This window comes from Mesorhizobium atlanticum (assembly GCF_003289965.1).
Classification (GTDB): domain Bacteria; phylum Pseudomonadota; class Alphaproteobacteria; order Rhizobiales; family Rhizobiaceae; genus Mesorhizobium; species Mesorhizobium atlanticum.
In genome coordinates this window covers 159,310-216,089 of the sequence record NZ_QMBQ01000010.1, presented here as the reverse complement: position 1 = coordinate 216,089, position 56,780 = coordinate 159,310, and the positions used below count along the sequence as shown (strand labels likewise).

The following is a 56,780-nucleotide window of genomic DNA, read 5'->3' as shown; positions in this document are numbered from 1 at the left end:
GTTTGCCAGCGACGGCGTCGACGCCTCGCTGGAGGAGATCGCCAAGCGGGCAGGGGTCGGCATCGGCACGCTCTACCGCCATTTCCCGACGCGCGAGCATCTGGTCGAGGTGGTTTACCGCCGCGAGGTGGAAGGCCTTTGCCACGCGGCCGAGGACCTCGCCCGCGAGCATCCGGCCGATGTTGCGCTGGAGCTCTGGATGCAGCGCTTCGTCGACTACATCGCCACCAAGCGGGGCCTCGCCACCAGCCTGCGCCTGCTGCTCACCACCAACTCGACGCTGTTCTCCGACACATCGGGGCGCGTCTCGGGCGCCATGCGAAGCCTGGTCCAGGCCGCCGCCGCCGCGGGAAAAATCCGCGCCGACGTCGACTCTTCCGATGTCATGCATGCGCTCGGTGGCATCTACTCCGCGCCCAACACGCCCGACTGGCGCGAGCGGTCCGGAAGGTTGGTGAAGCTCTTGATGGACGGGTTGCGGTTCGGGGCGAGGGGGTAAGGCGCCGAAGCTGCCATCCATATTAGAGGCGAGCCGGCGCGGGAACTGCTGATCTCCCCCACGAGGGGGGAGATTGGCAGCTTCAGCGTCGCGCCATCTTCTCTATCGCTGACTGGCATTCCCCAACCCGCGGCCTACATAGTCGCCACCACCCTCCCTCCCAAAGGAACCTCCCATGCCCGAACAGCTCAAACTCAACGACGGCGCTACCATTCCCCAGATCGGGCTCGGCGTGTGGCAGGTCGAGCCAAGCATCACCGCAAAGGTGGTGCGCTGGGGCATCGAGGCAGGTTACCGGCTGATCGACACCGCCGAGGGCTACCGCAACGAGGAAGGCGTCGGCGAGGCGATCCGCGCGGCCGGTGTGCCGAGGAACGAGCTCTTCATCACCTCCAAGCTGCGCAACGGCGCGCATCAGCGCGACGCGGCGTTGCGCGCCTTCGACGACACGATGCAAAAACTCGGCATCGACCGGATCGACCTTTTCCTCATCCACTGGCCGGTGCCTGCCCAAAACAAATATGTCGAAGCCTGGAAGACACTGGTCGAGCTGCAGAAGGCCGGCCGCATCAAGTCGGTCGGCGTCTCCAACTTCAACCAGGATCATCTGGAGCGCATCATCGGCGAGACCGGCGTGACGCCCGTCGTCAACCAGATCGAGCTGCATCCGCGCTTCCAGCAGCGCGACAGCAGAGAATTCCACAAGAAGCACAACATCCATATCGAAAGCTGGAGCCCGCTGGGCAGCGGCCGGCTGCTTTCCGACCCGACACTGGAGAAGATCGCGAACAAGCACGGCAAGTCGGTGGCGCAGGTGACCATCCGCTGGCATTTGCAGGAGGGACTGATCGTCATCCCGAAGTCGATCCACCAGGAGCGCATTGCCGGCAATTTCGACGTCTTCGATTTCGAGCTGGACGCGCAGGACATGCAGACCATCCGTGGCCTGGATTCCGCCGACGGCCGCACCGGGCCTGATCCGGCGACCGCCGCGTTCCTGTTCTGAAACGAAAGTCAGGGGCCTGGCGCGGCGCCGGTGACGGCAAAATACTGGAGCGCGCCGGGCAGGCCGCTTGCTTTCATCTCGCCTTGTTCCTCGAAGGTCAGGCCGGAGCCGACGACCAGGTCGCGCATCGTTCGCGATGCGATGATCTGGCCCGGCCGGGCATGATCCAGCAGCCGCGATGTGACCTCGATGGCGATGCCGGAAAAATCCCCGCCGCGCGCCTCGCACTCGCCGATGTGAATCGCCGCGCGCACCTCGAGGCCGCATGGCCTCAGGCGGTTGGCGATGGCCATCGCGCATTCGATCGAGCGCGTCGGGCGTTGGAAAGCCGCGAGCAGCCTGCCGCGCGAGCGCCTGATTTCCGTGCCGCCGCCAAGCAGCAATTCGTCGCGAACGATGTCTGCCCGCTCTGGGGCTTTCGCGTCGTCGGCAGCGCCCTCGATGGCGAGCGCCAGCACCGATATCAGAACCCTTTCCGCGCGCGCCGCCGGCAGCGCACCGGTCACGAAATCCTTGATCTCGTCGATCAGCCCGTCGCAGCCTTCGCCCCAGATCACGTGGTCCCGGCCGGCAAGCTCGACATATCTGGCGCCTTCGATATGCGCCGCCAGATAGCGTCCTTCCTCCGGCTTCACCCACCGGTCGCCGGTCCTCTGCAGCACCAGCGTCGGGACATGGATCGCCGGCAGGATGTCGCGCACGTCGATCTCGGTGCCCCAGCGCCAGAGCGCGATCGCGTCCGCCGGCGAGGCCGAATTCCTGAGATAGGCGGCGAACCACTCGCGCTCGACCATGTTTTCGATCAGGCTGGGCGCGGCGTTGCGCATCTCGGCCGGCTCGCCCCATTGCCGCTCGACGGCGTCGAGATCCTGTTGCACCTCATCGACCGTTCGGGCCCAGGGGTAATCCTTCGACCATGTGCCTCTGGCATAAGATCCAGTGAGCACCAAGGCCGCGGTGCGCTCCGGATAGGTGGCGGCAAACAGGATGCACATCGGTCCGCCTTCGGAGCTGCCGAACAGCACCGTGCGGTTGGAGCCGACATCGTCCAGCACGGCGCGCATGTCTTCCATGCGCTGCTCCAGCGTCGGCAGGCCGACATTGCGGTCGGAGAGGCCGGTGCCGCGCTTGTCGATGCGGATCAGGCGCGAGAAGGAGCCGAGCCGCTTCAGCACATGCGCGAAGCGCGGCGACCCCCAGGCCAGGTCGAGATTGGAGACCCAGCCCTGCACATAGACCAGGTCGACCGGCCCATCGCCCGTCACCTGGTAGGCGATGTTGACGCCGGACGATTTGACATAGCGGGTGGGCGGTCGCGCCGCATCGGGTTCGGTGCTCGAAGCCGGGGGCCGGGCAGGGGACGCGGTGCGGCGGGCGCGCAGCTCCTCATGCAGGTGCCGGGTTTCGGCTTCCGGCATCAGCCGCAGCTCGCGCTGCAGCGCGTCGCGGCACAGCTCATACTGCTTCAGCGCGAGATTGATGCGCCCTTGCGCCGCGTAGCTTCGCATCAGGGCACGATGGGCGTCCTCGCGCAGCGGCTCCATCGCCACCAGGCGCAGGGCGGCCCTTATGCAGGAAGCCGGATCGCCGGCAGCCATGTGGTGATTGATGAGCCTGTCCAGCGCGGACACGACGATCGCCCGCAGGCGCTCGCGCTCGACCCGCAGCCATTCCTCGAACGGCTCTTCCCGCAGGCCGAGCCCGTCCAGCAGGTCGCCGCGATAGACCGCGACGGCCCGTTCGAGATCCTCGGGCGCGGAACTCGCGGCCAGCGCCTCGAAGCGCGCCACGTCGAAATCGAAATCGTCGAGGTGAAGCGCGATGCTCGCGCCATCGGTCAGGAAGCGGCCGCCGCCGGAGACGCTCATGGCCTTGCGGACGGACGACACCGCCTGCCTCAGGCTCATCCGCGCCTGGGCCTCGCCGTTGAGGCTCCAGAGCAGCGCCGCCAGCTTCTCGCGCGACTGCGCCTGGCCGGCCTGCAGCGCAAGATAGGCCACCATGCCGCGCGCCTTGCGGCTGAAGGCGGGAGCCGTCGCCCCGGCGCCGGTAAAGTCGAAACCACCCAGCAGGTGAAGATGCGGCGCCGTCATCGAAAGCCACCCCGACCGTGATCGGGTCAATTCTTTCGCTTAGCGGTCGCTAATTCAACCGCGATCTCATGCGGTCGGCGCTTTTCACGATTTGATCACGCCGGTGCCTGCGCCGCCCTCACGGGCCTCCAGCAGATTGTCCGCACTGGACATCGATCCGAGGAGGATGCCGTGCAACACCCAGGCGAATGGCCACTCTGGCATGACGACGACCGGCGCGACGGGCAGCTCGCCAATGCGTCATTGCGGCATGATATTGCGCTGGCCCGCTATCTTGAGCGGCAGCGCGAGCATCGGCAAACCGGCATGCCCATTGTCGATTTGGAAAGCGTCGCGCTTCGGCTCCTTGCCTTCGCGATGCGGATCGGATCGGCACTCACCCGGCGTGCCGAAAAAAGAACTGCTGTCCCGCCAGCCCATCCTTGGGGTCCGGCAGGACATCTCCCCCACTAGCGGGGAGATTGGCTGTCGCGGCTGCTTTCGCCAATCGTCAGGAGGCCGCCTAAATCCCTTCCCCATCCACCAGCGGCACGTCCTCGCCCTCCCAGGGGCTCGGCATCGAGCCTCGCCCGGCGCTCGGCAGCGGCATCCAGCATCTGAGCTCGGGCTCGGCATACTCGACCACGCGGCCGGGTGAGGAGTCCGAGGCCCGCCAGCCTTCCTCGCCGAACTGGTCGGCGCGCGACCAATACGCCATGTCGACCTCGGCCGGTCCCTGCTCGGAGGAGCGCACCGTCACCAGGATGCGGCTGCCGTCCCGCGGCGCGCTCGCCATGTTGCGCCAGTGGTCGGTGTCGTCCATGGGAGGTTCCTCCTGCTTCGTTCGGAGCTGCGAAAAATAGCCTGCTTCGGCGATAGTCGCCGCCCGCCGGGGAGGGGTCAACCCGAACTTGGCGCGAGACATAAATATCATTCAGAGCTAATATATCCATCGGCCGCAATCGGATGGCGACCATGGACGAAGGATTGCTGTCTCAGGCCACGCGTCTCGGGCCGGTCCATCTCAAGGTGACCGACATTCCGGCCGCCTTAACCGTCTGGCGCGACACGCTCGGACTGGCGCTGGCCGGCGAGGACGCCGCTCAGGCGCAGCTCGGCGCCGGCGGCCGGACGCTGATCGTGCTCCATGCGGGCGCGGGAGTCGCGCTGCCGCAGAAGTCGCGCGATCTCTTCCACGTCGCCATCCACGTCACCACCCGCCGCGACCTCGCGCATACGGCCGCCCGCCTCAAGGCGTCGGGGTTGCGATACAGCGCCCAGGACCACCTTGTTTCGGAATCGCTCTACGTCTCCGACCCTTCCGGCAACGGCATCGAGATATGCTTCGACACGCCTGAACGCCTGCTGCGCCGCGAGGTCTCGCCCGACGGCCGCGTGGCTCTGATTGCCGTCGACGGCAGCGCGCATTCCGGGATCGAGCCGCTGGATGTCTCGGGCCTGCTGCGCGATCTCGGCAATTCCGGCCATGTCGAGCGCAGCATGGCGCGGGACGCCTTCATCGGCCACATCCACTTGCGCGCCCGCGCGCCCGAGGCGCTGATGGAATTCTATCTCGGCGTGCTCGGCTTCCGGCCGCATATCCAGTCCCGGACCTTCGGCATGTTCGACTGCGGCACCGAGCGCCGCGCGCATATGATCGCCTTCAACATCTGGGCGCGCGACGAGCTGCGCGAGCCGCCGTCCAATGCCGCGGGCCTCGACCATTTCACCGTCGAGCTCGGCTCCGCGCAGGAACTCGCCGCCGTGGCGCGCCGGCTCGAAGCGGCCAACGCGCCGGCGAGAAGGGAAGGCGGCGTGATTTCGACGGCCGATCCGGAAGGCAACCGCCTGCGGCTCGTGGTCCAGGGAGGTTGACCGCAACCGCTTGAAGACGGGAGGAGTGGAGGAGGGGGAAATGTCGCTGATGGTGATTGGAACCGGCTTTGGCCGAACCGGCACGGATTCGATGCGCGAGGCGCTGACCATGCTCGGCTTCGGTCCTTGCCACCATATGTCGGAGGTCATGGGACATGCGAAGCAGAAGCGGCTCTGGCGGGCGCTGGCCAGGGGCGAGGCGCCCGACTGGGCCCAGCTCTTCGCGGGATACAAATCCTGCGTCGACTGGCCCTCGGCGTTCTATTGGCGTGAGCTGATCGAAGCCTATCCGCAGGCGCGCGTCATCCTCACCTGGCGCTCGCCCGAAAGCTGGTGGGAGAGTTTCGAACGGACCATCCTGCCGGCGATCGTCGGCAGCAAGGATCAGGAGTCGCTGGGCATCGCGCTCGTCGCCAACCAGGTCTTCGGCGGCCGCCCGCAGGACCGCGCTCATGCGATCGCCGTCTACCGGGACAATGTCGAGGCGGTGCTGAACACCGTGCCGTCGGAACGGCTGCTGGTGCACAAGCTCGGCGACGGCTGGGCGCCGCTCTGCAGCCATCTCGGCGTTCCCGTGCCGGACGAACCCTATCCCGCCCGCAACTCATCCCAGGAGTTTCGGGCGGCGCTGTCGTTGAACTAGACGGGCTCGACGTCGATGGACGCAGGCATCCGAACTTTCCGGCTCCTCACGGCATCCTGTCCTTTTTGGTGTGGTCAGGGCGGGAGATAAGGCCATGGGACAAGCCGGTTTTGAACACGGTCGAGGCCAGCCCGACGCCGCTCTGGTGATGGCGGCGCGCTTTGGGGAGCCGCATGGTTTCGCCCTGTTGTTCGAGCGCTATCGCCCGCAACTCCACGCTATCGCCCTGTCGATGCTGGGTTACACCGGCGACGCCGAGGACGCGGTCCACGATACGTTCCTTACCGCGCTTGCGCGATTGGACGGCCTGCGCGATCCCGCGGCCGTCGGCGGCTGGCTGCATTCGATCCTGAGGAACCACTGCCTGATGGCGCTGCGCCGTCGCCGTCCCCGTGCCGGGCCGGCCGAAACCGAGCGTGCCTTTCGCGAACTCGCCGACGAGGAGCGCATCGAGAGCCGGATCGAAAGCCGCGACCTGCGCGACTGGGTATGGGCGGCGCTTGCGCATCTGCCGGAAATGCAGCGCGCCACGGTGATGCTGCGCTATTTCGGCAGCTCGCCAGGCTATGAGCAGATTGCCGCTGTTCTGGGCGTGCCGGTTGGCACTGTGCGCAGCCGGCTGGCCGATGCCAAGATCAGGCTTTCGGAGCTGCTGCTGGCATCGGCCGGTCTGCCCGACCGGGAACACCACAGGCTGGTGGCCGAGCGGCTGGCCTTCTACACCGAGGAATACCGCTCGCTCCAGCACGGCGGCAAGGAGCGGGTGCTTGCCCACTATGCGGAGGATCTCGACATCGCCTTTGCCGGCGGGCCGCGTGGCATCGGGCGTCACATCTTCGGTGAAGCCATCGACGAGGATGTCGGCGCCGGCGTTCGCCATCAGCCGGTGCGGGCGTTGGCCAGCGCCAACGTCACCGTGCTCGAGGGCGACTTCGTCAATCCGCCCGAGAATCCGTTCCATTGCCCGCCGAGCTTTGCCGTCGTCCTGGTCCACGGCGAGCGCCAGGTACGTCTGATGCGCATCCACACCTCCGAACGGCCACCGCGCATCGAGGAATGACATTTTCGTGAGGTGCGCCCACCCGGCGAACTTTTCGATGCGCCACATCATCCTTTTTGGGTCACGCGGCCGGTTACCGGCGCGTCAACCAAAGCAAGGAGGAATTCCGATGTTCGCTTTTCTCGCAGTCAAATTGGGCCGCGCCGTGGTTCTCGGCTCGCTTGCCATGCTCGCCACTCCATTGCTCGCTCACGCCGATGACTATGACGCGGCGCTGAAGGACATCCAGTCGACGATGGGAGGCGTGCCGAGCTTCGTGAAACAGTTCCCGAAAGCCGGTCTGCCCGGCGCCTGGGCCGAGGTCAAGGCCATCGAGCTCAGCGACAAGACGGCGCTGACGCCGAAGGAGAAGTCGCTGATCTCGCTCGCGGTCGCGGCGCAGATCCCCTGCAGCTACTGCATCTGGTCCGACACTCAGGACGCCAAGCGCGCCGGCGCCACCGACGAGGAAATCCAGGAAGCCGTCGCCATGGCGGCGCTGACGCGCCACTGGAGCACCATCTTCAACGGCATGCAGGTCGATTTCGAGACCTTCAAGAAGGAGATGGGCGGGCAGTAGCGCCAGTAAGCGAGCAGGGCAGTAGGCAAAATCCGCGAACGGCCGATCCCTACAGCCCCATTGCCTTACCAGGGAGGAACCGCAGATGACCGCTACCCTTGCCAGCGACACCACCTTCTTCACCGCCACCCAGTTGGCGGCAGCGATCCGTGAGGGGCGCGTCAGTGCGGCCGAGGCCATGGAGGCGCAACTGGAGCGGATCGCCGCCGTCAATCCGCTCCTCAACGCCATCATCACCCTCGACGAAGGGGCCGCGCGCGACGGCGCGAGGGCGGCCGACGATGCCATTGCGCGCGGCGAAGCGGTCGGGCCGCTGCACGGCGTGCCGGTCACATTGAAGGACGGTCACGCCACGGCTGGCATGCGCACCACGGTCGGGCTGACGGCCTGGGCCGACTACATTCCAACCGCCGACAGCACCGTCGCGGCCAGGCTGCGCAAGGCCGGCGCGATCATCATAGGCAAGACCAACGTGCCGCCGCGGCTGCGCGATCTGCAGACCTTCAATCCGATCTTCGGCCGTACCGGCAATCCCTGGGACGTCACCCGCACGCCGGGCGGCTCCAGCGGTGGCGCAGCCGCGGCGGTTGCCGCCGGCCTCGCGCCGCTGGACATCGGCAGCGACGCCGGCGGCTCGATCCGCGTGCCGGCGCATCTATGCGGCGTCTATGGCTTCAAGCCGACGCAATCCTCGGTGCCCACTACCGGCAGCTATGCCGATCCACCCGACATGCCGCGCAGCTTCCGATTGCTGTTCGACATCGGGCCACTGGCGCGCGGCGTCGACGACCTCATCCTCGCCCACCGCATCATCGCCGGCGCTGACGGCCTCGATACCGAAGTGCCGCCCGTGGCGACGCACGAGGAGCCGGAACCGCGGCTGGACCGGCTGCGTGTCGCCTTCGCGCCGGAATTCCCCGGCGTACCGACCGCTCTCGATATTGCCGAGGCGATTGCCGGCTTTGCCGGCGCGATCGACATCGGTGGCGCGCGGGTCGGTCAGGCTCTGCCGCGGCACGACTTCGCCGCCGAGCGGGCGCTGTTTTCGGATTTCATCACCTGGTATTCGCAGGCCTTCCAGCCACCAAGGGAAAATTCTCCCACGCTGTCGGCCTTTCTCGAGGCGCTCAATCAGCGCGACGAATTCATCTACGCGTGGGAGCGCTTCTTTGACGACTGGGACGTGCTGGTCTGTCCGGCGATGATGTGCACCGCCTTCCATCACCAGGAAATGGGGACGCCGATTCCGGTCGATGGCGTCGAGACGTCCTATTGGAGCGCGCTGAGCCACGCCTGCCGCTTCAATCTGACGGGTCATCCGGCCGTCGTTGTTCCGATAGGCCTCGACCGCGAAGGCTTGCCGATCGGCGTCCAGCTCGTCGGCCGACGCCATTCGGACATGAAGTTGCTCGCCGCCGCCAAGGCCCTGGCGCGGCTGACCGACGGATTTGTCAGGCCGCCGGGATTGTGATCGCGCCGCGCCTCGCATCAAGCATGGTAAAACGGCTCGTCGCGCGGCCAATCACACATGCACGTCGCCGAAGGAAAGCTCGGCGTCCTCGTCGCGGATCAGAAATGACGCGGCCAGCATCGCGAGATAGAAAACCGCGACCCCACACACCACCGCCACGCCCGGGATGGGCCCGAGCGTCGCCACCCGGAACGTGTCGAGCAGCGAGGCGCTGAAGCCGATCGGGGCGCCCTCGCGCGCCAGGCTGGGTGTCGTGATCTTCAACACCCAGGCGAGCATCAGGATCGTATACATGAAGATGTAATTGCGGCGCAGCCGCCTGATGAGTGCCGAGCGTTGTGAGATCAGGAAGCGTGGCGAGCGCAAGCCTTCGCCGAGGATGGCGAGCCAGTTGGAGGCAAAGTCGGGCTGCGGCGAGAAGATCTGCGCAAAGTAGTATCGCTCGAACTGCCGCACCCTTGTCCTGTAGACGTCGAAGAAACGGTAGCGCCTTGCCTCGATCCACAAAAGCAGCGTGATCAGGAGCATGGCGAACAAAAGCACGCCGTGATGCGCGCTGGGCGTCGACAGCGATACCGACAGCATCGCCGCCACCACGGTGATCGCCCAGTTGCTGGTGCGGTCGAGCCGGTCGCGCCAGCCGGCCATGCGCGCGATCTCGGCCCGGTGGAAATGCGACAGCGTCGTGGTGAATTCGGAGGAAGTGAGTTTCAGCGCCAGCGTGTCGGAGGCGCGGGGCGGCGCGGCCGCCTCGGTGGATCTTGCCGGCATGGCCGGCTCGGCTGACCTTGCCGCGTCGGTGGATCTTGCGGCCTTCGTCTGGGACATTCTCTGCCATGCGCCTCCCGCCATGGCCGGCCGCATCCGATTTCAAGAACAGGCCGGCCACACCCCGTATAGCACAACGTGCGGCCGGCCCAAAATGTTCCCGCCTTTTCAGGCGGATAAGTCAGGATGCAAGGGGTGGAACGCCACCATTCGCGCGCCGCGGAAAGGGCAGCACGTCGGCCATCGGCCTGGCATGCTGGGCTGCCGCCACCGCGTCGATCACAAGGTCGAGTGCCTGAAGCGCCGCGCGGCTCGTTTCATCGTCGCCACGCAGGTAATGGCACGCCCGGTCGAGGTGCAGGTGGGCGGCGGCAAAGTCGCTTTTCATTAGCTTCTCCTTATTGCCCCGCCTTGGCGGCCAACATCGTCGAGTCGCTTTACCGCGAAGCAAAGATCGGCGCTGGCATTTGATTAGAATTGTAGGGATGCAGGGCGTGGGAGCGACTCATCTCCCCCACAAGGGGGAGATTGGCAGTTCCGCCCCCGTGCAACCGATCCTCGCGCCAGACCGTTATGCCGAAGCGAGGAATGAGGGGGCATCTTGTTCAACATGCTCAATCGGCGCTGGCCGCCGTCGGTTTGGATTGCGCTTGCAGCGGTGGCGCTCGCTTTGATGCCCGCCGTCGCCTTCGCCGCCGAGAAGACCGGCATGTCCTCGGAAGGCGTTTTCGTCGCCGAGCTGATCCTGCTCCTGGTCGTCGGCCGCGGCATCGGCGAGGTCCTGGAGGCGCTGGGACAGCCGGCGGTGATGGGGCAACTGATCGGCGGCATCCTGCTCGGGCCTTCGCTGCTCGGCTGGGTCTGGCCGGCGGCCGAGCGGCTGATCTTCGCCGGCGACCCGTCGCAGAAATCGATGATCAACGCCATCGCCCAGCTCGGTGTCCTGATGCTGCTTCTGCTCACCGGCATGGAGACGGATCTGAGGCTCGTGCGCCGTGTCGGCCGCGCCTGCTTTTCCATCTCGGCCGCCGGCGTCGCCGTGCCCTTCGCGCTCGGTTTCATCGCCGCCCAGTTCATGCCCGACACGCTGCTTGCCGCCGGCGGCGAGCGCATCGTCGCCGGGCTGTTCCTCGGCACCGCGCTGTCCATCTCCTCGGTCAAGATCGTCGCCATGGTGGTGCGCGACATGAACTTCATGCGCCGCGACCTTGGCCAGATCATCGTCTCCTCGGCGATCTTCGAGGACACCATCGGCTGGGTGATCGTCGCCATCACCATCGGCATCGCCACCAAGGGACGGATCGAGATCGCGAGCTTGGCCTTCATCATCGCCGGCGTCGCCCTCTTCATGGCGTTTTCCTTCACGGTGGGCCGCCGCATCGTCTTCGACGCCATCCGCTGGACCAACGACACCTTCCGCTCGGAATACGCGGTGGTCACCGTCATCCTCGCCATCATGGGGGTTATGGCCCTGATCACCGACCTGATCGGCGTGCACACCGTGCTCGGCGCTTTCGTCGCCGGCATTTTGGTGGGTGAATCGCCGATCCTGTCGCGCCATATCGAAGGCCAGTTGCGCGGCGTTATCACGGCTCTTTTCATGCCGGTGTTCTTCGGCGTCGCTGGCCTGTCGGCCGATCTCACCGTGTTGGTCGATCCGCAACTGGCATCGCTCACCGTGGCTCTGGTCGGCATTGCCAGCATCGGCAAGTTCGGCGGCGCCTTCATCGGCGCGGAAGTGGCGGGCATGAGCCGCGCCGAAGGCATCGCGGTCGGCTGCGGCATGAACGCGCGTGGCTCGACGGAGGTCATCGTCGCCTCGATCGGCCTTTCGATGGGCGTGCTGTCGCACAATCTCTTCACCATGATCCTCACCATGGCCGTCATCACCACCTTGGTCATGCCGCCGACATTGCGCTGGGCGCTTCGCCGGCTGCCGGTGGGCGAGGAGGAAAAGAAGCGGCTGGAGCGCGAGGAGATCGACCAGCGCGGCTTCGTCGCCAATCTGGAGCGGCTCTTGGTGGTGGTCGACGAGGGCGTCGTCGGCCGCTTCGCCGCCTATCTCGCCGGCGTCATCGGCGCCGGCAAGCCGACGACGGTGCTGCATTCCAGCGGCGAGACCGATGCCGAGCCGACCGAGGGCCTGCATCTGGAGGAGATCGAGAAGGGCGCCGAGGACAGCCGCGAGGCGGCCAAGGAGGGCGACGAGGCGCCGGCGCGCGAAGCGCCGGTCACCCGGCGCCAGGATGAGGAGCTTTCGGCCGAGGCGGTCGCCAGGGAGGCGCGCAAGGGCTACGGCATGCTGCTTGTCGGCCTTGGCCGCGCCGTCACCTCGAAGGGCGGCTTCTCGCACCGGTTGAACGAAGTCGCCGGCGCCTTCGACGGGCCGCTCTGCCTGGTGCTGAAGCCGGCGAGCGCCGGTCGCCAGATGCCGAAACTCGGTCCCGGATCGGGCAAGATACTGGTGCCGGTCAACGGCACGGCGGTTGCCCGCCGCGGCGCCGAGCTGGCGCTCGCAATAGCCGCCGTCACCGGCGCGCCGGTCAAGATGCTCTATGTCGCGCGCACCGGCCGCGAGGAGCCGCGCGACACCGTCTCGCATCGTCGCCGGGAAGCGGTGCTGAAGGACATCGTCACACTTGCCGACCGTTACGGCGTCGAGATCGAGACCGCCATCCGATCGAGGGCCGCGGCCGCCGACGCCATCGCCCGACAGGCCGGCCGCAACGTGTCCTTGATCGTCATGGGCGTGGCGCGCCGCCAGGGCGAGGAATTGATCTTCGGCGAGACGACAACGGCCGTCCTGCGGCGCAGCCCATGCCCGGTGGTGCTGATCTCCGACGAGCGGGTGCGACGCGACGAGAGCGAGCGCGAGGCGGTGCGCACGGGCACCGGATGACGGAACTTGGTTCCTCGCCCCCGCCAAACGTGGGGCGAGGAAGGAGTTTTGCTCAGGCCATCTGCAGCTTCTGCCGGCTCGGCTGCGGCGGGAAGGCGATGGCGATGCCGGCTGCACCCAGACCGATCAGCGCGGAGCCGATGAACAGCCAGTGGTAGCTGGCATAGGCGTCGTAGATCATGCCGCCGGCGAGCGGGCCGAGCGACATGCCGAGGCTGGACAGGAGCGTCGCGGCGCCAAGCACCGTGCCGATGATGCGCAGGCCGAAATATTCGCGCGCCAGCACCGCATAGAGCGGCATCACGCCGCCATAGGTGGCGCCGAAGATGACGGCCAGGAGGTAGAACTGCTCGATCCGGCCGACGGCGAGGTAGGCGGCGATCACCAGCCCCTGGATGGCGAGCCCGGCGACCAGCACCGGCTTGACGCCCAGCCGGTCGGCGAGCACGCCGTAGAGCACGCGTCCGCCAAGGCCGGCAAGGCCCTCGACGCTGTAGATCGACACGGCCGCCATCGGCGCCACGCCGCAGGACATGGCATAGCTCACCATGTGGAAGATCGGACCCGAATGCGCCGCGCAACAGGCGAAGAAGGTGAGGCCCAGCACGATGAATTGCGGCGAGCGCAGCGCCTGGCCGACGCTCATGCCGGGATCGTTTGCGGCGGGCGCCGGCATGCCGTCGCTTGCCGTGGCCGCCGCCGGCGGCTGGCGCACCAGCAAGACGGCGGGCAAAAGCAGCACCCAGGCCATGACGCCGATGTCGAACATGGCGGTGCGCCAGTCATAGGCCGTGATCAGCCAGCGCGCGAAAGGCGAGATGGTCATCGGTGCCACACCCATGCCGGCCGACACCAGCGACACGGCGAGGCTGCGGTTGGTGTCGAACCAGGCGGTGGTGAGCGCGATCATCGGCGCGAAGAAGGCGCTGGCCGCCAGCCCGACGATGATGCCGTAGCTGAGCTGGAAGACGATGAGCGACGTGGCGCGGCTCGCCACCACCAGCGACAGGCCGAGCAGCACCGCGCCCGCAAGCACGACGGGCCGCGCGCCGACCCGGTCATAGATCGAGCCCCAGGCAAAGCCGCCGAGGCCCATCACCAGGAAGTTCAAGGTCATGGCGCTGGAAATGCCGGTGCGCGACCAGTTGGTGTCGAGCGATATCGGCTCCAGAAAGATCGCCAGCGAGAACATGGCGCCGAGCGCCACGCAGGTCATCAGCGCGCCCGCCGCGACGATGACCCAACGATAGGAATGGTTCATGGTTATTCTCCCATGCCGTAAGGCATCCTGTTTGATGCGGCACGGTTTTTCCAGTCCACCGGGCCGTTTGCGTCCGAAGGACGCCGGCGCGGGAGCCGATCCTACAAATCCGGTTGCATTTTTTATCTGGTTTTTTTGGCGTGTCGTTATTGCCGCCAACGCACCGTCGCCAGCGTTCCATGTCAGCAGTCTGCGGCGCTCCACGTTGACCGCGCACCGGTGCCATCTAAATTGGTTGCCTCAATCAGGGGCACCCTATGGAACTTTATCGCGGCCGGCTCATCGACCACATCCAGCTCGTGGTGCGCGACCTTGCGGCCAGCCGGCGCTTCTACGGCGCGCTGTTCGAGGTGCTGGGCATTCCGATCGGCGGCGAGGCGCGGGACTATTTCTGGGCCGATGAGCTGTTCGTCTCCAGCGCCGACAGCCGCGCCGCGCTCGGCGTGCTGACGGGCCGCCATCATCTCGCTTTCCAGGCGAAAGACCGCGCCATGGTCGATGCCTTCTACCAGGCGGGCCTTGCGGCCGGCGGCAAGGACAATGGCGCGCCGGGCGAGCGCCATTACCATCCCGGCTACTATGCCTGCTTCCTGCTCGACCCCGACGGCAACAACATCGAGGCGGTGTTCCATGGCGAGGCCAGGCGAAGCGCCGCGGCGGTGGAGATCAGCTTCTAGCGGGTGGCAGACAGTTGGTGTCCCAGCCTGCCAGCTTGAGCCCCTCGCGTATTCTCTCGCGGTCCTCGGATCGCTCGATGCGCGCTTCCTCGACGATTTTCGCGATGGTGAGGCCGGGCTCCAGCGCGCGTCCTTCGCGGACGCAGGCCAGCGCCTTTTCGGCGTCACCGGCCAGGGCGTAGCATGTTGCCAGTCTCGCCCATTGCCAGGCACTCTTACGAGGTAGGCACGAGAAGGACGCCGCCGCTTCGCGGTAGCGGCCGAGGATCAGCAGGGCTTCGCCGCGGTCGTGATAATACCAGGCCGGATGCATCGGATTGAGCTGGATGGCCTTGTCGAGCAGGGCCAGCCCGGCCTCTCCGTCGCCACGCAGCGCCCGGAAGAAGCCGGTTTGGGCGAGTGTGTCCGCGTCGTAGGGGTTGAGATCCAGCGCGCGGGCGAAGTGCTTCTCGGCGGCATCGTATTCGTCGCGGCCGCGATAGAGAAGTGTCAGCGCCAGTATGCGGTGGCAGCGCGCTTCGTCCGGGCTGAGCGCGATCGCATGCAGCGCCCGGTCGCGCGCCTGGTCGAGCACGGCGCGCGGCGCATCGGCGTAGCCGCCGATAATCACCTCGGCGAGGGCCAGGTAAGCGTGCGCCAGTCCTGATTGCGGGTCGAGCTCGATGGCCTTGAGGAAATGCGCGCGGGCCTCCTGGTTGACGCCGTCGCCAAAGCTGCGCAGCAGCTCCTTTCCGCGCAGGAAATGCAGATAGGCTTCGACATTGGCGGCGGGCGCCGGCAGACCGCGCCGCATCACCGCGCTTTCGATGTTGGCGACCAGCGCCGTCACGATCCGCTGCGCCACCATCGTCTGGAAAGCGAAGATGTCGGCCGTGGCGAAAGTGAAACTCTGCGACCAGACGCGCCGGCCGGATGCCGTCTCGGTCAGAACGACGCGCGCGCCGTATTCCGTCCCGGTGGTTTCGACGCGGCCTTCGGCAATGTAGTCCGCGCCGAGCCGCTCCGCTGTCGCCCGGATGTCCTCGCGCGAATGCTCGGCCAGGGCGAAGGCCGAATGGCGCGCCAGCACGGCGACGGTCTTGAAGTATGAAAGCGCGTTGGTGATTTCCTCGACGGCGCCGTCGAACAATGCCCTGGCGGTGGCGTCGGCGGGGTCCACGTCAAACGGCAGCACCGCCACCGTCGGCTCCGCCCGCGCCGCGGCCGCCGCCGGTGGCTGCGTGGCCTCGGTCTCGGGAAGCTGGAACAGGTAGCCCCGGCGCGGCACCGTGCGGATCAGCGCCTGCGCCTCGTCGCCGATCGATTTGCGCGCGTCGCGGATCGATTGGGTGAGCGAGTCCTCGGTGACGATGATGCCCGGCCAGACTGCCTGCAACAGCTCGTCCTTGCTCAGCACCCGTCCCGGATTACTCGTGAGGAAGGCGAGCAACTCCAGGGTTTTTGGCCGGACGGGCACAATCTTGCCGTCGCGCCGGAGCGTACCCCGGTCAAGATCGAGAACAGCGCCGCCGATCCGTAGCGCCAAGCCCTTGCCCCATCGCCGCGCCTCATTGCGCGGGCTTCATTGGGAGCGGCAAATCCCGGCAAGGTCAAGCCCGAAAGATGCCGAGCAGGCCAAGCCATGAACGGCGGCGCGCGGCGTTCGGCTCGACGCGTGTCTCGCCCGGCGCGGTCTCGTTGGGCGGCAGCAGGTAAAGCCAGGCCAGCATCTCGTTGGCCTCGCCGCAGCAGGGTCCGACGATGCCCGCGCAGAGCATGCTCAGCGCTTCACCTCGCGACAGCGACGTCGGTGCAAATGACGTGTCAGTCCTCGCATGCATGATCGACCTCCGTGACTGGCGTCGGCGCCATGTGCCGCCATGGACGCCATCATCGTCCCGAGGGCGTTCGTTTGTCCTGAGACAATCCTGATTTTTCGCTGAATCCGTTCCGGCTAGAGCGTTTCACCGTTTCACGGAAACGGCGAACCGCTCTATCTCCTTGTTTTTACGCAATTCCGGACAGAAAACCGCTCACACTTTTCTTGGAATTGCTCTAGCGGCGCCACAAAGGCTTGGCGAGCTCATCGCGCACCTGATCCATAGTAAGGCCGATATCGCCGATGAGATGCGGCGTGTCCCGCGCCTTGGTCGCAAGGTTCTCGCGGAAAAAGGCGCGCTCGCGCCACGTGGCGAAAAGGCCGAGCAGGCCGGGCCGGCGTGGCAAGAGGCTTTCTCCGATCGGCGGTTCGCGGACATCGAGCCGCACGGCACCATAAAAATCGGAAATCGTGTTCAACGTCGGTTTCATCATCGGCTCCTCGGGAACGAATGGCCCTCATCGAGGGCATGCGAGGAGCCTGAACCTCCGGCCTTGGCCGCGCCATCGGTCGCATGCAGTGTCTTGGGTCCTGCATTTGTAGTATTTTTGCAGCGGCGAGCGTTTGGTAATATTCCCCGTCCGCGGGTAGGGATCGGGATGGACCACAACGCCACGCTCACACCGGCCATGTCTTCGCCCGGCCAGCCCTTGCCGGCCCTGTCCGAGCGCGAGCGCGCGGTGGCGGAAAAGTTTGCGGCTGGCCTGACTTACCGCGAGATCGGCGAGGCGCTGTTCATTGCCCCGTCTACCGTGCGCACGCATCTTGCCGCAATCTACGAAAAGCTCGGCGTGCGCAGCAAGGTCGCGCTCGCCATGCACATCAACGCCATCGCAGCCGCGCCGGCCACGCCCGAAGCCTCGCCGGTGCTTGCGATATTTCCAATCGAATGCCTGAATGCCGACGAGCGCTGGCACCGCTTTGCCGACGGCCTGTCGTCGGATATCACCGTCGATCTTGCGCGCTACGCCGACATGCCGGTGATCGCCTTCCACACCATGAAATCGCTGGGCAGCAGGCCCGCCGATTTCGCCGCGGACGGCAAGGCGCTGGGCGCCACCTATATCGTCTCGGGTCAGTTGCGGGCCGACGACCGCCGGATCCGGTTGACGATCGAACTTGCAGATGCACGGACCGGCGTCAGCCTGTGGAGCGAGCGCTTCGACCGTCCGGCGGAGGACATCTTCGCTCTGCAGGACAGCCTGACCGAAAGCGTCATCAATGTGCTCGCCGGCTGTTTCGGCGCGATCGCCACGGTCGGCCGCAATGCGATCCGTCGCAAGCCGCCGGCCAGCCTGCGCGCCTATGACTGCCATTTGCTGGGGGTCGAGCAGCACAACACCTTCAGCCGCAGCGGCAACAGGGAAGCCATCAGGTTGTTTTCACGCGCCCTTGAGCTTGACCCGACCCTGGTCAGGGCCTGGACCGAACTCGCCTACGCCTATTCGATCGAAGCGTGCAACGGCTACGGCGACGACCTGAACACCTCGATCGCCAAATGGCGCTGGGCGGTCGAGAACGCTCTGCGGTTCGACCCGACCGACAGCAGCGCGCACACCTGCTTCGGCGATCTCATGGGCTGCCTCGGCGATCTGGAAGCGGCCGAAAGCGCCCACCGGCGAGCCTTCGAATGCGGCTCCAACCATGCCGACACGCTGGCACTGCTTGCCGGCAGCAAGGCATTGGTCGCCGGCGATCCGGCTGAGGCGATCCCGCTCATCGAGCGCGCCATGCGCCTCAACCCGCTTGCTCCGCCCTGGTATTTCGGCATGCAGGGCCGCGTCCTGTTCGCGGCCGGCAGGCACCGGGAAGCCATTGCGGCGCTGCGGCGAAGCACACCGGATTCTCCTCACGTGCTGGTCTTTTTGATGCTCGCCCATGCGGTACTGGGCGAAGGGCCCGAGGCCGCGGTCATCGCGGCCAGGCTGGGGGCCGAATTTCCCGGCTTCTCGATCGAGGGCTTTATCTTGGGCTATCCGGTCTCCAATCCCGACGCCGCGCAGGCCATGCGCGAGGCGGCGAAACTGGTGCCGATCCGCTAGCCCGATCAAAAGTAGAGGGCGCCCTCTTCAACCCGCGTTGCAGGAATGGCACTGCCGGTGAAGCAGCTAATCTCCCCGTCACGGGGAGATGAGCTGTGCCGGCGGCGGCACTGTTCCTGCCAGGACTAACCCCCGCCCAGAAACGCCGCGATCAGCTTCAGCATGTTGCCGTCCTGCCCGAACTCTTTCGAATCGAAGTCGCGGCTGCCCTGGCGCTGCGCCCTGGAGAGCTGGTCCAGATAGGCCGTCAGTTCCGCCCTGACCTTCTTGCAGCCGGGATCGTTCTCGGCGGTGAGGCCGGTGCTGAAGGCGACGATCCTGTCGACCATGTCGATGATGCCGGCGCCGTGCACCTTCTCATGCGCGATCAGCCCGGCGGCGAACCTGTCCCAGCGCGCCTGCAGGGCAGGGTCCAGCTTTCCGGCCGGCTTCGGCAGCGTGTAGGTGATGATCAGCTTCGGCCGTGCCGACTTCAGCACGCAGGCGCTGCCTTGCGACTGGTAGTCGCGCTGCCAGGTCAGCTTGAAGAAAGTGTGCGCGATGACGCGCCGCCCGCTGCCGGCCGCGCCGACCACCGGACCCTTCTCGCCGATCGACAGATAGAGCTGCTCCGCGCTCTGGCCTGAGACGGTATAGGTCTCGATCTTCTCGATGGGCTTCCAGTCTGCCCGGGCAGGGGAGGTAAGGAGCAAGGCGCAAAGCAGGATGGCGAGTTTCATGAGGGACTCGATGGGGATTCCGTGCGTGAGGTGCATAGCGGTTGTCTCGTGCGAGATCAAAGCGCGCCGGCAATCCGGCCTTCGGGGAAGGAGACTACGACAGGCCGCTCCGGAACCTGCTCCGCCCGTCATCCGTTTCCTTGGGCAATCATCCCAACCTATGGGGGAGGACAAGATGACCCGCAACGAGATCATTTCCGTGCTTGGACCGGTCGACGAGGCCGTCATTGCCGACATCGCGCTTACCGGCGCAAACCTCGAGGAACTGCGCGAGGCCTTCGCCTGGATCAGCGCCGACGAGGCGCTGGTGAATGAAGGTCACCCCATGCCCGGCACTCGCGTGGCGAAACTGATCGAGATCCTCGAACCGCCGGAGGACGAGCCCGAAGCGCCGCGCGCGACGGACTAGGGCGCCGGCGCTCTGACAGGCGTGAAGCATAGGTGCTTCTCCCCACTTGCCCCTTCAACCCCTCCCGTCATAGCTTTTACCGCCTTGGCGGGAGGAAAAAGGCGTTTGGAGACCAATGTCGTCATTGTCGGCGCCGGCCCCGCCGGTCTCGCTGTCGCCGCCTGCCTCAAGCAGGCGGGCGTGGATTTCCTGATCCTCGAAAAGGCCGGCGAGGTTGCGCCGTCCTGGCGGCGGCATTACCGGCGGCTGCATCTGCACACGGTGAAATCCTTCTCCTCCCTGCCTTTCGTGCCGTTCCCGAAGAACCACCCCCGCTACGTTCCGCGCGAAAAAGTGGTGGCCTATCTCGATGCCTATGCCGAGCGCTTCCGCCTTGAGCCGCGCTTCGGCGTCACCGTGAAATCCGTCCGCCGCGACGGTGGAAAACTCCTCGTCGAGACCGATGCCGGCACTTTCAACGCCCGCAAGGTAGTGGTCGCCACCGGCAACAATGCCGAGCCGATCGCGCCAAGCTTCCCGGGCATCGAGGATTTCAAGGGCAAGGTGCTGCACAGCGCCGCCTACACCGAGGCGGCGCCCTATGCCGGCAAGGACGTGCTGATCATCGGCATGGGCAATACGGGCGCGGAGATCGCGCTCGATCTCGCCGAGAGCGGCGCCGTGCCCACGATCTCGGTGCGCAAGGGCGTCCACATCGTGCCGCGCCAGCTTTTCGGCGTGCCGATCCAGATGGTGGGCATCGCCAGCCGGACCATGCCGCGCTCGGTCAATGACTGGATGTTCCCGAAAATCCTCGACCTCGCGCTGGGCCGGCTGGAGCGATACGGCATCGTGCGGCCGAAGCAAGGCATCCTGCAAGGGATCGAGGCCGGCCGCATTCCGGTGATCGATGTCGGCACGGTGGCGGCGATCAAGGCGGGGAGGATCGGCATCGCGCCGGACATCGCAAGCTTCACCGGAGCCGGCGTGAAATTCGTCGATGGCGCGGAGAAGAAATTCGACGCGGCGATTTTCGCCACCGGCTATCGTCCGGCCTATGACGCCTTCCTGCCGGCGGAGCTCAGGCCGGACAAGAGCGGCGTGAACGCGCGGGCACGCGAGTTGGGCGTCTATCTCGTCGGCTTCTACAATCCAGTGACCGGGCTGCTGCGCGAGATCGGCATCGAGGCGCAGGCGGTGGCGAGGGATATTGCGGGGCGGTGATGAATGCGGCCAATGTGATGGGCCGAGTTCCTTCGCCCCTCTCGCGCCGACCTTGCTGAATCATGAATCGGGTGGCGCTAGTTTCTTCCCGCATGCGAAGCCACCTTACCAACCGGGGACCCGCGCCATGCTCACGCTCTACGATTATCTCCCGTCGCAAAACGCCTGGAAGGTCCGCGTCCTGCTCGGCCTGCTCGGCATCGCCTACGAAACCCGCATCGTCTCGATCTTCGAGGGCGAGAGCCGCACGGAGGCCTTCCTCAAGCTCAACCCGGCGGGCGCCGTTCCGGTGCTTGCCGTGGAGAATGGCCAGGCGATCGCCGAGTCTAACGCGATCCTCATGCTCGTCGCCGAGGGTACGCCCTATCTGCCGGCGGACCGGCTTGCCCGTGCCAAGGTCATGCAGTGGTTGTTCTTCGAGCAGTATTATGTCGAGCCGGTCATCGGCTCGCTGCGCTTCTGGACGCTGACCGGCCGCCTGGAGCGCAACCAGGCGCTGGTTGCCGGCAAGCGCGAGGCGGCCGCGCGGGCGCTTGGCGCGCTGGAGCGCAGTCTTCGGAACACGCCTTTCCTTATCGGCGATACGCTCACCATCGCCGACATCGCCGTCTATGCCTACAGCCACCGCGCCGAGGATTGCGGTTTCTCGCTCGCCGACTATCCGGCGGTCGAAGCCTGGGTGGAGAGGGTTGGCGAGGCGATCGGGCCCGGCTATCCGGTGCATCCCTACAGCATCGATCCGCATTCGGGCGGGTGAGCCGCCGGAACAGAGCGGCGGGCAGGGCGTTTCCCAATAGCGGCATGTTGGACGTCGCCTGACCCGGCGCTCGCCGCAGCGTTCCAACCAGAGCCACGGAGGCCCGCAATGGTCCGCACCCTCGCCATCGCAATCCTCGCCACTGGCATCGTGAGCCTGCCCGCCATGGCGGCCGAAAAGTATTGGGTCGCCAGGGACGCGGTCTCCAAGCAGTGCGAGATCGTGCCGAAGAAGCCGGATGGCACGCTTGTCATCGATCTCGACAAAAAGACCTACGCCAGCGAGGGGGAGGCGAGGAAAGCGATGGAGGCGAGGGCGGATTGCAAGAACAAGTAGGGCGTTGAGAACTGCGCCTAAAGCGCGTCGCGATCCTTCGGATTCCTTCGGATTCGCTCCATGCGCTTTAGGTCTTGATTTTACGCATGTCTTTGTCCCGAAACCGGTTCCCACTTTCGGGAGACATGCTTTAGCGGTCCACCAGCGACATCGTGCGCTCGTTGTACCTTGGCCCGGACACCTTGTCGGGCGTCAGCGCCATGTCGAGCCCCAGCATCTCGGTCGCATCGAGCGTGATGTCCGCCGCCGCGACATTTTCCTCCAGATAGATCCGCCGCTTGGTGCCGGGGATCGGCACGATGTCGATGCCGAAGTCCGGCCCCTTGGCGAGCAGCCAGGCGATCGCGATCTGGCCGGGCTTCACGCCTTTTGCCGCGGCGATGTCGCGCACCACGGCGGCGGCCGCGACATTCAAGTCGAAATTCTCGCCCTGGTAGCGCGGGTCGCCGCGGCGGAAGTCGCCCTCGGGATAGTCTTCCGCGCGCTTGACGTCGCCGGCGAGGAACCCGCGGCCGAGCGGCGCGAAGGGCACCAGGCCGATGCCCAGCTCCTTCAGCGCCGGGATGATCTCGGGCTCGAGGTTGCGCTCCCACAGCGAATATTCGCTCTGCAGCGCCGAGACCGGATGCACGGCATGCGCGCGGCGAATGTTGGCAATGCCCGCTTCCGACAGCCCGAAGAAGCGCACCTTGCCCTCGGCCACCAGTTCGCCGACCGTGCCGGCGACGTCTTCCATAGGCACCGCAGGGTCTACGCGGTGTTGGTAAAGCAGGTCGATGCGGTCGGTGGCGAGCCGCTTCAGCGAAGCGTCGACCACCTCGCGGATGTGTTCGGGCCGGCTGTCGGTGCCGGCCTGCTTGCCGTCGACGATGCGGAAGCCGAATTTCGTCGCGATCGTCACCTGGTCGCGCCGGCCTTGCAGCGCGCGCCCAAGCAGCTCCTCGTTGACGAAAGGCCCATACACCTCGGCCGTGTCGAGAAAGGTGCAGCCGAGCTCGATCGCGCGGTGGATCGTCGCGATCGATTCCTGTTCGTCGGCCGGGCCGTATGACTGGCTCATGCCCATGCAGCCGAGGCCTATGGCCGAGACTTCAAGCCCCTGGCTGCCGAGTTTCTGTGTGCCGAGGCTCATGCATTTCTCTCCGGCCGAATTTGCAATCCGGCTAAAGTTATAGGGCCGCGCGAGAAGGCGTCCAGCGTCAGGCGGGGTGGCAAGCCGCGTCGTAATCGGCAAGAACCAGGTCGACGGCGGCGAGCAGGATCGCCTGCGGGTCGCCGGCGGGGCCGAGTTCCGCCGGCAATGTCGGCAGGAACTGCCGCATCAGCGTTTCGGGAATGGCGACGCCGCTCAGCGCCTCGCGCAGGCGCGCGACCGCGACGCTTGCCGCGGGGTTGGTCCAGTAGTAGCGGATGCGGTCGCTGTAACTGTATTGCCGCTGCAGATAGAGACGTTTCTCGTTGCCGTGATAGTGGCTGCGCCAGTAGCCGGGCGCCGACAGCATCAGCGTTTCCATCGCCCGCGCAAGCGGGCGCTCGCCATAGCCCGAGACCATCTCCGATGCGATCAGATCCAGCCCGTAGAGCGACTCGCGCAGCGCGAAGGTCAGGCCGGGCCCGACCTTGAGGATGGGAAAACCGTTGGCGACCAGCGCTGTCAGCGCCGCGCGGCTCTGATAGTCGGTCGAATGTGCCTCGTAGACCAAAGCGGTTTCCCGATCGAGCAGCGCGGTCAGCGGAGCGGACGCCTCCGGCCTGTAGGCGACGACGTTCTCGCTGCCGAATTCGACGCCGGGCTGCACGACCACGCCGATGACGCGGCCGAACGCTTCGTCGAGCCCCTCGCGGGCAAAGATCTCGCGATGGATGTCGATCGTACGTTGCGCGGCACTCGCCTCCGTCGGCTTCAGGTCGCTGATGGCGTGGTCGGCGCCGCCGGGCACCGGCACCTCCGTGCCGATGATATAGACGGGCAGGGCACCCCCGCGCGAGCGCGCCGCCTTTTCCGCCGCCTTGGCCAGCCGTGCGGCGCGCGTGGCGATGGTCTCGTCGTCGAGCGCCGCCGGCTCGCCGGCGCAGCCCATCGAGGCGTCGAGATGGATCTTGCTGAAACCGGCCCAGACATAGGCCGTGACCATCGCTTCGGCCTTGCTCATCGCTTGTGCCGCCGGCTCATTTTTCCAAGGGTTTGGTCCCAGATGATCGCCGCCGAAGATGATGCGCGAGGCAGGGAGTCCCTCGCGGCCGGCGATCTCGCGCACGAAGGCGACGAACAGGTCCGGCGTCATGCCGGTATAGCCACCGAACTGGTTGACCTGATTGCAGGTCGCCTCGATCAGAAGCACCGCGTCCTGGTCCGCAACGGCGCGCCGGACCGCCGCCTGGATAACCAGCGGATGGGCCGAGCAGACCGAGGTGATGCCGTAGGGCTTGCCGTTGCGGCGGGCAGTGGCGAGGCCTTGAAGCGGATTGATCGTCATCGTCATACCGCCCGATCCGTGCCGGCCCGATCTGTCCCTGCAATGAAACGGTCGAGCGCGTCGAAGCCGGCAAGCCCTTCCATCGGCCCGAGCCGCGTCACGTTGAGCGCTCCGGCCGCATTGGCGTAGAGCAGTGCCTTGCCGGATTCGATACCCAGGCGCCGGCAGGTCAGATAAGTGGCGCCGAAACAGTCGCCTGCGCCGGTCGGGTCGACTTCCTCGACCAGGAAGCCGGGGCAGTCGGTGCGGCTGCCGTCGGCGCCGAAGCGGGTCGAGCCGGCCGCGCCGCGCTTCAGCACGACCTCGCCGACGCCGCGCGCAATCAGCGCTGCGACCGCTTGGCCTTCATCCTCGACGCCGGCCGCCGCGAGCAATTCGTCGCCGGAGGGCAACAAAAGGTCAGCGCCGTCGACCAGCGCGGAAAAATGCGCGCCGTCGGCGCCGTCGATCAGTTCCTTGCGCACATTCGGGTCGAAGGAGGTTGAGCCGCCGCGCGCGCGGACTGACTTCAACGCATAGGCGACGATTTCCTTCAGGCCGGCAATCGACAGCGCCGAGCCCATCACATGCAGGTGGCCCGCGCCGTCGGCGAGCCGCCGCGCAGCGTCGGTCAGCGTGATGCGGCCGGCGGCGGATTCGGCGATGTTGTAGACGAAGTCGCGGCCGCCATCGGGCCGGTAGCGCACGAAGGCGCTTCCCGTCGGATATCGATCGCTGACCGACACGGCCGAGACGTCGACGCCGTCACGCCGCAGCCGTTCGAGGTTGATGGCGCCGAAATCGTCGCGCCCGACGCAGGCGATGATGCCCGCGCCGCCGCCGAGCTTCGCCACCTGGTCGATGAAGATGGCGGGCGCGCCGCTGGGGTAGGGGCCGGTCAGTGCCAGCGGCTCGAGGAAGCCGAGGCCACGCTCGCTCGCCATGATCTCCACCAGGATCTCGCCGGCAACGATCGTCGGCCCCGTCGCTTCGGCGGCGATCTCCCCTCGGCTCATTCTCAGGCTTCCTTCTCCCTTGGCCGGACCGTCGCCGGTACGCGCCAGTCCACGATAGCTCCGGACTCCGATCGAGGTAAATCGAGGTGACGACGATGTCAACAGAAACTATACGTATGTTCATTTTTCGATTAGCGCGCGGCAGCCTTCGTTCTGCACGAGGAAGGCCTCTTTTCAGCAGATAGCGACAGAAGCGCGTAAAACGGGGCTTGACTGTCGGATCGTGTAGCGCGATAGAATATGTACGCATGTTCAGTTTTACATGCGCATTCGTAAAGGAGGAGACGAAATGCCAATGCGTAGGTCTATGGGAATTCTCGCCGCGGCCACCGCCGCCTCGGCGCTGATGGCGGGCGCAGCGCTCGCCGAGGAAATCACTGTCGCCACCGTCAACAATGGCGACATGATCATCATGCAGAAGCTGACGCCGGAGTGGGAAAAGGCGACCGGCAACAAGGTCAATTGGGTGGTGCTCGAAGAAAACGTGCTGCGCGAGCGCGTTACCACTGACATCGCCACCAAGGGTGGCCAGTTCGATGTCATGACCATCGGCGGCTATGAAACGCCGATCTGGGGCAAGGCCGGCTGGCTGACGCCGCTCAACGACCTCGGCGCCGACTACGACTATGACGACCTGATTGCGCCGGTGCGCAGCGGCCTGACCGTCGACGGCAATCTCTATGCCGTGCCCTTCTATGCCGAGAGCTCGTTCACGCTCTACCGCAAGGACCTGTTTGACGCCGCCGGTCTGAAGATGCCGGAGCAGCCGACCTACGACCAGATCACGGAATTCGCAGGCAAGCTCACCGACAAATCGAAGCAGCAATACGGGCTGTGCCTGCGCGGCAAGCCGGGCTGGGGCGAGAACATGGCCTTCGTCGGCACGCTGGTGAACACGTTCGGCGGCCGCTGGTTCGACATGGACTGGAAGCCGCAGCTCAATTCCGACGCCTGGAAGAAGGCGATCGGCTGGTATGTCGACACCATGAAGAAGGACGGCCCTCCCGGCATCAGCTCCAACGGCTTCAACGAGAACCAGACACTGTTTGCTTCCGGTCATTGCGCGATCTGGATCGATGCCACGTCCGCCGCCGGCCGCGTCTACGATCCGAAGCAGAGCAAGGTCGCCGACAAGGTCGCCTTCGCCAAGGCGCCGGTCGCGGTCACGCCCAACGGGTCGGCCTGGGGCTGGGCCTGGAGCCTCGCCATTCCAGCCTCGACCAAGAAGGCGGACACGGCGAAATCCTTCGTCAAATGGGCGACGTCGAAGGCCTATGTCCAGCGTGTCGGCGAGACCGAAGGCTGGGTCGCGGCACCGCCGGGAACGCGCAAGTCGACCTATGCCAGCGCGGACTACCAGAAGGCGGCGCCGTTCGCCGCGACCGTGCTTGCCGCGATCGAATCCGCCGATCCGACCAAGCAGACCAAGGACCCTGTGCCCTATACCGGCATCCAGTTCGTCGCCATCCCTGAATTCCAGGGCATCGGCACCCAGGTCGGCCAGGCGGTTGCCGCGGCGGTCACCGGCGAGCAGTCGGTCGACGACGCGCTGAACAGCGCGCAAGCCTCGGTGGAGAAGACGATGGAGGAAGCGGGCTACATCAAATAGGCGTCCGCTCGAGGCAAGCCGGGAAGCGGAACGTGCGCCGCTCCCGGCCATCCGACCCGCCGCAGAACTCCCTTGCGGCCGGGCCGGAGGATGCGCGGATCCGCCTGGCATTTCGAGGAGAAGCGCGCAGCGTTTCTTCCTTCGCAATTGCTTGAGCAAAGGTGGATCCGTGCGTTCCTCGCGAGCACCTGTGCCCGACATCATTTTTCGAAACGTGGAAGAATCGGATCCTGGAATGAAGCTGAAGGACAAAACTGCCCTGATCACCGGCGGCGCGCGCGGCATCGGCCTCGGTTTCGCGCAGGCTTTTGCGCGCGAAGGCGCCAAAGTGGTGATCGCCGATATCGACATCGAGCGTGCGACGCGGGGGGCGGCCGAAATCGGTCCGGCGGCCAGCGCGAAGAAGCTCGACGTCACTGATCTCGCCGCCATCGAGAGCGTCGCGGCGCAAGTCGACCGTGAGTTCGGCGGCATCGACATCCTGGTCAACAACGCTGCCATCTTCGACATGGCGCCGATCACCGACATCACCGAACAAAGCTATGAGCGCGTCTTCGGCATCAACCTCAAGGGGCCGCTGTTCATGATGAAGGCGGTGTCCAATCTGATGATCGCGCGCGGCCGCGGCGGCAAGATCATCAACATGGCAAGCCAGGCCGGCCGCCGCGGCGAGGCGCTGGTGACGCTCTATTGCGCCTCGAAGGCGGCGATCATCTCTGCGACGCAGTCGGCGGCGCTTGCGCTGGTCAAGCACGGCATCAACGTCAACGCCATTGCGCCGGGCGTCGTCGACGGCGAGCATTGGGATGTGGTCGACGCGCATTTCGCCCGATGGGAAGGTTTGAAGCCGGGCGAGAAGAAGGCGGCGGTGGCGAAGTCGGTGCCGATCGGCCGTTTCGCGCAGCCCGAGGATATTGCCGGGCTCGCCGTGTTCCTGGCCTCATCCGACAGCGATTACATCCTCGCGCAGACCTATAATGTCGACGGCGGCAATTGGATGAGTTGAGACGCAAAGCAATTCCAGGAAAAGTGTGCAGCGGTTTTCCGTCCGGAATTGCGTCAAGCAGGAGACGACGATGAAGGCGATCCGATTTGCCGCCGCGGGCGTTGCCGGCATGGCGGAACTCGAAATGCCGGGCATCCGGCCCGGCCACGCTCTGGTCAGGGTGCGCGCGGCGGGCCTTTGCCACACCGATATCGACGTGCTGCACGGTCGTTATGGTTCAGGCGCGTTTCCGCTGGTGCCTGGCCATGAATATGCCGGAACGATCGAGGCCGTCGCCGAGGACGTGACGTCGGTGAAGCCCGGCGATCGCGTCGCCGTCGACCCCAACATCCCATGCGGGCACTGCCCGGCTTGCGCGAAAGGCCTGACCAACCTCTGCTCCACGCTGAAGGCCTATGGCGTGACGGAGAATGGCGGTTTTGCCGAGTACAGCCTCGTCGCCGTCGATCATCTCCATGGCATCGGCGATCTCGCTTTCGAGACGGCGGCGCTCGCCGAGCCGCTGGCCTGCGTGCTGAACGGCCTCGGCGCGGCCGGGGTAGGGGCAGGCGGCCACGTGCCCGGCAACGCGCTCGTCTTCGGCGCCGGACCGATCGGTCTGCTGATGGCGCTGTCGCTCAAGGCCAGCGGCGTGGCGAAAGTGGCGGTGGCCGACATCAGCGAGCCGCGTCTTGCCTTCGCAGCCTCCCTTGGACTGGAACCGCTGGTGTCCGGATCGCAGGATATCGCGGCGCGGGCGCGCGGCTTCGACTTCGTCGCCGACGCGACCGGCATCGCCAAGGTGGTCGAAAGCATGATCGGCCTCACCGCCGATGGCGGCACGGCGCTGGTTTTCGGCGTCTGCCCGCCGGATGCTCGCATCGCGGTCGCACCGTTCGAGATATTCCGTCGCCAGATCAGGCTGGTCGGATCGCATTCGCTGAACCGGAACATCCCGCAGGCGCTTGCGATCCTGAGCCGCGACGACGGCACCATGGCGAAGCTGGTCAGCCACCGGCTGCCGCTTGGCGAGGTGCTGCCGTTCTTCGCAAAGGGGGGCGGCGATCCCGCGACGATGAAGGTACAATTCTCGGCCGAGGCTTGAACGGAGGCACGATTGCCCGCCTTTGCGCCAAGCGGTGACTCAAGTAGACAGTCGTGACGGCGGTACCGACAGGGGCAGAAGGATGGCAAAGACGATCAGGACGATGGAGGACTTCTCCGCCTTTGTCGGCCTGTCCCGCACCACGGTCTCGAAATACTTCAACGATCCGGGTTCCGTGCGGCAGAACACCCGCAGCGTCATCGAGGCGGCGCTGAAGAAGTCGGACTTCCGGCCCAGCATATTCGCGGTCAATCTGAACCGCCGCCGCTCCAACATCCTCGGCGTCATCATCCCCAATTCGACCGATCCGTTCTACATGGCGCTGACGCGCCGCATCGAGACGATCGCCAACGAGGCCGGCTTCCTCGCCTTCGTGCTGTCGTCCGATGGCCGCGCCGAGATGGAGGACCAGGCGATCCAGACGTTCCGCTCGATGAACATCGCCGGCGCCATCATCGCCCCGCTTGGCGTGCGCTCGCACCATCGCGTGCTTGCCGAGCTCGGCGCGTCGATCCCGCTGATCTATGTCGACTCGCCGCTCGACGAGACGTCGTCCTTCGTCGGCACCGACAACCGGCAAAGCTTTCGGCTGATCGTCGACTATCTCTGCCGCTCGGGCGAGCCGCCCTGCTATTTCGGCATGCCGCTGGTCAACAACAACGCCACGGCGAGGCAGGAAGCCTATGTCGAGGCCATGCGCGAGTTCAAAGTGACGCCGTCGATCGTGGCGGTCGAGGATGCCGGCTCCTGGGATTTCGAGAAGTTCGGCCATGACGAGGCGCTGCGCATCCTGAAGGGGCAGGGATTCCCGACCGGAACCGTGCTGTGCGCCAACGACCGCATCGCCTTCGGCGTCATCAGCGCAGCCTACGCGCTTGGCCTCAAGGTCGGTCACGGCGCCGATTGCGACCTGCGCGTCGCCGGCCATGACGACCATCCCTTGTCGCGCTATGCCTGCCCGCCGATCACCACCGTGGCGCAGAACTACAACGAGATCGGCCGCCTGGCGATCGAGCTCCTGCTGCAGCGGCTGGATGAAGACGCCCCGCCCGCCAAGCGCGACAACGCGCGTGTCCTGCTCAACGCCGAATTGATGCTGCGCCGTTCGGCTTGAGGGAGCCTCCGGAGCAATTCCCGGAAAAGTGTGAGCGGCTTTCCGTCATGAATTGCGTCAAAACAAGCAGACAGAGCGGCTCGCGGTTCTAAGCCCTCGGCAGCATGCGCCGCATGATCAGCGAGGCGTGGCCGTCGACGCCGTGGGCGGCCTCGCGGCGTTCGACCACCTCGAAGCCGTGCTTGCGGTAGAAGGCGATCGCGCGGTCGTTGCCCTCGATCACCTCCAGCGCGATCGAGGGGATGCCGGCATGCGCGGCAAGCACGGCATGCAAAAGGTCGACCGCAAGCCCGCTGCCGAACGCCTGCGGCTCGATGTGCAGCCGCTCCAGCGAGACGTCGCCTTTTCCATCCATCGCCGCCATCGCATAGCCGGCGATCGAGCCGTCGGCGCGTTCGGCGACGAAGGACATCTTGTCCTCGTCCTCCAGTTCTTCCGCGAGCTTGTCCGGCGCATGCCTTTCGTCGGAAAGCCGGGCCACGGTCTCGTCGCCCATGATCGGCGCGTAGGTCCGCCGCCAGGATTGGCCGAGCAGCCGTGACACGTCGGCAAGATCGTTCCTCGTCATCGCGCGGATGCGGGTCATGGTCGTTGTCCTTGTTTCGATCCGAAGATAGGGCGAAGCCCGGTGCGGGGCCAATCCCCGTGCGCGGAAGGCGCGGATCCTGTCGGCGCCCGCGCCGGGCGTTCGAGCGGGTATCACGGGCGGCTGAAACGATCCGAAGCAACCCCGGCGCGGGCTCCGCGGCGGTGAGAGCCGGTCCCTGCGTGCCGCCGCTCGATAGCCCGCTGCCGAACCGATAGAGGCGGCAGCGGGCCATTGAAGCGACGCTGTCCCGCCAAGCAGGAGACACTGCTCAACGTTGATTTACGCCGGCATCGCCAGGCAGCGCGACTTACGGATTCGTAAGCTCGCTCACAATGGCGTTCCCGGGCGCGCCCGGCGGCGCAACGCCCGGCCGCCTGCCGGCCTGGGTGGAAGCAACGCCTCTCACGCCGCGCGCGGCTCGGCCGGTTTTCCTGCTTCGCGGAACCGTCGGCCGAAGACCATCAACTGCCGCGCGGTGTTGTTGCGCAGGCGGCGCAGGCGCCATTCCAGTCCGGTCTCGGTGGTGATGCGCTTGGCATAGATGCTGGCGCGCAGGGCCCTGGTGTCGGCCGCGATCTTGATCGGATCGTCATAGAAGGCGCAGATCTTGTCGGCCACCATGCCGGGCGTTGCGAGCCAGGCGGGGATATGCGTGGAACTGAGGCATTCGACATCGGTGAGCACGCGGTGGATGCCGTCGCCTTGCGCAGGGCAGGTCGTGACGAACGCATCGCCGATGAAGACCACGCCGTCGCGGCGATGGCCCTGGGTCGTCGTCAGGCTGACCTGCCGCACCTCGACCTCGCTGGCGACGGCGAAGTTGCCGCATCGCTCGGCAATCTCCGGCATCAGGTCGAGAAGCATCTGTTGTGGGTTCTCGCGGAACGCACGCACCCACGGGTCGGCGACGGTCCGATAGACGAACATGTTCGCCCGCAGCCGCTCGCCGATCCGGAAGATGGTAAGAAAGGCAATGCGATCGGCGATCCGCCTTCCGTAGAAGGTGAGGGATTGCAGGCCGAATTCCTGCGGGCTGATCGCCAGATCGAAGCCCATCGTCAGCGAATGCGCCTTCGATTCCTCGATGCGCTCGACGCCGATGGCGCGCCGCACCGCCTCGCTGTAGCCGGTGGCCACCACCAAGAGCCGGGCATCGATGACCGAGCCGTCGGTGAGCACCAGGCGCTGCCGGTCCGGTCCGGTCGACACCTCGGCGACCTTGCCCACCGTCAGCAGCACTTCTGGAGGCAGCGCCGCTCGCATGCCGTTGACCAGCGGCGCGTAGGAAAAGGCGTATTCGAAGGTCTGCTTGCGCTCGAACAACTGGCCGAAGCGGAAGATATGGAGATCGGTCATCGGCGTGGAGATCGACCTGAAGACCGAGCCCAGGCCGAGCTTTTCGAACAGCCCCATCTGTTCCGCGCGGGTTTTCTCGGCCCGGAATTCGTCATGATGGACACGGTGCGGATCGATCAGCGCCACCTTGCGGCCCGCTCTGGCGAGCGTTATCGCCAGAACGGTTCCGGCCAGCCCGGCGCCGACGATTGCCACCTCCACCTCGGTCCGGCCGGGCGGGGCGGCGGGCGCTTCGGAGTTGCCGGTGGTGCTCATTGCTTGTCTCCACGGCCCGTGGGCATGCTGTCCCGCCGCTGGGTCTGCTTCCAGCGCGGTGCCATTGCCGAACCATCTATGAATTCCAGTCCGCCCGCTTCGTTGAGCGTATGCAGCTTGCGGCCGGCCCAGCCGGCGCCCGGGTTGAGGATCGTCTCGACGACCTGTTCGAAGCCGTCATCGTCGAGTCGGGTGACGCGTGCGATGCCGAGCGCGGCGCCATAGCTCCTGCGGCAGTCCTGCACCGGACGCAGAAGCTGGCCGCCACGGCTCACCATGCGGCCCGCCGGCCGCGCCGAGGCGATGTCGACCAGCAGCGGGTTCTTCGGATGCGGTGTCCACGGCCCGCGGAAATCCGGCGCCGACCACAGATGCAGCTGGTCGGAGAAGGCGCCGCCGCCGTCGCGCACCGTGGCGAACATCCACCAGCGTCCTCCATGCTCGACAAGCGTGGCGTCGCTGGCGACGATGTCGGAGACCAACGTCGCCTCCTTCACCCAGCCGCCCGGGAAGGCGGTGGCGCGGTAGAGGTCGACGCTGCGGTTGGCGCCGCTTTCCGGCACCATCCACATCTGGCCGTCGCGCTCGAACACGAAGGGGTAGGAGAGGTGGTAGGGCAGTTCCAGCACCGGCTTCGGCGTGCCTGCCGGCCCGTTCGGCCCGAAAGCCACCGCCGACAGGATCGCCTTGCCGGCGCTATGGATGTAATCCTCGACGAACAGCGTCACCTGGCCGCGGTAAAGCACGGGGAAGGGATCGGCGTAGAAACGGCTGCCGTCGTCGGCCAGGTCGCGCCATCCCGATTGCGGGTGGGCGCGCAGATCGTAAAGGTCCTTGCCTTGCGTCTCGCGCCAGCCGACCCGCCAGTGTGGGGCGTTGTAGCACAGATGATAGATCTGCTGGACGATGCGCCGCACTGTCGCCTTGGCGGCCCGCACGCCGAGCTTCGTGGCCGACGGCATGGGCGGAGGCGATGCGCCGGATGGCGGTTCGGGCAGCACGGGCAAATGCGAGCGCGCGGCGCCGGCCACCGCCGCCGCGATCAGGCTGGCCGTGCGCGCCAGTATGTCCTGGAAGGACGCCAGCGCGATGCCGTGATATTCGGTGCCGAGCCGCCCTTCGGCGATGGTCGCGCCGTTCTGCTCCAGGCGGGCGAGCGGCGTGCGGCCGGCAAGGATGAGCGCCAGCAGGGCTTCCTCGCCGCAGACGCCGTCATAGGCGAGCCGCCAGACCTGTCCGCTTTGCGGCTCGACATCGCCGACAAGGTCGATGGCGAGATCGGCCGACTGGGACGCCCTCGCATGGCCGGCCAGAGCCGAAATTGGCACACGCCTGGCCGTCCCATTGGCGGGCAGCCGGTGGATAAGCGTTTCAAGCTGGAACAGCGCCTCGGCCGCGCGCGGCACGCCGCCCGCCGCCGGACGCGCGTCGACGCAAAGCTCGACGCCCGGCAGCAGCGACAGCCGTTCGGCCAGCATGACATGGAAAGCGCGCACGCGATCGCCGTTGAGGCGCAGGCTCAGGCGCATGGCCGGTCCCCGGGCGACTCGCCTCCGGAACTGGCAGGCAGTCCCGCCGGGTCTAGTTCCCGCCGCATGCGCACGATGTCTCCAATTTCAGCTGCACCAGATTTCCACTGTGTTGGTGCAAACTTCGTGCCAGGGCAGCCTCAATTTATGAACATAATTAACAGTGTTTTAATCGTTGCCGGGAATAGCTAGGCTGACGCCGCATTTCTCGTCTTGCCGGCCGATGGAGCGTTGTCGGAGCGACCTTTGCAACCACCCCTGCTCATGGTGCCTCAGCAGAACGCTTCGGAGGCGGTCGCGCCGGCGCCAGCCTACTACGCGCCCGCGCCAGCGTCGGCCACGGTCGAGCTTGGCGATCTCGGCCGCATCCTGTTGCGGCGCCGCTTCCTGATCCTCGCCGTCTCAGCGCTGCTTACCGCCGCGACGCTCGTCTACACCATGCTGACGCCGGCGCTCTACTCCTCGACGGCGCAGATCATCGTCGATCCCGAGGACCTCCAGGTCGTCACCAACGACGTCAATCCGAGCCGCATCTCGCCCGACGGCGGCATCACCCAGGTCGAGAGCCAGGTCAGCGTCGCGCAGTCGAACGGCGTCCTGCTGCGCGCGATCAAGGCGAAGAACCTCACCGAGGATCCGGAGTTCAACGGGCAGGGCGTTCTCGGCCGCTGGATGGGCATGATCTTCGGCGACAATGAGAGCGACAGGGCGGCAACCACGCTGGATTCGCTGCGACGCGTGCTCGCGGTGAAGCGCGACGACAAGGTGCTGGTGCTCAACATCATCATCACCGCCAAGAGCGCGCAGAAGGCGTCGGACATCGCCAACGCCATCGCCAACGCCTACCTTGCCGACCAGGCCTACGCGCGCAGGGAAAAGGCGGCCAAGGCCTCCGAGGCGATCACCGCGCGGCTCGACGAACAGCGCAAGCGCGTCGAGCAGGCCGAGAACGCCGTCGAGGCCTACCGCTCGCAGCACAACATGGTGATGGCCCAGGGCAATCTGGTGAGCGACCAGGAACTGACCGGGCTCAATGCCGAGCTGACCGCCGCGCAGGCGCGCACCCAGCAGCTCAAGGCGCAGGTCGATCAGTTGCGCAGGCAGGGCGGCGCGCCGGATGCGACCTCGGAAGCCACGCGCTCCTCGACGATTTCGAGCCTCAGGGCACAGGAAGCGGCGCTGGTCGACCAGATCGCCCAGCTCGGCACCGGGCTCGGACCGCGCCACCCCTCGATGATCGCCGCCCAGCAGCAGCTGCGCGACCTGCGCGCGCTGATCCAGCGCGAGCTCGGCCGCATCGTCACCGCGGCGGAAACCGACTATGAGCGGTCCCTGGCCAACCAGCAGGCGCTGCAGGCCAAGGTGGCGGCGCTCAAGTCGAAATCGCTCGATACCGACCAGGCTTCGGTGCGCCTGCGCGAATTGCAGCGCGACCTCGACGCCGTGCGCACCGTCTATGCCAACTACCTGCAACGCGCCCAGGAAACGCGCGAGCAGACCAATGTCGACAGCACCAATGCCCGCATCATCTCCGAAGCCATGCCGGCGCTGAAGAAGAGCTGGCCGCCGAAGGGGCTGCTTGTGTTCGGCGCCGTGTTCGGCGGGCTGGCGCTGGGCATCGGCATGGCGCTGATCGCCGAATATCTTTCGCCGACCGTGCTTTCCGCCAACCAGATGCAGTCGGCCATCGAGGCGCCGGTGCTGGGCGTGCTGCCGGGCAGGGGACGCCGCCGCTTCGGCCGCGCGGGCGGCGTGGCGCAAAAGACCGACGCCGTGGCCGGACTGGCGCTGCAGCGCATCGCCGCCACCACAAGGCGTCCGCCCGACTGGCCGCTGGTGCCTTCGATCCTGGTCGCGTCGCCACCCGAGGACAAGGCGCAGCGCTCGAGGGTCGCGTGGCAGCTCGCCAACGCGGCGGCGGCCAGGGGGCGACGCGTGCTGTTCATCGACATCAATGCCGGCAAGGGCCAGAAGGACCCGCAGCCCGGCGTGCTCGACGTGCTGCGCGGCGAATATCCGCTCGACGCGGTCAGCCGCTATGCGCCCGGCAGTTCCGTCGCGCTCATCGGCCGGGGCCGGCCCGCGGCGGTGTTCCAGGAAGCGCAGGCGCTCTATTTCGCCCACCGCATGCTGGCCGAGGCCAATCGCAGCTTCGAGCTCGTCGTCGTCGACGGCGGCGCCCTGGCCGACGACCTCAACGTCCTGCCGCTGGTCGCCATGGCCGACGAGATCCTGCTCGTCGCCAGGTTGAACGCGACGCCGATGCGCGACGTCGCCTCGACCTCGGAAGCGGTCTCCGTCATGGGGCGGCTGCCGACCGGCGCCATGCTGGTCGACGAGGCCGCCTGACATGGCCTCGGTCCTGGCTGATTCCGCCCGGCCTGTCCCGGCTTCGGGTTACGGCATTGCGGGCCGGCGCGCTGTCCCCGTCGACACGCTGACCCGGCTTGGCATCACCGTGGCGGTGCTTCTCCTGTTTGCCGTATCCGGCGGCATGCTTTGGCTGCTCGGCTACAATTACGAGGGCCTGCAAGGCAGCGCGCTGACCAAGATCCATCCGTCCACCTATCTCGTGGTCCTGGTGTTTGCCTGGCGGTCCTGCACCTTCGGCAATCCCGTCGGCTATGTCGTCAACGTCACCAACCGGCGTCCGGCGACCGCGCTTTTGGCGGTGATCGCCACGGTGCTTCTCCTCGTCGTCATCGTCAGGCAACGCCCCGGCATGGCCGGCATGATCGACACCTTCGTCGCGCCGGCGCTGTTCGTCCTGGTGCTGAGCGAGGATGACGAAAAGACCTTTGCCCGGCTGCAACTCGTCATCCATGCCGTGATGACGGTGAACGCGCTGCTGGCGCTGTTCGAGTTCGGCACCAAGCATCTGGTATTCCCCTACAGGTTCGACGGCGCGGTGTTCGTCAACGACCCGCGCTCGACGGCGCTGCAGGGACACCCGCTGTCCAATGCCACGGTCACCTTGATCTATGTGCTGTCGCTGCTGTCCGGCGCGCGCTCCCTGTCGACGCCGCTCAGGCTGGCGCTGGTCGGCCTGCAGTTCTGCGCGCTGGTTGCCTTCGGCGGCCGCTCGGCGATGGTGCTGACGGTCCTGCTCGGCAGCGTCTATCTGCTGACCCGCGGCGTCGCCCAGCTCAGGACCGGGCGTGTCAACCTCCTGGCCGCGGCGCTCGTGACCATGCTTGCGGCGTTGCTGCCGCTGGCGATCATGCTCGCCGGCTATTACGGCTTCTTCGACGCGCTGCTCGAGCGCTTCGTCTCCGACAATGGCAGCGCCAACGCGCGCGTCCAGATGTTCGACCTGTTCAGCCGGCTGGAACTGCGCGACATCATCGTCGGCCCTGACATCGACCTTTTGGAGAGCACCCGCCGTATCAGCGGCCTCGAACAGGGCATCGAGAATCCGATCATCCGCATGACGCTCTACCAGGGCGCCTTCTTCACGCTTTTGATGTTCTTCGGCTTCGCGCTGTTCATGCACGAGGTGGCCCGCCGCTGCCATCCCGGCATCTGGCTGCCGATGCTGGGTTGGCTTCTCATCATCAACACCTCGGAAAGCCTTGCGTCCAAGACAACGCTGATGACCAAATTCGTGGTGATCGCCCTGGCGCTGTATAGGCCGGCGCGGGAACGATCAGACAGTTTCCTTAAGCCTCTCCCTGGCCGCCGCAGCTAGAAACGCAGACCTGGTGACACCCAGTCGATGGGCTGCTTCGTCGATGTCGGCCAGCAGGCCTGCATCCAATGAGATATTGGCCCGGGCCGGCCGGCCATAGTCGCGAATGAGAGGGACCGAGATCAAAACGGCGCCATCGGCCAAGGCCGATCGTACCTCTCCGTCGGCCATAAGCTCATCCATGCTTCGGGGCGGGGAGCATCACGACCCTCCGCCAGTTCTTCAGCTACCCATTCGGCAAGAGCCGCGGTTCCATCCTTGAATGCCTCATCCCGGTTTTCCGATTGGGCCACGCAGCCTGGTGCATCGGGGAACGACACACCGACGATGCCGTCCGCGGCATCCACGAGTGCGATGTAGCGAGCCATGACCTGGTCCTATGTTCTTCGTTGCCTTGCTCTTCATGGAACATGGTGAGGAGTCGGTATTATTCCCAGCCGGCCGCTTTTGCGATTGACCGGGCTACCAAGGGCGTCACCGTCTTGTGCCTGGGAACCATGATCGTCGGCATCCCGGCCTTCTTGTATTTGTCATGTTTCGAGCCGCCGACAAGCTGCCAGCCTTCCCGTTCCCGCCGAGCCTTGATCTTGGTGGTGTTGGTCTCCGGCACAAGGGATCCCTTGGGAAGCTGATGTGCAATTATTTGCACAATTTGCTCCACCTATGAACGGAAATGCGCAAATAGATGTACATTCTCGCTGTCGGTGGCGGTGCGATTGGCGGCGGGCACCGGCACGCCTTATTTGTGAGCCGCTGGCTCGATTTCGCAAGAATGCGCCGGCTTCCCACCCGCCGGCTCCCGCATCAAACCAAGGCTTTAGCGTGGTTTGGTGATTCAACAAATCAAGTTGGCGGCATCCTTAGCCCCAGCGCCTCGACCATGGCGGGGTCGAGCGCGCGGGTTGTGTCGTCCATCATGCCCATGCCGTCGAACAGGTTCCAGAACGCCCAGGGAAAGCCGGCGGCTTCGGCGCTCTGCCGCACATCGGCGATGTAGCGGGCGCGGTCGGGGTTGGGCGCGGCGGTGTAGCGGGCATCGGTGCGCAGCGCGCCGAACTCGCCCATGATGATGCGCCCGGGCGCGATGTGGTGGCCGTCCGCCCAGTCGCTCACCTGCGCGAGATAGCCGTCGATGAAGCCGCGGTCGGGCTGCGCGTCGAAATAGACTTTGAGCACCTTCTCGGTCTCGGCATAGGCGGCGCGCTTGGCTTCGTCGGACCTCTCGGTATCCTCAGCCAACCTTGCCCTGACCGAGGCCAGAGTCTGTTCCAGCGATCCGGCCGAGGCCGGCCAGGGCACATTGTTCAGCGCGCGGTAGACCGGCTCGCGCATCCACGGCGCGCCCTGATGGCTGAACAGGTAAGGCTCGTAGAAGTGGAAGGTGAACAGGATCGGGTCGAATTCCGCCAGCGGCGCCGGGTCGAGCGCGGTGAGGCCCCGCACCATCGAGCCGCAGCCGCCGGTGACGACGATCGGCAGGTCTTTCGCCGAGCCCCGCGCGGCGGTCAGCAGCGCCGCCTGAACCTTGGGCCACGCCTCGGAGGAACAGTCCTGCGGCGGCTCGTTGACCGGTTCCAGCGCGACCCTGCCGGGCGCCATGTCCTTGAGCATGCCGGCCACGTCGGCGACGAAGGCCCGGTAACGGGGGAATTCCGGCGCGTCGGTGCTGGAAACCATGCGCTCGGGATTCCAGTAATGGGTTGCGCCATTGGCCTGCACGTTGACGATGACGCCGAGATCGGCGGCTACGGCCGCTTCGACCGCCGCGCCGAGCATCGCCATGAGGTCGGCGCGCCGGCCCGCATCGGCGGCCAGGAACGGGCCCGGATCGACGGGCAGGCGGATGAAGTCGAGCCCAGCGGCGCGCAGCCGGGTAAGGTCGGCCGGCGTCGGCACGGGCCGCTGCGACTGGAAAGGCGGCCAGTCATAGTCGGTGCGCGGCGCGGGAAATTCGCGCGTCAGCGCAAACCACGGCCAGGCGTTGACGCCGCGCCTGAAAGGCCATTCGCCGGTCGCGGCTTTCGCCGGCGGGATCGATGGCGGAGCCATTGCCGCCAGCGGCCCCATTGCCGCGACCAGCGCCGCGCCGAGCAGACGGCGGCGCGACCAGCCACTCATGCATGCTTGGCGCGGTCGGCTTGCGCCGGCGCGGCCGTGGCGGCGCCGAGCTGCCGCAGCGCTTCCTTCTCATAGGCGCTGAGCACGTCTTCCCAGCGGAAGGCCTCGCGGGCGCGTGCCCGCGCCGCCTTGCTGCAGCGCGCCACCAGCGCGTCGTCGGCCAGCGCCTCGTCGATCCGTGCGCTCAAGCTGTCGGTATCGTTGAAATAGATGGCCGCCTCGCCGGCGACCCAGCGGTTGTAGCGGTTGTCATGCGCGATCACCATGTTGCCGGCGGCCAGCGCCTCGACCAGCGAGGGGTTGGTGCCGCCCACCGTGTGGCCATGCATATAGGCGCGCGCATGGTAGCGCAGCGCCTTCACGGTCGCCTGGTCGTAGATCGCGCCCGGCATGATCACCGCGCTGCCTGCCGCCTCGCGCACGGCGCGGTGATACGGGATGTCGTCGTTGAGCGTGCCCAGCGCAACCAGCTTCATGTCGCCGCGATCGCGGCGGCGGAAGGCCTCGATGATCGGCAGGATGTTGTTGTCCGGCTCGATGCGCGCGATCGAGACCAGATATTTGCCGGGCTCCAGCCCGAGCGCGTGAAGGGGTTCCTCCGGCGCCGAGGTCACCGGGTCGGCGCCATAGGCAATGGTGGCGATGGCGCTGCGCGGCCGCCTTGTCGCGAGGTGGTCGGCGATCGCCGGATGGTCTGCGACGAGACGGTGCGAGAGCCAGGCGCCGATCCATTCGTTGAGCCAGAACCAGGCGCGCGCCGCCGGCCCCCATTTCGGCCGCCGCCACTCGATGCCGTCCATATTGGTGATGATCTTGCGCCGCATGAGCCTGAGCCAGGTCAGGAACACCGCGCCGTTATAGCCGAGCACCAGGCACACGCCCGGCCGCCTGGCGGCGTCAAGCACGCATTGCCAGTCGAATTCCAGCGTCGCTCGCGGGCCCTTGGAGGCGACCTCGATGGTGATGAGCTCGATGCCGCGCCAGGTGTCGCTCGTCACCCTTTGGCCGACGCGCTCGACTTCCTTCTGGCAATAGACGCCGACCTTCCAGCCGCGCCCGGCCAGGAAAAGCGCCAGCCGCTCGGCGAAGGTCTCAAAGCCGCCATGGGAAGCCGGAATGCCGCGCGTGCCCAGGATCAGGATCGAAGGCTTTTCGATCGGGTTGGAAGGTCGTTCCGGTTTCAAAATAAAAGGATTCCCCGGGGTCCGGTCATGGTTGTCGTTATGTCAATGACCGCCAGCAACTTCCGTGCCAGGGGTACCCCCGGGACGAACACTCGCACGAAGGTGTAAAATTTCTCTTCAGAACGCGGGGCTTGCTTCATTATCGGTCAACTTTCGCGACGTATCTGTGTCGATACGGGGCACGGCTGGGTTGTTGGGGTCGCAGACGGACATTCGCGACCCGGCACGATCCTTGCTCCCGAGGCCGGCAGTGGCCACCGCTGGGTAGAGCGGCGTGCGGATTTGGCATGAAGTTCCTTCCGCGCTTGAAGGGTCCGGTGCTGAGCGGACTCGGGGTGCAAGGTGGAAAGATAGAAATGCGCATAGCCTGCGTTCATCAGGGCTACGAGCTCTATGGTTCTGACCGCAGCTTCGCGGAGAGCGTGGCTGCGCTGCGCGCCGCGTTTCCGGCCGCCGAGATCGAGGTCGTGCTGCCGCGCGAGGGGCCGATCGTCGATATCCTCGCGCCGCATGCCAGCCGCATCGTGTTCGAGCCGCTCTGGGTGCTCAGGCGCCAGGCGATGCTCAGGCTCGCCACCGTCGAGATGGCGCGGCTGCCGGCGGCGCTCTGGCGCGCCTGGCGGCGCATGCGGGGCAGCGACCTGACCTATATCAACACCTCGATCATCGCCGACTACGCGCTGGCGGCGCGGCTTATGCCGCGCAAGGCGCTGCTGCACATCCACGAGATCCCCGAGGGCATATTGCGCAAGGTGCTTGTCGCCCTGATGCGCTGGAGCCGTGCCGACCTGATCTTCAACTCGCGCGCCACGCGCGCCACTTTCGGCGATCCGTCGGCCGTCGATGCCAGGGGGCGGCGCACGCATGTCGTCTATAACGGCGTCGCCGGGCCGCTGGCCGCCCTGCCGGTGACCTATGACGGCAGCCGTCCGCTCCGGGTCCTGATGCTTGGCCGCGTCAACCGCATCAAGGGGCAGGAGGTGCTGCTCGAAGCGGTCGCCTCGTTTCCCGCGGCGCTGCGCGATCGCGTCGAGGTCCGCCTCGTCGGCGGTGCCTTCGAAAGCGTCGAGCGCGAGCGGGCCCTGGCCGAGCTGGTCGGACGCATGGGGCTGACCGGACATGTCGAGGTGCTGCCCTTCGTCTCCGACCCCACCGACCACTATCGCTGGGCCGACATCGTTGCGGTGCCGTCGCGCCGCCCGGAATCGCTCGGCCGCGTCGCCATCGAGGCGATGGGCTGGGGCAGGCCGCCGCTGGTGTCGGCGATCGGCGGGCTGGTGGAAGTGGTGGCCGACGGCGAGACCGGCTGGCATGTGCCGCCGGGCGATGCCAAGGCCCTTGCCGGCAAGCTCAGCGAGATCATCCAGCGGCCGGAGCTCTGGCGCGGCTTCGCCGCCGCCGGCCGGGCGCGCTACGAGACGCTCTTCAGCGAACATATCGCCGCCGCCGCGATCGTGGCGATCGTGGCCGACAAGCTGAAGGCCACCACGCCGCGGCGGGGACGGGCGCGTGTCGCCCGCGAGGCGGAGACGAGCCCGTGAAGTTCACCTTCCCGGCCCATCTGGTGCGGCGCCTCATGCTGATGATCGGCGGCGAGGCGATGCAGAGCGGCTTCCATTTCGCCCTCAACATCGCGCTGCTGCATCTTTTGTCGGCGGAAGGCTACGGCCTCTTCGCGCTGGCCATGGTGATGGGCGGCGTCGGCCTGTCCTATATCCGCTCGCTCACCGCCGTTCCGGCCAGCATATGGATGAGCAAGAGCACCAACCGCGCCGGGGTCGACGCGCATGACGTGACCTTCGGGTCGGCGGCGCTTGTGGTGGCGCTGCTGATGGGGCTCGGCACGGGGCTGCTGATGCGCCTGCTGGGCGACCCGAGCGGCATCGGCGCCGCCTGCTTCGTCGGCGCCTGGTCGCTGCGCAGCCACATGCGCACGGCATTTTTCGCGCGCCGCATGCAGCTCGTCGTCTCCATCAGCGATGCCGTGTTCACGATCGCGGGCATAGCGCTGGCGGGTGGGGCGATCTGGTTCTTCGCCGACGCGCTTCAGGCCACCTTCTTCGCGCTCGCCGCGGCCAATGTGGTCGGCATCGCCGTGCTGGTGAAACTGGCGCGCCGCAGGCTGCGTGTCTCTTTCCGCGCGCCGACCTGGCGGCGCTACGCAAGGCTGTGGCGGCAGCTCTCCTGGTCGGGGTTCAGCGCCACCACCACGAACATCCAGGGGCAATGCCTGGCGCTGCTGGTCGCCGGCATCGCCGGACCGGCCGCCTACGCGCCGCTGGCGGCGGTGCTGGTGCTGTTCGCGCCGCTGCGCATCGTCAGCCTTGCCTTCTCCAACATGACGCAGCCGGAGCTCGCGAAGCTGGTGCGCAACGGCGAGTTCGAGCGCGTGTGGACGCAGGCCAAAGTCTGGGCCGTCATCATGGGGGTCGCCAGCCTCGTCTATGGCGGCGGCATCCTGTTCATCCTGCCGATGATCAAATCCCAGGCCCTGCAGCATGCCTCGGTCGGGCTGATCGGGATCTTCGCCATCGCCAATTATGTGCCGATCATGGCCTATGTGATGCCCCGCGTGGTCCTCGAGATCGTCGGCGATTTCCGCATCGTCGCCTTCATCACCCTGGCCGGCGCGATTGTCGGGCTGGCGACGATCGGGATCCTGCTGGCGGCAGCGCCGCCGACATGGTCGCTGGCGGGCGCGGCGGTTTCCGAGACCTTCGTGCTGGTGGCCTCATGGTATTTCGCGGCCAACCGCATGTGGAACCTCAAGCACCCCAACGAGCAGCGCCCCACCGTTGTCGGCGCCTGGCGCCGCGCGGCGACGCTCGCCGTGCAGAGACGATAGGAGAATGATGTGGCAAGCCAGGTAATGCCGATGGCCGTGATGACGACCGGCCTGGCCGACGACGAGGCGGCGCTGCACCCCGCCGGCGCCGCCAGCGGCGCCTATGCGGCGCGGCTGCACACCAGCCTCGAAGCGGTCAAACCCCTCTGGCTGCGCCTGGAGACGACCGGCATGTGCACCGGCCACCAGCATTTCGCCTGGGCCGAGGGGATCGTCGAACGGCTCATGCCCTCGAAAGCCGAACTTGCCATCGTCGAATTGCGGGACGCCGCGTCGGGCGAACCGGTCATGCTTGTGCCGCTGATGCGGCGCCGCGCGTTTGGCCATTGGGTGATCGAGTGGCTGAGCTGCGGGGTCTGCGACTATGCGGCACCTCTGCTCGCCGACGCCACGCCCTGGACGAGGCAGTCCGCCGCGGCCGCGTGGGCGGCGGTGCTTTCCGTGCTGCCGCCGGCGGACCGCATCCACATCACCGGTATCCCGAAAGCGATCGGCGGCGTCGCCAATCCCCTGGCGCTGCTTTCGCCGGCACGCGATTCCATCCATTCCCACTACGGCATCGCCATGGACGGCGACGCCGAGACGGTCGTCAAGCGCATCTGCCGTCCGTCCTTCGTCAAGGCCCTCAACAAGGACCTGCGCCGGCTGGACCGCAATGGCGGCCTGGCGTTGGTGGAAGCCGACACGCCGGCTCTGGTGGACTCGATTTTCGGCAAGCTGGTCGAAATGCGGCTCAGCCGTTTTCGCGAACTGGGCCGGTTCGATCTCCTGGCGCAGCCGCCGGTCGTCGATTTCTATCGCAGCGCAGCGCAGCGCGGCCTGGCGGACGGTTCGGTACGCCTCTTCGGCCTGCGCGCCGGCGACGTCATGGTCGCGGTCCAGTACCTGGCGGTCCATCAGGGCACACTGCATGCGCTGCTGGTCGCGATCGACCAGAGCGCGGTGCCCAACGTTTCGCCCGGCCTGTGCATCATGGGCGAGCTGATCCGCTGGGGCCGCGGGCAGGGCTTCGACTATTTCGATCTGTCGGTCGGCAACCAGAGCTACAAGGAGCATATGGGCGCGGTGAAGTCGGTTCTGTCCGAACTCTGCTACGGCATCACGCTGAAGGGCGTGGCGGCGAGCGGCGCCATCAAGTATCGCGGCCGGGGCGTCGCCTTCGTGCGCGACAACCCGCGCCTGTTCAAGCTCGCGCAGGAATTCATGCAGCGCTGGCGGCGGCTGCGGGCTGGGCGGTGAGTGGCGGCCTGTGCCCGGCAAATTGACTCATATTCCGCTCTCCGCCATGCTTATGGCCAGCCGCATCCTTCGGCGGCAGCGTGTTCGAGTGAGGCCATGGCCAGTCCCGTCGCCAGAGAAAAGTCCCGCCGCGCCGCGGTGAAATCGGCGCTCGAGCGCCACAAGGTCTATGTCACCGCGCAGCGCTTTTCCGGCGGCTCCTACAGCGCCCGCGTCCTTGTCGACGGCGAGGCCTACTGGGTCGACGAGTTCCGGCTGAGCCAGCTGCGGCAAGGGCTGACCCCGGCCGAGCTGGAGCTGACGCCGGCGATTGACGATTGATCCCGGTCCCTTGTTTCGCCGCGATATAGGAAAATCCGAAATGCTGGCGGGACAGCACCCCCCTCTGTCCTGCCGGACATCTCCCCCGCAAGGGGGGAGATTGGCAGTTTGGGCGCCGGCGCTCTGCTTACAACGTCGGCGATTGGCGAAACCGGCGGCGACATCTGATCTCCCCCCTTGCGGGGGAGATGTCCGGCAGGACAGAGGGGGGTGTGCCGGAACGCGGCGCTGGCAAGGTAAGCTTGCCGTCACCTCCGCCTGATCCATGCCCGCCAACCTCAAATCCTACCGCGCCAAGCGCGAATTCTCCCGCACTCCCGAGCCTGCAGGCAGCACCGCCAGCGAGGGCTCCAACCGCTTCGTCGTCCACAAGCACCAGGCCACCGCCGACCATTACGACCTGCGCCTCGAAATCGGCGGCGTGCTGAAGAGCTGGGCGGTGCCGCGCGGGCCGTCGCTCAACCCGGCCGACAAGCGGCTTGCCGTCGAGACCGAGGACCACCCGATCGAATATATCGACTTCGAGGGTGTCATCCCCGAAGGGGAATATGGCGGCGGGCCGATGATCGTCTGGGACACCGGCACCTGGGCGCCGATGGAGGACGTCGAAAAGAGCCTCAGGACCGGCGCCTTCAAGTTCCGGCTGGCGGGCGAGAAGCTGAATGGCGGCTGGATGCTGACAAGGCTGAAGCCCAAGCCCGGCGAGGACGAGAACAAGAAGAACTGGCTGTTGTTCAAGGAGCGCGACCTCGCTTCGGACACCAAGCTCGACATTCTCGAAGCCCGGCCGGAAAGTGTGAAGTCCGGCCGTCGCATCGAGGAACTGGCGGCGCCGCCAAGGAAGCGGGAACGCCTGCCGCCCAAGCCGGGCTCGCTAAAACCGGGCGCGCTGCCCGGCGCGGTAAAAGGCGATCCGCCGAGCCGCATCGAGCCGCAGCTTGCCACCCAGGTGCCGAAGCCTCCGGGCGGCGAGGGACCGGCGGAGAAGACGGGCGAGCTGTGGCTGCACGAGATCAAATTCGACGGCTATCGCACCATGGCGCATGTGGTGGATGGCGAGGTGCGGCTGATCACCCGTGGCGGCATCGACTGGACGAAGCGCTATGGCGATCTCCCGCAGGCGTTCTCGCGCCTGCCGGTCGCCCAAGCGATCATCGACGGCGAGATCATGGTGCTCGACGACAAGGGCATCTCGCGCTTCGCGCTGCTGCAGGACGCGCTGGCCGAAGGCGCCGGCTCGAAATTGCATTTCTACGCCTTCGACCTTTTGCATCTGGACGGCTGGGACCTGCGCAAGGCGCCGCTCATCAAGCGTAAGGCGCTGCTTGCCGAGCTGCTCGCCGGCCAGGCCGCCAATGCCGCCATCCAGTACAGCGACCATGTCGAGGGCGACGGGCAGGGTCTTTACGATCAAGCCTCGGAGCTGGGGCTCGAAGGCGTCGTCTCCAAGCGCGCCGACGCCATCTACATGAGCGGCCGCACCAAGAGCTGGACCAAGGTGAAGGCGCAAAAGACGGACGATTTCGTCATCGCCGGCTACACCGTCTCCGACCGGGCGGAAGGGTTGGCCGCGCTTGGCATGGCCGAGTTCGAGAACGGCGAGCTGCATTATCGCGGCAAGGTCGGCACCGGCTTTGACCGCGACATGGCGACCGAGCTGCTTGCCAGGCTGGAGCGGCTGACGGCCGGCGCCAGCCCGCCTGAAGGCGTGCCGCGCGAGATCATGCGCGAGATGCATTGGGTGAAGCCGCTGCTGTCGGCGCGCGTGCGCTATTCAAACCGCACCGCCGACAATGCGATCCGCCACGGCGTCTTTCGGGGGTTGCGCGATGTCGGCGGGCTCACCACGCCGGCGCCGGTCAAACGCAAGCGGCTGATCGCTGAATCCGACCTCGCCACTATCTGGGTGACCAATCCGGAACGCCGACTGTTCGGCAAGACCGGGCCGACCAAGCTCGACATCGCCGTCTATTACGCTCTGGTCGGCGATTTCATGCTGCCGCATATCATCGGGCGTCCCGTGTCGCTGGTGCGCTGTCCGACGGGAAAACCGCAGGACTGCTTCTTCCAGCGCCACGCTTTCACCGGCATGCCGCCTTCGGTGGCGGTGTTCGAGAGCGTCAATTCGGAAGGCGAGACGAAAACCTATCTCTCGGTCGAGGACGCCAAGGGCTATCTGGCGCTGGCGCAATTCGGCGTCGTCGAGTTCCACACCTGGGGCACGCACCGCACAAAACTCGACAGGCCGGACCAGATCGTCTTCGACCTCGACCCGGGCGAGGGGATCTCGTGGCGCGAGGTGGTGGAGGCTGCGGTCCACATCAAGGGCGGGCTGGAAAGCCTCGGCCTGGTGCCCTTCGTCAAGACCTCCGGCGGCAAGGGCATCCACATCACCGTGCCGGTAACCAGAAAGCAGAACTGGAAGAAACTGCACCAGGCCTCGAGCGCCATTTCCACTTTGCTCGCGGCAAGCGCGCCCGACACCTTCACCACGACCATGGGCAAGGAAAACCGCAAGAAGCGCATCTTCATCGATTTCCACCGCAACGCCCGCGGCCACACCTCGGCCGCGCCCTATTCGCTGCGCGCCCGCACCAACCTGCCGGCCTCGACGCCGGTGAGCTGGACGGACCTGGAGACGATCGACGCGCCTGAGGACCTGAACTACGCCTCGCTGCCGGGGCTGCTCGAAACCTCGGGCGATCCCTGGGCGGAGATCGATGAGGCTGCAAGGGATCTGCCGGTGGTCGGGTAGCTTCAGGTTTCCGGGAAGAGTCTTGGAAACAGGATGTCTAGTGCGTCCACAGGGAAGCGCAGGGACACGGGCCCCTTCGGCGTTTGAGACGTGAGAGGATGGAGGCTGTTGCCCAAAGTCGCGGATGCCGCCGAAAGCTCCGCCACGGCGTCCGAAATCGTCTCGGGCACGTCCACCAAACGGGCCGGCTCTATCCGTTGTACGCTTTCTTCCATCGACTCGATTCCTAATTCTGGCCGATCTGGAAATCCTATAACCGTATAATCATAAGAGGTTTTTTAAACTGAATATGGAAATTGGCCGATCTTTTGGCCGATCTCGCAACAAGCGCAATGCCACGAAAAATGTGAACGGCTAGGCTCGGCGACTTCGCCGTAGCCTACCTCCATCGACGCTTCCTACAATTTGAATTATCCTCCGCGCCAACCCACCCTCAAGAACACTTCGCTAGGAATTCGGCTGTAAGGTGAGGGGTCGGTGTAGGATTTCCAGAGCGCCAATCGTCCTACGGGCGAAGCGCTGCAATGAGCATGGTCCCAAAAAGTGGGAACCGGTTTTTGGATAGGACCATGCTCCAACATAAAGAGCACGGTCCCAAAAAACCGGGAACCGGTTTGGACAAGACCATGCTCCAACATAATGTCAGTGCATGGCCGCGTAGGAGTTCGTCATGGCGCCCAGGGCAAGTTGGAAAGGTTACCTCAAGCTCAGCCTCGTCAGCTGTCCGGTCCGGCTTTACCCGGCCACCAGCGCGAGCGAGCGCATCTCGTTCAATCAGCTGCACAAGAAGACGCACAACCGCATCAACATGAAGCCGGTCGATCCCGAGCTTGGCCTGGTCGAGCGCTCGGACCTGGTGCGCGGTTATGAATACGAGGACAAGCAGTACATCATCATCGATGACGCCGATCTCGACGCGGTGAGGATCGAATCCAACCACACGATGAACATCGAGGCCTTCGTCGACGAGGGCGAGGTCGATGTCATCTACCAGGACTCGCCCTATTATCTCGCGCCCGACGGCGCCATGGCGGAAGAAACCTTCGCGGTGCTGCGCGAGGCCATGCGCAAATCCGGCAAGCTGGCGATTGCCCGCCTGGTGCTCTCCAGCCGCGAGCGCGTGGTGACGATCGGCGCGCGCGAGAACGGCATGTTCGTCTGCACCTTGAGGAATCCCAACGAAGTGCGCGGCACGGCTGAATATTTCGGCAACATCCCGGCAGGCAAGCCGGATCCGGAAATGCTCGAGCTGGCCATGGCGCTGATCAAGCAGAAGGAAACCCACTTCGATCCGAAGAACTACGAGGATCGCTACGAAGTGGCGCTGATGGCGATGATCCGCGAGAAGCTGAAGGGCCACAAGCCGATCATCGCGGCCGCACCCGAGCGCGGCAATGTCATCAACCTGATGGATGCGCTGAAGGCGAGCCTGTCGCAGTCTGCAAAGCCTCCGGCCAAGTCGAAAAGCAAGGCCGAGGAAGCGCCGGCGAAGCCCGCCAGGAAGGCGGCTGCCGGCGGTGCGGCGCCTGAGAACCCGCTGAAGGCGAACCTGTTGAAGGCCGTCGGCAAGAGCAAGAAGTGACGGGAGGGCCGGTGATCGTTCCCGGCGCCGTCTTCGGCGTCGTCGGCGCGCTGGCCGCCTTTCCTTTGCGGCTTGCCGCGCGCGAGGTCGAGCGCCGCCATGCGGAGCTGAGGCGCGGCGTCACCCGCCGCACCAGCCATGTCGTGTTCGGCCGCGCGCTTCTCGCCAAGGCGAAATCCGGCGATGCCGAGATCGAGCGCCGCGCCAAGGCCGAGCGCGAAGCCGGCCGCCAACTCATCAGCGAGAACGGTTTCCTGCGCCTGCTCGGGCTGATGAAGGCGCCCGACGCCTCGTCGCTCTCCAGGCAATCGCTCATCGACCAGTCGCGGCTTGCCGGCGACGATCTCGACATGCTGTCGCTGTTCGACGCCTTCGAGCATGACGGCGAGCCCTATTCCTTCCGCGACCTGATCCTTGCGCGCAAATATGCCGGGCTGATAGCCAGCGGCGCCAGCTGGGGGGCGATCGCGCGCTCGGTGCACCGCTCCGGCCCGGTCGCCTCGCTCACGGCAAAATCGCTCAATCTCGGCTCGCAGCATGGCCGCCCGGACGCGATCTATCTCGACGATGGGACGAGCGAGCTCGACGGCCAGTTGCTGTTCGACCTCGGCTCGCCGGAAGACGACACGCTGGAAGAACTCTTCGCCGAAGCGGAGATGGCGGAAGTGGAGGAGCGCCACAACGATGCGGCCGTCCTCTACCAGCGCTGCCTGGCGATCGACCCGAAGGATGCGATTGCCGCCTTCAACCGCGCCAACTGCCTGCGCGGCGCCGGCCGGATCGCCGAAGCGGCGCATGACTATGCCCGCGCCATAAAACTCGATCCTGGCTTCGTCGAAGCCTGGTTCAACCTCGCCGGGCTGATGAGTGACGAGGGCAAGGTGGCGTCGGCAAGGCGCCATCTGCAAAAGGCGATCGCGCTCGACAAGGCCTATGCCGACCCGGTGTTCAATCTCGCCCGGCTGGAATTCGATGCGGGCAATCTGATGGAGGCCCGCCGGTTATGGATGCGTTATCTGGAGCTGGACGCGGAGTCCGAATGGGCACGGACTGCGCAAAAGGGGATACAGTTCGTGGATTTGCACATGGCGCGCACGGCAGGGTGAACGCCTAACCTTCTCCCCTTGTGGAGAAGGTGGATCGGCGCACAGCGCCGAGACGGATGAGGGGTGTTGGAAGGAATGACGCGCTGGTGACCTTGTCGCAGGTAAGGATATCGATGGGCGTGGCCGCCAAGCTGGAGCACCCCTCATCCGTCCGAGCTTCGCTCGGCCACCTTCTCCCACAAGGGGAGAAGGGAAGGCTGGCGCATCCATGACCCACTTCCTCTTCGACGGCTTCGACACCGCTCCCGTCACCATCCTGCTCGCCCATGGAGCCGGCGCGTCGATGGACTCGCCCTCGATGACCGCCACCGCCAAGGCGCTGGGTACGGCCGGCTTCCAGGTCGCGCGTTTCGAGTTCCACTATATGGCGGCGCGCCGCTACGGCCACCGCAAGCCGCCGCCGCGCGCCGAGACGGTCAACCCCGAATACATCAAGGCGATCGCCGACCTGCGCGCCAGGGGCGTGACCGGCAAGCTGATCATCGGCGGCAAGTCGATGGGCGGCCGCGTCGCCTCGATGGTCGCCGACGAGATGTTCGAAAAAGGCGAGATCGTCGGTCTCGTCTGCCTCGGCTACCCGTTCCATCCGCCGGGCAGGCCGGAGCAACTGCGGACAAAGCATCTCCTCGACTTGAAAACCCCAACGCTGATCTTCCAGGGCACGCGCGACGAGTTCGGCACCAAGGACGAGGTCGCGACCTACGGCCTGTCCCCGGCGATAGAGGTGGTCTGGCTGGAGGACGGCGACCACGATTTGAAGCCGCGCAAGGCGATCTCGGGCTTTTCGACCGGCGATCATTTGAAGACGGTGGCGGAGACGATCAAAATCCGAATGGCGGGCTGACTGCGCCGCCAAGTCTGCCGAGATTCAGGTCAGGCCGAGCCGAAAATGGTGGTTTTCGAGAACCGGAGCGGAGCGTACTTAAAGTACGTGAGCACCGGAAGCGCAGGAAGCCGCCATTTGCAGGCCGGCATCACCTGAATATCGGCAGACTTGATGAAACTCGCCACCTTCAACATCAATAACATCAACAGCCGGCTGGAAAACCTCCTGGTCTGGCTCGCCAAGGCAAAGCCCGATGTCGTCTGCCTGCAGGAGCTGAAATCCCGCGATACCCAGTTCCCGCTGACGAGGCTTGCCCACGCCGGCTATGGCGCGGTGTGGAAGGGTGAGCCGACCTGGAACGGCGTGGCGATCCTCGCGCGCGGCGCCGAGCCGGTGCTGACGCGCGAGGCGCTGCCCGGCGACGATGCCGACCGCCAGGCGCGCTACATCGAGGCGGCGGTCGACGGCGTCGTCATCGCCTGCCTCTATGCGCCGAACGGCAATCCGCAGCCCGGGCCGAAATTCGACTACAAGCTCGCCTGGCACGAACGCTTCGCCGCGCATGCCGGCGATCTCCTCGACACCGGCCTGCCGGTGGCGCTCGCCGGCGACTTCAACATCGTGCCCGAGCCGCGCGACATCTACCAGACCCGCTCCTATGACGACAACGCGCTGGTGCAGCCTGAAAGCCGCGCCGCCTTCGCCGCGCTGATCGATCAGGGCTGGACGGATGCGCTACGCAAGGTCTTTCCCAGGGAAGAGAAGCTCTACACCTTCTGGGATTACCGCCGGAACCGCTGGCCGCGCGACGCCGGATTGCGGCTCGACCACATCTTGCTGTCGAAGAAGCTGGCGCGAAAGCTGAAAGCGGCGGGCGTCGACCGCGAGGTGCGGGGTGGGGAAAACGCCAGCGACCATGCCCCGGTCTGGGTGGAGTTGGGGTGAGAAAACAAAAATCCCGCCGTGGCGGGGACCGTTGAGACCTGGCTTTGGCTATCCCGATCAGACGGGCTGCGAACCGGCCACAATCGCCGAAAGCTTGCCCTTGCGGACGAAAACCGGCTTCTCGTAAATCTTCTTCATGCGATTGCTCTCCTCGAAAATCCTGTCCGATAATCTCATGTGACCAGTTCCTGTCAAGTAAGCGGCGAGGGCCGTTTTGTTTCCTGGGGACAGCGTTCTGCTGAAGTAACCGTCGCCCAATGGTGTGATGGTCGCGGCGGCTGGAGCCGGATGCGGAATATATCGCCGGGAGCCGGCAGGGATCTATCGAGGCACATTTATGGCCTCTCTGTGATGTCCGGCACTTCGCCACGGCGGAGGGCTCGGCTAGGATATTGGCCGCTTGCCGCCATCGGACGGCGAGGGGCGCGGGGGAGACCGATGCAAAGATCGACGGAAAGGCTGCTTGCGCTGGCGATGCTCGTCGTCGGCATTGTCTGTTTCGCCAAGCCCCGGGACAGCGGCGCCGGCAACCAGCTGGGCGGCTGTGATGGCCGCGGGCGCTATGGCCGATAAAGCCCTTGCCCTGGTCGTCACAGCGCTCGTGCTTGCGGGCGCCATTGCGCTCATAGCGCTGGCCCTGCGCCGGCGCCGCAAGCGCCGAAAGCTGCGCCGCAGCGCCGACCCCAGCCACGATTATCACGTCCGCACCGACTGGTCCGCCAGTGGCCAGGCGCTGAACTACTCGTCCTTCGTCTTCATGGATGTCGACGGCGACGGTCGGTTCGGCGAGGCGGACCGGCCGATGGGCGGCATCGTTGTACGGGTTTTCGACGACAGGGGCACGTTCATCACTTCGACCCGTAGCAACAGTTCCGGCTTCGCCAACTTCCTCATGTCGACCAGGAAGCGCTGGGCAAGCCTCCGCGCTGCTGGTCACTACCGGTTTGCGGTGTCGGTTCCCAGGGGCTGGCGCGTGAGCACGGGCAATGAAAGCCAGACGTTGCGGCTCGTCGAATTGCCGGGGTCGCCCGCCGGCCTGGTGGGAGAGGATCTGCCTGGACTTGTCGGGCTGGTCCCGGGGCGCAGCCTGAGCGGCAGGGTCCCGGCATCGGCGCAGGCGACGTTGAAGGTGATGGGCAAGGGTGAACTGCTCCAGACCCTGCCGCTCGCGGCAGGCAGCTTTCATTTCCACCTCCCGGACGAGGCCGACACACTGGAGATTTCCGGCGCGGATATCGGGCGGCGTCTGGCGCTTTCTCCCTATCCTACCGACCTCGGCGAACTGAGGCCGGGCGCAATCGACGACGAGGCCGTGCTGTCGCGGATCGGCTTTGACGACGTCACATCGCTCGACTTCAAGAAAGTGCCTTCCGGCCATGCCGGGCTGGAGTGGCGCAACATCAACGCCATCGCGAGAAACTACGTCAAGGAGAGCGAGGGCTATCTCAACGGCAGCATCCGCGGCGACCACGCAGCCTATACCAGCAGCGGTCACCCGGCCGAGTTCGGCGGCGCGACGCCCTTCGGCTTTCATTCGGTCATGTTGACCGCCGCCTGGCTGAGATCGGAAGGCGAGTTGGCGCTGATTGAAAGCTGGCTGGGCGACGAACTCGTCGCCAGTGATGAGGTGATGCTATCGGCGCTGGCGCCCGTCCACTACGCGCCCATGCTGAAGGCTGTTACGCGCGTGCGCGTTTCAACAAGGCACTACTGGCAGCTCGTGCTGGACGATCTTGTGCTGGCGCGCTGAGCGGCGTGGCCACCTTTTGGCCAGTGCGGCGGAGTGCCATCGGCATCTTGTCCCGGCATTGCGGCCGGAAGCGCCCGCACGCCGTTTTGGAATTGCATCACGCCAAGGAATGATTGCTCCTGCTTGGCGGGAGCCTCGCATTATTGCGGCGGGTTGGACAACACCACCGGGGCATTCGCGGCGGTGATCGCCCCAAGCCTGCCTCTAAGAACCAAAGTGGGTTTCTCGTAGACTTTCTTCATGCCAAGCTCTCCTGCAAAATCCCCGCCGGATGATCTCACAACATCCTGTGCTGTCAACCAATGCGCCCTCCAACCGGTTCAGCTATTCTTGGGAATGTGGCTTTCCGCGCACAGTCGTGGGCTGGCCAGTCAGAAAGGTTCTCTATGGAGGCACATTCTTCGCCTCGGTGATGTCCCCCGCACTTAGTTTTGGCAAAGCCCGGCCGTCTCTCTCGCAGGGGGGCAGCAACATGCGCCGCCTTACACCCAGCCCGAAAATTTGCGAAGCGATCGCGACATCGATCTCCCCACTTGCGGGGGAGATACCCGGCAGGGCAGAGGGGGGTGTGGCGGGACGTAGCCTTGGCGATTGCCCGTTATTTAACGCTTTGGTCACCGACAGGAAGGCGCCAGCCGATGAACATAGTCGAAGCCTCGATCGCCGACCTCCGCCGCGCGCTCGAAGACGGCACCGTCACCAGCGTCGAGCTCGTCGCCGCCTATCTCAGGCGCATCGCCCATTACGACCGGCACGGCATCACGCTCAACGCGGTTCCCGTCCTCAACCCGAACATGTTCGAGGAGGCGGAAGCGTCCGACCGGCGCCGCCGCGCGGGCAAGGCGCTCGGGCCGCTCGACGGCATCCCCTACACCGCCAAGGACAGCTACAAGGTGAAGGGCCTGACGGTCGCGGCCGGCTCGCCCGCCTTCGAGCATCTCGTCGCAACGGAAGACGCCTTCACCATCGCCAGGCTGCGCGCCGCCGGCGCGGTGCTGATCGGCCTCACCAACATGCCGCCGATGGCCAATGGCGGCATGCAGCGCGGCGTCTATGGCCGAGCCGAAAGTCCGTACAACAAGGATTTCCTCACCGCCGCCTTCGCTTCCGGTTCGTCCAACGGCTCGGGCACCGCGACCGCAGCCAGCTTCGCGGCTTTCGGCCTGGGTGAAGAAACCTGGTCGTCCGGCCGCGCGCCGGCCTCCAACAATGCGCTCACCGCCTACACGCCCTCACGCGGCGTGATCTCGGTGCGCGGCAACTGGCCCCTGGTACCGACCATGGATGTGGTGGTGCCGCACACGCGCGGCATCGCCGACATGTTGGAACTGCTCGACGTGATCGTCGCCGACGACGCCGAGACGCGCGGCGATTTCTGGCGCGTGCAGCTCTGGATCGATATCCCGAAAGCCTGGGCGCTGAGGCCGGCGAGCTACGCCGCCCTTCCGCTGCAAGGCGCGCTCAAGGGCAAGCGGCTCGGCGTGCCGAGGATGTATATCGGCAAGGACGAGGGCGCCGACCGGCCGATCGAAACGCGCGCCTCGGTGCTGGAGCTGTGGCGGCAAGCTGCGCGCGACCTGGAAAGGCTCGGCGCCGAAGTTGTCGAGGTCGATTTCCCGGTCCTGTCCAACTACGAGCGCGACCGTCCCGGCACCCGCTCCATGGTCGATCGCGGGCTGGTGCCTGAGGAATTCGCCGCGCGCGAGATCTGGGATCTGTCCATCTGGTCGTGGGACGATTTCCTGCGCGCCAATGCCGATCCGGCCATCCCCAACCTTGCTTCGGTCGACGGCGCAAAGATCTTCCCGCAGCCGCCGGGCGCGTTGCGCGACCGTTATGGCGACGCCGATTTCGATCTGGCGCAGTATGTCGAGCGGGCGAAGCGGGGCGTGGCGCGGCTGGAACATATCCCAGTCATAGAGGAAGGCCTGAAAGGCCTCGAGGCAACGCGCCGCGTCGACTTCGAGGACTGGCTCGATGCCAATCGCCTCGATGCAGTGGTACTGCCGGCGATCGCCGATGTCGGGCCTGCCGATGCCGACGTCAACGAGGCTTCCGCCCGGCTCGCCTGGCGCAACGGCACATGGGTCGCCAACGGCAATCTCGTTTGGCGGCATCTGGGCATCCCGACGGTGACGGTCCCGATGGGCACCATGGCCGATATCGGCATGCCGGTGGGCCTGACCTTCGCCGGCAAGGCCTATGACGACACGGCGCTGCTGATGATCGCCGGCGACTATGAGCGCGCCACGCGCCGCCGCACCGTCCCGCCGCGCACGCCGGCGCTGGCGGA

Annotated in this window: 51 protein-coding genes and 1 pseudogene (2 of these 52 only partly in view); 32 read left to right on the top strand and 20 right to left on the bottom strand. The window is 66.1% G+C overall.

Annotated features, from left to right (window positions below):
- Positions 1–499, top strand: partial view of a TetR/AcrR family transcriptional regulator gene (locus DPM35_RS28410; RefSeq protein ID WP_112130643.1) — the 3' portion only. The gene continues 98 nt to the left of window position 1, outside the view; the window shows 499 of its 597 coding nt (coding positions 99–597); the start codon falls outside the window, past its left edge; it ends in the stop codon at positions 497–499.
- A 175-nt stretch (positions 500–674) separates the two neighbouring features.
- Positions 675–1,505, top strand: a complete 831-nt coding sequence (locus DPM35_RS28405) for an aldo/keto reductase (protein ID WP_112130540.1) — start codon at positions 675–677, stop codon at positions 1,503–1,505.
- A gap of 8 nt (positions 1,506–1,513) precedes the next feature.
- Here the strand turns inward: DPM35_RS28405 and DPM35_RS28400 are convergent, their stop codons facing one another.
- From DPM35_RS28400 to DPM35_RS28390, 3 genes are all read right to left on the bottom strand, one after another.
- Entirely contained in the window at positions 1,514–3,598 is a 2,085-nt protein-coding gene (locus tag DPM35_RS28400; RefSeq protein WP_112130538.1) for an alpha/beta fold hydrolase, read from the bottom strand.
- A gap of 240 nt (positions 3,599–3,838) precedes the next feature.
- Positions 3,839–4,018: a hypothetical protein gene (locus tag DPM35_RS28395; RefSeq protein WP_112130536.1), complete on the bottom strand. Its 180-nt coding sequence runs from the start codon at positions 4,016–4,018 to the stop codon at positions 3,839–3,841.
- Positions 4,019–4,100: 82 nt separating this feature from the next.
- Positions 4,101–4,400 carry a hypothetical protein gene (locus tag DPM35_RS28390; protein WP_095820718.1) on the bottom strand — a complete coding sequence of 100 codons (300 nt, stop codon included), beginning with the start codon at positions 4,398–4,400 and terminating at the stop codon, positions 4,101–4,103.
- Between the two features lie 152 nt (positions 4,401–4,552).
- On the opposite strand from DPM35_RS28390, the gene DPM35_RS28385 reads away from it, so the two are divergent.
- The 5 genes from DPM35_RS28385 to DPM35_RS28365 all read left to right on the top strand — a co-directional run bounded on the left by DPM35_RS28385 (position 4,553) and on the right by DPM35_RS28365 (position 9,185).
- On the top strand, positions 4,553–5,452 hold the full coding sequence (locus tag DPM35_RS28385; RefSeq protein WP_112130641.1) for a VOC family protein: 900 nt from the start codon (positions 4,553–4,555) through the stop codon (positions 5,450–5,452).
- Between the two features lie 40 nt (positions 5,453–5,492).
- Positions 5,493–6,095 carry a sulfotransferase family protein gene (locus DPM35_RS28380; RefSeq protein ID WP_112130533.1) on the top strand — a complete coding sequence of 201 codons (603 nt, stop codon included), beginning with the start codon at positions 5,493–5,495 and terminating at the stop codon, positions 6,093–6,095.
- Positions 6,096–6,189: 94 nt separating this feature from the next.
- Positions 6,190–7,155, top strand: coding sequence for an RNA polymerase sigma factor (locus DPM35_RS28375; RefSeq protein WP_112130531.1), 966 nt, complete (start codon positions 6,190–6,192; stop codon positions 7,153–7,155).
- A 166-nt stretch (positions 7,156–7,321) separates the two neighbouring features.
- Positions 7,322–7,714, top strand: a complete 393-nt coding sequence (locus tag DPM35_RS28370; RefSeq protein ID WP_245431684.1) for a carboxymuconolactone decarboxylase family protein — start codon at positions 7,322–7,324, stop codon at positions 7,712–7,714.
- Positions 7,715–7,799: 85 nt separating this feature from the next.
- Complete coding sequence (locus tag DPM35_RS28365) at positions 7,800–9,185, top strand: amidase (protein WP_112130529.1); 1,386 nt, start codon at positions 7,800–7,802, stop codon at positions 9,183–9,185.
- Positions 9,186–9,236: 51 nt separating this feature from the next.
- Here the strand turns inward: DPM35_RS28365 and DPM35_RS28360 are convergent, their stop codons facing one another.
- Positions 9,237–9,956 (bottom strand): DUF2270 domain-containing protein, encoded by a 720-nt coding sequence (locus DPM35_RS28360; protein ID WP_112130637.1) that lies wholly within the window; start codon positions 9,954–9,956, stop codon positions 9,237–9,239.
- A gap of 178 nt (positions 9,957–10,134) precedes the next feature.
- The gene (locus DPM35_RS28355) at positions 10,135–10,341 is read right to left on the bottom strand and encodes a hypothetical protein (RefSeq protein ID WP_112130527.1); all 207 of its coding nucleotides are present in this window, start codon (positions 10,339–10,341) and stop codon (positions 10,135–10,137) included.
- 222 nt (positions 10,342–10,563) lie between these two features.
- Between DPM35_RS28355 and DPM35_RS28350 the strand changes: the two genes are divergently transcribed.
- Positions 10,564–12,852 carry a cation:proton antiporter domain-containing protein gene (locus tag DPM35_RS28350; RefSeq protein WP_181592190.1) on the top strand — a complete coding sequence of 763 codons (2,289 nt, stop codon included), beginning with the start codon at positions 10,564–10,566 and terminating at the stop codon, positions 12,850–12,852.
- 52 nt (positions 12,853–12,904) lie between these two features.
- On the opposite strand, the gene DPM35_RS28345 is transcribed toward DPM35_RS28350, so the two are convergent.
- The gene (locus DPM35_RS28345; RefSeq protein WP_112130523.1) at positions 12,905–14,113 is read right to left on the bottom strand and encodes an MFS transporter; all 1,209 of its coding nucleotides are present in this window, start codon (positions 14,111–14,113) and stop codon (positions 12,905–12,907) included.
- A 257-nt stretch (positions 14,114–14,370) separates the two neighbouring features.
- On the opposite strand from DPM35_RS28345, the gene DPM35_RS28340 reads away from it, so the two are divergent.
- On the top strand, positions 14,371–14,790 hold the full coding sequence (locus DPM35_RS28340; RefSeq protein WP_112130521.1) for a VOC family protein: 420 nt from the start codon (positions 14,371–14,373) through the stop codon (positions 14,788–14,790).
- Here DPM35_RS28340 and DPM35_RS28335 read toward each other — a convergent pair.
- Entirely contained in the window at positions 14,780–16,315 is a 1,536-nt protein-coding gene (locus tag DPM35_RS28335; RefSeq protein WP_112130519.1) for a winged helix-turn-helix domain-containing tetratricopeptide repeat protein, read from the bottom strand. The genes DPM35_RS28340 and DPM35_RS28335 overlap by 11 nt on opposite strands.
- Before the next feature lie 64 nt (positions 16,316–16,379).
- On the bottom strand, positions 16,380–16,610 hold the full coding sequence (locus DPM35_RS32260) for a hypothetical protein (RefSeq protein WP_146768005.1): 231 nt from the start codon (positions 16,608–16,610) through the stop codon (positions 16,380–16,382).
- Between the two features lie 160 nt (positions 16,611–16,770).
- Here DPM35_RS32260 and DPM35_RS28325 point away from each other — a divergent pair, with 160 nt between their 5' ends.
- Positions 16,771–18,690: a LuxR C-terminal-related transcriptional regulator gene (locus tag DPM35_RS28325; protein WP_245431677.1), complete on the top strand. Its 1,920-nt coding sequence runs from the start codon at positions 16,771–16,773 to the stop codon at positions 18,688–18,690.
- Between the two features lie 125 nt (positions 18,691–18,815).
- Here the strand turns inward: DPM35_RS28325 and DPM35_RS28320 are convergent, their stop codons facing one another.
- Entirely contained in the window at positions 18,816–19,409 is a 594-nt protein-coding gene (locus DPM35_RS28320) for a DUF922 domain-containing Zn-dependent protease (RefSeq protein ID WP_112130513.1), read from the bottom strand.
- A 175-nt stretch (positions 19,410–19,584) separates the two neighbouring features.
- On the opposite strand from DPM35_RS28320, the gene DPM35_RS28315 reads away from it, so the two are divergent.
- The 4 genes from DPM35_RS28315 to DPM35_RS28300 all read left to right on the top strand — a co-directional run bounded on the left by DPM35_RS28315 (position 19,585) and on the right by DPM35_RS28300 (position 22,114).
- The gene (locus tag DPM35_RS28315) at positions 19,585–19,818 is read left to right on the top strand and encodes a hypothetical protein (RefSeq protein WP_112130635.1); all 234 of its coding nucleotides are present in this window, start codon (positions 19,585–19,587) and stop codon (positions 19,816–19,818) included.
- Positions 19,819–19,923: 105 nt separating this feature from the next.
- On the top strand, positions 19,924–21,021 hold the full coding sequence (locus tag DPM35_RS28310; RefSeq protein WP_112130511.1) for a flavin-containing monooxygenase: 1,098 nt from the start codon (positions 19,924–19,926) through the stop codon (positions 21,019–21,021).
- 127 nt (positions 21,022–21,148) lie between these two features.
- Positions 21,149–21,778 carry a glutathione S-transferase family protein gene (locus tag DPM35_RS28305; RefSeq protein ID WP_112130509.1) on the top strand — a complete coding sequence of 210 codons (630 nt, stop codon included), beginning with the start codon at positions 21,149–21,151 and terminating at the stop codon, positions 21,776–21,778.
- A 108-nt stretch (positions 21,779–21,886) separates the two neighbouring features.
- Positions 21,887–22,114: a hypothetical protein gene (locus DPM35_RS28300; RefSeq protein WP_112130507.1), complete on the top strand. Its 228-nt coding sequence runs from the start codon at positions 21,887–21,889 to the stop codon at positions 22,112–22,114.
- Positions 22,115–22,244: 130 nt separating this feature from the next.
- Here DPM35_RS28300 and DPM35_RS28295 read toward each other — a convergent pair whose 3' ends face one another.
- From DPM35_RS28295 to DPM35_RS28285, 3 genes are all read right to left on the bottom strand, one after another.
- Positions 22,245–23,246, bottom strand: a complete 1,002-nt coding sequence (locus DPM35_RS28295) for an aldo/keto reductase (RefSeq protein WP_112130505.1) — start codon at positions 23,244–23,246, stop codon at positions 22,245–22,247.
- Between the two features lie 67 nt (positions 23,247–23,313).
- Positions 23,314–24,597 (bottom strand): D-tagatose-bisphosphate aldolase, class II, non-catalytic subunit, encoded by a 1,284-nt coding sequence (locus DPM35_RS28290; protein ID WP_425373424.1) that lies wholly within the window; start codon positions 24,595–24,597, stop codon positions 23,314–23,316.
- Positions 24,594–25,586 carry a tagatose kinase gene (locus DPM35_RS28285; RefSeq protein ID WP_112130501.1) on the bottom strand — a complete coding sequence of 331 codons (993 nt, stop codon included), beginning with the start codon at positions 25,584–25,586 and terminating at the stop codon, positions 24,594–24,596. The genes DPM35_RS28290 and DPM35_RS28285 overlap by 4 nt, the downstream gene beginning before the upstream one ends.
- Before the next feature lie 295 nt (positions 25,587–25,881).
- Here DPM35_RS28285 and DPM35_RS28280 point away from each other — a divergent pair, with 295 nt between their 5' ends.
- The 4 genes from DPM35_RS28280 (at position 25,882) to DPM35_RS28265 (ending at position 30,399) form a co-directional block, all read left to right on the top strand.
- Positions 25,882–27,195: an ABC transporter substrate-binding protein gene (locus tag DPM35_RS28280; RefSeq protein ID WP_181592179.1), complete on the top strand. Its 1,314-nt coding sequence runs from the start codon at positions 25,882–25,884 to the stop codon at positions 27,193–27,195.
- Between the two features lie 235 nt (positions 27,196–27,430).
- Positions 27,431–28,201 carry an L-iditol 2-dehydrogenase gene (locus tag DPM35_RS28275; RefSeq protein ID WP_112130499.1) on the top strand — a complete coding sequence of 257 codons (771 nt, stop codon included), beginning with the start codon at positions 27,431–27,433 and terminating at the stop codon, positions 28,199–28,201.
- Between the two features lie 70 nt (positions 28,202–28,271).
- Positions 28,272–29,285, top strand: a complete 1,014-nt coding sequence (locus tag DPM35_RS28270; RefSeq protein WP_112130497.1) for a zinc-dependent alcohol dehydrogenase family protein — start codon at positions 28,272–28,274, stop codon at positions 29,283–29,285.
- 103 nt (positions 29,286–29,388) lie between these two features.
- Positions 29,389–30,399, top strand: a complete 1,011-nt coding sequence (locus DPM35_RS28265; RefSeq protein WP_181592189.1) for a LacI family DNA-binding transcriptional regulator — start codon at positions 29,389–29,391, stop codon at positions 30,397–30,399.
- Between the two features lie 88 nt (positions 30,400–30,487).
- Here the strand turns inward: DPM35_RS28265 and DPM35_RS28260 are convergent, their stop codons facing one another.
- The 3 genes from DPM35_RS28260 to DPM35_RS28250 all read right to left on the bottom strand — a co-directional run bounded on the left by DPM35_RS28260 (position 30,488) and on the right by DPM35_RS28250 (position 34,128).
- Complete coding sequence (locus DPM35_RS28260) at positions 30,488–30,985, bottom strand: GNAT family N-acetyltransferase (RefSeq protein ID WP_112130492.1); 498 nt, start codon at positions 30,983–30,985, stop codon at positions 30,488–30,490.
- Positions 30,986–31,390: 405 nt separating this feature from the next.
- On the bottom strand, positions 31,391–32,599 hold the full coding sequence (locus DPM35_RS28255) for an FAD-dependent oxidoreductase (protein WP_112130490.1): 1,209 nt from the start codon (positions 32,597–32,599) through the stop codon (positions 31,391–31,393).
- Complete coding sequence (locus DPM35_RS28250) at positions 32,596–34,128, bottom strand: glucosamine inositolphosphorylceramide transferase family protein (RefSeq protein ID WP_112130488.1); 1,533 nt, start codon at positions 34,126–34,128, stop codon at positions 32,596–32,598. The genes DPM35_RS28255 and DPM35_RS28250 overlap by 4 nt, the downstream gene beginning before the upstream one ends.
- Positions 34,129–34,374: 246 nt before the next feature.
- Here DPM35_RS28250 and DPM35_RS28245 point away from each other — a divergent pair, with 246 nt between their 5' ends.
- Both DPM35_RS28245 and DPM35_RS28240 read left to right on the top strand, forming a co-directional pair.
- The gene (locus tag DPM35_RS28245; protein ID WP_112130631.1) at positions 34,375–36,477 is read left to right on the top strand and encodes a GumC family protein; all 2,103 of its coding nucleotides are present in this window, start codon (positions 34,375–34,377) and stop codon (positions 36,475–36,477) included.
- A 1-nt stretch (position 36,478) separates the two neighbouring features.
- Positions 36,479–37,816, top strand: a complete 1,338-nt coding sequence (locus DPM35_RS28240; protein WP_112130486.1) for a VpsF family polysaccharide biosynthesis protein — start codon at positions 36,479–36,481, stop codon at positions 37,814–37,816.
- Here the strand turns inward: DPM35_RS28240 and DPM35_RS28235 are convergent.
- The 4 genes and pseudogenes from DPM35_RS28235 to DPM35_RS28220 all read right to left on the bottom strand — a co-directional run bounded on the left by DPM35_RS28235 (position 37,775) and on the right by DPM35_RS28220 (position 41,118).
- A pseudogene (locus tag DPM35_RS28235) lies at positions 37,775–38,184 on the bottom strand (type II toxin-antitoxin system HicB family antitoxin). The gene DPM35_RS28240 and the pseudogene DPM35_RS28235 overlap by 42 nt on opposite strands.
- Positions 38,185–38,243: 59 nt before the next feature.
- Positions 38,244–38,426 (bottom strand): type II toxin-antitoxin system HicA family toxin, encoded by a 183-nt coding sequence (locus DPM35_RS28230; protein WP_112130484.1) that lies wholly within the window; start codon positions 38,424–38,426, stop codon positions 38,244–38,246.
- Positions 38,427–38,659: 233 nt separating this feature from the next.
- Positions 38,660–39,934 (bottom strand): glycoside hydrolase family 5 protein, encoded by a 1,275-nt coding sequence (locus tag DPM35_RS28225; protein WP_112130482.1) that lies wholly within the window; start codon positions 39,932–39,934, stop codon positions 38,660–38,662.
- Complete coding sequence (locus DPM35_RS28220; RefSeq protein ID WP_245431676.1) at positions 39,931–41,118, bottom strand: DUF1972 domain-containing protein; 1,188 nt, start codon at positions 41,116–41,118, stop codon at positions 39,931–39,933. The genes DPM35_RS28225 and DPM35_RS28220 overlap by 4 nt, the downstream gene beginning before the upstream one ends.
- A 356-nt stretch (positions 41,119–41,474) precedes the next feature.
- On the opposite strand from DPM35_RS28220, the gene DPM35_RS28215 reads away from it, so the two are divergent.
- From DPM35_RS28215 to DPM35_RS28155, 11 genes are all read left to right on the top strand, one after another.
- Positions 41,475–42,659: a glycosyltransferase family 4 protein gene (locus DPM35_RS28215; RefSeq protein WP_112130629.1), complete on the top strand. Its 1,185-nt coding sequence runs from the start codon at positions 41,475–41,477 to the stop codon at positions 42,657–42,659.
- Entirely contained in the window at positions 42,656–43,963 is a 1,308-nt protein-coding gene (locus DPM35_RS28210; protein ID WP_112130477.1) for a lipopolysaccharide biosynthesis protein, read from the top strand. The genes DPM35_RS28215 and DPM35_RS28210 overlap by 4 nt, the downstream gene beginning before the upstream one ends.
- 30 nt (positions 43,964–43,993) lie before the next feature.
- Complete coding sequence (locus DPM35_RS28205; protein WP_245431682.1) at positions 43,994–45,202, top strand: GNAT family N-acetyltransferase; 1,209 nt, start codon at positions 43,994–43,996, stop codon at positions 45,200–45,202.
- A 96-nt stretch (positions 45,203–45,298) separates the two neighbouring features.
- Positions 45,299–45,523: a hypothetical protein gene (locus DPM35_RS28200; protein ID WP_112130473.1), complete on the top strand. Its 225-nt coding sequence runs from the start codon at positions 45,299–45,301 to the stop codon at positions 45,521–45,523.
- Between the two features lie 265 nt (positions 45,524–45,788).
- A complete protein-coding gene (gene ligD / locus DPM35_RS28190) occupies positions 45,789–48,278 on the top strand; it encodes a DNA ligase D (protein WP_112130471.1) in 2,490 nt (829 codons plus the stop codon).
- A 670-nt stretch (positions 48,279–48,948) separates the two neighbouring features.
- Positions 48,949–49,860 (top strand): non-homologous end joining protein Ku, encoded by a 912-nt coding sequence (gene ku, locus DPM35_RS28180; protein WP_112130469.1) that lies wholly within the window; start codon positions 48,949–48,951, stop codon positions 49,858–49,860.
- An 11-nt stretch (positions 49,861–49,871) separates the two neighbouring features.
- The gene (locus tag DPM35_RS28175) at positions 49,872–50,966 is read left to right on the top strand and encodes a tetratricopeptide repeat protein (protein WP_112130467.1); all 1,095 of its coding nucleotides are present in this window, start codon (positions 49,872–49,874) and stop codon (positions 50,964–50,966) included.
- A gap of 208 nt (positions 50,967–51,174) precedes the next feature.
- The gene (locus tag DPM35_RS28170) at positions 51,175–51,810 is read left to right on the top strand and encodes an alpha/beta hydrolase family protein (protein ID WP_112130465.1); all 636 of its coding nucleotides are present in this window, start codon (positions 51,175–51,177) and stop codon (positions 51,808–51,810) included.
- 153 nt (positions 51,811–51,963) lie between these two features.
- Positions 51,964–52,737, top strand: a complete 774-nt coding sequence (locus tag DPM35_RS28165) for an exodeoxyribonuclease III (protein WP_112130463.1) — start codon at positions 51,964–51,966, stop codon at positions 52,735–52,737.
- 438 nt (positions 52,738–53,175) lie between these two features.
- Positions 53,176–53,310, top strand: a complete 135-nt coding sequence (locus tag DPM35_RS33175; RefSeq protein ID WP_281004646.1) for a hypothetical protein — start codon at positions 53,176–53,178, stop codon at positions 53,308–53,310.
- Positions 53,300–54,487, top strand: a complete 1,188-nt coding sequence (locus DPM35_RS28155; RefSeq protein WP_112130459.1) for a hypothetical protein — start codon at positions 53,300–53,302, stop codon at positions 54,485–54,487. Before DPM35_RS33175 ends, DPM35_RS28155 begins: the two co-directional genes overlap by 11 nt.
- Positions 54,488–54,627: 140 nt before the next feature.
- Here DPM35_RS28155 and DPM35_RS28150 read toward each other — a convergent pair whose 3' ends face one another.
- Entirely contained in the window at positions 54,628–54,729 is a 102-nt protein-coding gene (locus tag DPM35_RS28150; protein WP_112130457.1) for a putative RiPP precursor, read from the bottom strand.
- 396 nt (positions 54,730–55,125) lie between these two features.
- Here DPM35_RS28150 and DPM35_RS28145 point away from each other — a divergent pair, with 396 nt between their 5' ends.
- Positions 55,126–56,780, top strand: the 5' portion of a protein-coding gene (locus tag DPM35_RS28145) for an amidase (RefSeq protein WP_112130455.1). The gene runs 349 nt beyond the window's last position; 1,655 of the gene's 2,004 nt are visible here — the first part of the coding sequence; the start codon lies at positions 55,126–55,128; its stop codon lies beyond the right edge, outside the window.

Bases quoted from the DNA above. Each gene is read 5' to 3' on its own strand.
- DPM35_RS28320 (WP_112130513.1), bottom strand. From the start codon at position 19,409: ATGAAACTCGCCATCCTGCTTTGCGCCTTGCTCCTTACCTCCCCTGCC.
- DPM35_RS28225 (WP_112130482.1), bottom strand. From the start codon at position 39,934: ATGAGTGGCTGGTCGCGCCGCCGTCTGCTCGGCGCGGCGCTGGTCGCG.
- DPM35_RS28405 (WP_112130540.1), top strand. From the start codon at position 675: ATGCCCGAACAGCTCAAACTCAACGACGGCGCTACCATTCCCCAGATC.
- DPM35_RS28240 (WP_112130486.1), top strand. From the start codon at position 36,479: ATGGCCTCGGTCCTGGCTGATTCCGCCCGGCCTGTCCCGGCTTCGGGT.
- DPM35_RS28165 (WP_112130463.1), top strand. From the start codon at position 51,964: ATGAAACTCGCCACCTTCAACATCAATAACATCAACAGCCGGCTGGAA.
- DPM35_RS28285 (WP_112130501.1), bottom strand. From the start codon at position 25,586: ATGAGCCGAGGGGAGATCGCCGCCGAAGCGACGGGGCCGACGATCGTT.
- DPM35_RS32260 (WP_146768005.1), bottom strand. From the start codon at position 16,610: ATGCATGCGAGGACTGACACGTCATTTGCACCGACGTCGCTGTCGCGA.
- DPM35_RS28315 (WP_112130635.1), top strand. From the start codon at position 19,585: ATGACCCGCAACGAGATCATTTCCGTGCTTGGACCGGTCGACGAGGCC.
- DPM35_RS28200 (WP_112130473.1), top strand. From the start codon at position 45,299: ATGGCCAGTCCCGTCGCCAGAGAAAAGTCCCGCCGCGCCGCGGTGAAA.
- DPM35_RS28390 (WP_095820718.1), bottom strand. From the start codon at position 4,400: ATGGACGACACCGACCACTGGCGCAACATGGCGAGCGCGCCGCGGGAC.
- DPM35_RS28385 (WP_112130641.1), top strand. From the start codon at position 4,553: ATGGACGAAGGATTGCTGTCTCAGGCCACGCGTCTCGGGCCGGTCCAT.
- DPM35_RS28270 (WP_112130497.1), top strand. From the start codon at position 28,272: ATGAAGGCGATCCGATTTGCCGCCGCGGGCGTTGCCGGCATGGCGGAA.
- DPM35_RS28205 (WP_245431682.1), top strand. From the start codon at position 43,994: ATGGCCGTGATGACGACCGGCCTGGCCGACGACGAGGCGGCGCTGCAC.
- DPM35_RS28375 (WP_112130531.1), top strand. From the start codon at position 6,190: ATGGGACAAGCCGGTTTTGAACACGGTCGAGGCCAGCCCGACGCCGCT.
- DPM35_RS28260 (WP_112130492.1), bottom strand. From the start codon at position 30,985: ATGACCCGCATCCGCGCGATGACGAGGAACGATCTTGCCGACGTGTCA.
- DPM35_RS28360 (WP_112130637.1), bottom strand. From the start codon at position 9,956: ATGCCGGCAAGATCCACCGAGGCGGCCGCGCCGCCCCGCGCCTCCGAC.
- DPM35_RS28345 (WP_112130523.1), bottom strand. From the start codon at position 14,113: ATGAACCATTCCTATCGTTGGGTCATCGTCGCGGCGGGCGCGCTGATG.
- DPM35_RS28215 (WP_112130629.1), top strand. From the start codon at position 41,475: ATGCGCATAGCCTGCGTTCATCAGGGCTACGAGCTCTATGGTTCTGAC.
- DPM35_RS28340 (WP_112130521.1), top strand. From the start codon at position 14,371: ATGGAACTTTATCGCGGCCGGCTCATCGACCACATCCAGCTCGTGGTG.
- DPM35_RS28295 (WP_112130505.1), bottom strand. From the start codon at position 23,246: ATGAGCCTCGGCACACAGAAACTCGGCAGCCAGGGGCTTGAAGTCTCG.
- DPM35_RS28150 (WP_112130457.1), bottom strand. From the start codon at position 54,729: ATGAAGAAAGTCTACGAGAAACCCACTTTGGTTCTTAGAGGCAGGCTT.
- DPM35_RS28250 (WP_112130488.1), bottom strand. From the start codon at position 34,128: ATGCGCCTGAGCCTGCGCCTCAACGGCGATCGCGTGCGCGCTTTCCAT.
- DPM35_RS28370 (WP_245431684.1), top strand. From the start codon at position 7,322: ATGCTCGCCACTCCATTGCTCGCTCACGCCGATGACTATGACGCGGCG.
- DPM35_RS28380 (WP_112130533.1), top strand. From the start codon at position 5,493: ATGTCGCTGATGGTGATTGGAACCGGCTTTGGCCGAACCGGCACGGAT.
- DPM35_RS28355 (WP_112130527.1), bottom strand. From the start codon at position 10,341: ATGAAAAGCGACTTTGCCGCCGCCCACCTGCACCTCGACCGGGCGTGC.
- DPM35_RS28155 (WP_112130459.1), top strand. From the start codon at position 53,300: ATGGCCGATAAAGCCCTTGCCCTGGTCGTCACAGCGCTCGTGCTTGCG.
- ku (WP_112130469.1), top strand. From the start codon at position 48,949: ATGGCGCCCAGGGCAAGTTGGAAAGGTTACCTCAAGCTCAGCCTCGTC.
- ligD (WP_112130471.1), top strand. From the start codon at position 45,789: ATGCCCGCCAACCTCAAATCCTACCGCGCCAAGCGCGAATTCTCCCGC.
- DPM35_RS28395 (WP_112130536.1), bottom strand. From the start codon at position 4,018: ATGGGCTGGCGGGACAGCAGTTCTTTTTTCGGCACGCCGGGTGAGTGC.
- DPM35_RS28280 (WP_181592179.1), top strand. From the start codon at position 25,882: ATGCGTAGGTCTATGGGAATTCTCGCCGCGGCCACCGCCGCCTCGGCG.
- DPM35_RS28255 (WP_112130490.1), bottom strand. From the start codon at position 32,599: ATGAGCACCACCGGCAACTCCGAAGCGCCCGCCGCCCCGCCCGGCCGG.
- DPM35_RS33175 (WP_281004646.1), top strand. From the start codon at position 53,176: ATGCAAAGATCGACGGAAAGGCTGCTTGCGCTGGCGATGCTCGTCGTC.
- DPM35_RS28365 (WP_112130529.1), top strand. From the start codon at position 7,800: ATGACCGCTACCCTTGCCAGCGACACCACCTTCTTCACCGCCACCCAG.
- DPM35_RS28275 (WP_112130499.1), top strand. From the start codon at position 27,431: ATGAAGCTGAAGGACAAAACTGCCCTGATCACCGGCGGCGCGCGCGGC.
- DPM35_RS28265 (WP_181592189.1), top strand. From the start codon at position 29,389: ATGGAGGACTTCTCCGCCTTTGTCGGCCTGTCCCGCACCACGGTCTCG.
- DPM35_RS28300 (WP_112130507.1), top strand. From the start codon at position 21,887: ATGGTCCGCACCCTCGCCATCGCAATCCTCGCCACTGGCATCGTGAGC.
- DPM35_RS28170 (WP_112130465.1), top strand. From the start codon at position 51,175: ATGACCCACTTCCTCTTCGACGGCTTCGACACCGCTCCCGTCACCATC.
- DPM35_RS28350 (WP_181592190.1), top strand. From the start codon at position 10,564: ATGCTCAATCGGCGCTGGCCGCCGTCGGTTTGGATTGCGCTTGCAGCG.
- DPM35_RS28400 (WP_112130538.1), bottom strand. From the start codon at position 3,598: ATGACGGCGCCGCATCTTCACCTGCTGGGTGGTTTCGACTTTACCGGC.
- DPM35_RS28305 (WP_112130509.1), top strand. From the start codon at position 21,149: ATGCTCACGCTCTACGATTATCTCCCGTCGCAAAACGCCTGGAAGGTC.
- DPM35_RS28290 (WP_425373424.1), bottom strand. From the start codon at position 24,597: ATGACGATGACGATCAATCCGCTTCAAGGCCTCGCCACTGCCCGCCGC.